This is a genomic window from Pseudoduganella sp. R-43, from assembly GCF_049913255.1.
Taxonomy (GTDB): Bacteria; Pseudomonadota; Gammaproteobacteria; order Burkholderiales; family Burkholderiaceae_D; genus Rugamonas.
Map to the genome: position 1 here is coordinate 1,924,184 of NZ_CP183988.1, position 57,549 is coordinate 1,981,732.

Consider the following 57,549-nt stretch of genomic DNA (forward strand, 5'->3'; position numbering starts at 1 on the left):
ACCAGCTTGGCCACGATATCCCAGTCGAACAGGCGGTTCAATGGCGCCATCTGGCCCCACGCGAGTGCACGCTTCTCGTCACAGGCTTCCCGCAAGTGATTCAGCTGGGCGTCGGAGTCGTTGATGATGCGGTTTAGCTTATAAATTGCAAGGGCAAAAAGGACTGCTGGAACCAGCAGCCACGGCCACTGGTAATTGGCGAAGACGTAGAGCGCCGCCAGCAGCATGGCCGCGATGGTGATGCCGCGCAGAATCCGCCACCATCTGTTGCTGGAACCCGTGCCCGCAGCCTGCGTTTCTAGCTTTCGTAGTTCCTGCACCGTCTTGATGTTTGCGTTCTCGTCTACCCCGGAACGGCGTACGAGGTCTTCGAAAAAGTCCGACGTGTTCTGGACGTGAGCAGTCTTGAACTGGGAAGAATACTGCTCCAATGGTTCATGGACGTCGTCGATCAAAAGAAGACGCTCCGTGCAGCTGCCTTGGTTTCGGCGGAGGCAGTGAAAGGAATGCGCGTGGTATAACCTGCGCGCGCCGCAACGATCTGCTTGGTCGGCCAGGCAAAGATGTCCTGGTTCCACATTGCGACGGTGTCGTTATAGAGCGTGCGAGCCGCGGTAACCTCCTTTTGAAGGTAACTGTTCTGGCGCATGGCATCCGCGATGACGGCTTGCGCTTTCAGGTCCGGGTAGGACTCGCAGGCCAAGCTGATGCGGGAAAAAATGCTGTCGATTTGCTGGGAAGCCTGGTTGCGTTCAGCATCGGCATTGTGTCCGCTCCGGTAAGCTGCTACCGACTTCATGACATCCTTGTCCAGGTCGATTGCTTTTGCAACCAGGCCAACCACATTGTTCAGGATGACGACGCGCTGCTCGAGGTAATTGTCGATCTCCGACGCATCGGCCTGGATCTTCTGCTGCAGCTTGCGCAGGTACGCCAGGGCGTTGATCTTCATGAACAGGAAAATCAAACCGGGCAGGGTACCCAAAACGAGGAGTCCGAGGCAGTATTCCCGCGGCAATGCGCCGGTCAGCAGTGCCAGGGCGCCGATTGCCGGAATGACAGTCCACAGGGCGATTTCGAAGATCAGCGACCCGATGCCAATTTGAACGGGGATTTGCTTGCTGATGACGTTGATATCGCGCCCATCCTCATTGACCGGGCCAGTTACTTCGTCCAAATCGTTTGCCATGCGTGTCGATCCTTTGTCGTGAGCGTCTTTCGCTCGGTTGCAAAATTTTTCGCTTCCGCCTTACGGCGCTCGGGCGAAATGCAGGTGCGTCGTGAAAGTTGCCAATAATTACTTTTCATTATCATCATATCTTGCTTAATAGGAAACAATCAAGTGCGGCGAAGCCTTTAAACAAAATCCGCGCGGGGATTCCAGCCGATCCCGGAGCGCGCGCGGGCTGCTTGATCTGCAAGCCCGTTCAAGCTGACTACCGGCAGCAGCAAAGCATTGGAACTGCACTCTGGTGTGATCAATGCCGTATGCCGTCGCGGACGTGTGACGCTGGAAGCAGGAATCCCCGTCCGTTAGGGCGGGGTGACGTCAATGCATAGATAGTGCGCATCTGGAGAAAGGCCGCCTTGATGGGCGGCCTTTTCATTCTTATCGATTTATACCAGGTTGATGGCCACATCGATATTCCCGCGCGACATTTTCGAGTACGGGCAAATCTGGTGCGCAGTCTCAACCAGCTCTTGCGCGACTTCGCGCGCCAGGCCAGGCAAGCTCACATTGAGGCGTGCCTGCAGCTGGAAGCCGCCCTCATTGGTACCCAGGTCGACATCAGCGTCGACAGCCGTATCGGCTGGCAGCAGCACGCGTTTGTCCTTGGCCGCGCGTCCCATGGCGCCGATGAAGCAGGCCGACCAGCCGGCCGCGAAGAGCTGTTCCGGATTGGTGCCCGGGCCGTTGGAGCCTGGTGGCGAAAGTTTGATGTCGAGGCGGCCATCGTTGCTGCGTGCGGCGCCATCGCGGCCGCCGGTGGTGCGGGTCTTGCCGGTGTAGAGAACGTTCTCAATCTTGTTCATGGTGTGTGTTCCTTTCGGTTGGTTGGGGGGAATCAGAAATGGTCGACTGCGATCACGGCATCGGCGAAGGCGCGCGGTGCTTCCTGCGGCAGGTTGTGGCCTACGCCGCCCGAGATCAGCAGGTGCTTGTATTTGCCGGTGAAGCGCTTCGCATAGCTCGCCGGATCGGGATGCGGTGCGCCGTTGGCGTCGCCTTCCATGGTGATGGTCGGCACGGTGATGGCAGGGAAGGTCGCCAGCCGCGCTTCCATTGCTTCGTATTGCGCTTCGCCCTGTGCCAAGCCGAGGCGCCAACGGTAGTTGTGGACCGTGATCGCGGCGTGGTCCGGATTTTCCAGAGCGGCGGCGCTGCGGTCGAACGTCTTGTCATCGAAGCGCCATTGCGGTGATGCGGTCTGCCAAATCAATTTGGCGAAGTCGCGATGGTTCTTTTCGTAGCCGATGCGGCCGCGCTCCGTGGCGAAATAAAACTGGTACCACCATTGCTGTTCTGCGCTCGGGGGCAGGGGATTCTTGCCGGCTTCCTGGCTGCCGATCAGGTAGCCGCTGACCGAAACCAGTCCTTTCACGCGCTGCGGCCACAGCGCGGCGACGATGTCGGCGGTACGCGCGCCCCAGTCGTAGCCGGCCAGGATGGCTTTGTCGATCTTCAGTGCATCCATCAGTGCCACCGTATCGGCGGCCAGCGCGGCAGGTTCGCCATTGCGTACGGCATTCGGATCGCGGAAACGCGTCGTGCCGTAACCGCGCAGGTGCGGAATGATCACGCGGTAGCCTGCCTTGGTCAGCCTCGGGACCACTTCGGCATAGCTGTGGATGTCATAAGGCCAGCCGTGCAGGAGGAACACGACCGGGCCATTGGCCGGGCCTTCATCCACATAGCCAACATTCAGCGGGCCGGCGTCGATCTGCTTGATGGCCTCGAAGGTAGCCAAAGCCGGTTTTTCGGCCTGAGCCTGGGCTGCGGCGGGGAAGGAGAGTTGCGTGCTGGCCAGGGCGAACAAGGCGGCGACGATGTGCTTTTTCATCTGCGTGCTCCAAAATTAGTTATCGAGATAATGATTTGCGAGATAACTATATCCCGGTCTGCGCAGCTTTTCAAGTACGATAATCATTATTTCGATAATTAATTTGAGCGGGGTGTCAAATGAGCAATAGGGCCAGGCTCGGCGACTTCATGTGCTTTGCCATTTATTCAACCAACCTGGCGTATTCGCGCGTGTACAAGCCCGTGCTGGAGGAGCTTGGGCTGACCTATCCGCAGTACGTCACCATCATCTGCCTGTGGGAAGAGGACAAGCAGACTGTCAAGGGCTTGAGCGAGAAGCTGTTCCTCGAGCCAAGCACGATGACGCCGATGCTGAAGCGGCTCGAGGCGATGGGCTACGTAACGCGGGAACGTGATAGCGAGGACGAACGCAGTGTGCGCGTATCGTTGACCGAGGCTGGGCGCCAGCTGCGGGAGAAAGCCTTTGACTATCGCGAGACGACGGCAAAGGCGGCCGGACTGTCGCCAGAGGAGTTCCGTGTGCTGCAAAAGGCGATCGTCAATCTGCGCACAAACCTCATGAACGCTGCCGGCCCTTAAGCCTGGATCATTGCAGGCCGGAGTGCTGGCGGGTTACCGCCAGGCGTTGGGGCTATCGGCTCAGGCCATCCAGAAGAAGACCGCCGTCAGGCGCTTGTCTGCGTGGTCGAAACCAAAGTATCCGGTGGCGGAGTGCACCAGGTTTGCCTTGTACAGCAGGATGCGATTGAAGCGATTCTCCACGCGCACGTCCTCCTGCCATGCTTCCGGAGGCAGGCCCTTTACCTTCAAGGCTTCGCGCAGGTTGGCATGCGGCGGCATGCACAGGTTGCCGCCCAGCGTGCCGTTAGGCTGGCGCTGGCGGTAGAACGAGGTTCCGCAATCGGGATCGGGGTCCGGCGTCAGGTAGATCACGCTGGCGTAGCGGCAAAGCTTGGTCGAGTCGGTGTGCGGGCGTGCGCCGGAATCGGGCATGCCAACCAGCTGCGCGTAGTTGTGGTTCAACGACGTGCCTTCGGGCGTCGCTTCCTGCCACAGGCGCTTGGCGCCGGTCATCTTCTTCACCCACGTTTCCACGTACTCCATCTCGGCTGGTGTAAGCGCGTTCGGTGTGCGCTTGCCGGGCCAGGGCTCGTTGGCGTAGGGCGCGCCCAGTTCCCAGTATTCCTGGGTGTAGCAGCGCTGAGCGATTTCTTCGGCGTTGGGCAGGAAGTCGTCCTGCACCCAGTAGTCACGGCCTAACTGGGGTTTGCGGTAGGGGAGGATTGGCAGCATGGCCAAGAGCGTAGCAAGAAAACAGCGTTTTAACGTCTTCTTAACGCGCGTACTGTGTTCGGATTGACACGCCGGTGCGTCGGATTGCAAGATTTGCATGCAATATCGTCCATAACCAGGCCTCACGAGGGCCTTTCCAAGGAGATGACGCACTATGATGAAGTGTTCATTTGCAGCGCTGGCCCTGCTGGCCGCCGCCCATGCCCAGGCAATCACCTACGGCCAGGCCGACGGCAGCAAGCACCCGCAGGTCGGGGCCCTGGTCGATTACGACAGCAAGGGTACGGCTTACGCGTTCTGTACCGGCACCATGATCAGCCCGACCGTCATGCTGACGGCTGCGCACTGCAATCCCGGCGTGGCAACGGTGAAGGTGACGTTCGACAGCAAGGTGCTGAATTCGGCGCTCATGTACATGGGGCAGTATCACGCTCATCCCGAATACCGCGCGCAGCAGAATGATCCGCACGATATTGCCGTCATCGTGTTCGACCGGCCGATTCCGGACGTGGCGCCTGCGCAGTTGCCCACCCTGGGCCTGTTCGATACCCTGAAAGCCAACGGCCTGCTGGCCAACACCAGCTATACGGCGGTCGGCTACGGTGGCCAGGAACGGACTTTCGACGGTAAGGGCGGCTGGACCATCGCCTACCAGGATACGCGTGAATGGTCGGTGTCGGGCTTCGGCACCTTAAACGATAGCTGGTTGCGGCTGTCGCAGAACAATGCGGTCGGCAATGGCGGCACCTGCTACGGCGATTCAGGCGGTCCGAACTTCTTTGGCAGCGGCACGGCCGAATCGAAGATGCTGGCTGGTACCACCATCACTGGCGATACGCCCTGCGTGCAAAGCAATGTGATTTATCGGCTCGACACCCCGTCGGCGCGTTCATTCCTGGGGAATTTTGTGGTGCTGCCATAAGCTAGGCGGCGAGGCGGTCAGGCCCGCGCCTTGCGTTGTCCTGCACCAGCACCTGTGCGCCGGTGCGGGCGGCTGCTTCACGCAGGGCGGGAGTGTCGTCCTTGACCAGCACTTGCACGTTCAGCGATGCGACCTGTGCGAGGACTTGCGTCAGTTCGGCGGCGCCCGCCCCGTGCAGGCTGGCGATGCGTATGGCGTCGACCCGTGCTGGGCCGAGGACGGCCGGTAACTGGGATGGGGTGGCGACTTTCACTGATATACGGAAGCCGTTGCGGCGGTAATTGTCGGCGACGTAGTTCAGCATCCAGTTCTGCCGCGCATTCACTGCGGGCAGTTGCAGGACGATCTGGTCCAGCGGCAGGCCCAGGGAGTCGAGGATGCGGCGGAACGCCATGCCGTGGTTGCTGCTCACGGCGCTGAGAAGGCGGTCATGCACATTCAGGTGCAATGCCTGGCCGTCGACGGTTTCCTTGCTGAAGAAATTGATCGCGTGGAGCGTGCGGCACATGCGATCCAAGGCAACGGACTCGTCGTCGCTTGCTGCGCCATCGAGGTAGGTCCACAAAGGCAGCCCCTGGTCTTCGTCCGTGACGGCTCGTACGCGGCCGGCATAGCCGCTTACATTTCCGCTTCCGAGCTCGCGGATTGGGTGGAAGACGCTACCCAGCCAGCAGTTGAAGATATGTCCCTGTACTTCGTCGTCGCCGCTTAGGCGCAGGCTGCTGGATGGCGTCTCGTCGGTCGCAAGACGATCCAGGTAGTCATTCAAGGCTGGGTAGCGCATTTGAGGCTCCTCGGAATAACGGGGGGGGAGCCCAGTCTACGCCGCAGCCATCACCCAAGTGAACGAAGGTTTCGGCATATCCAACTGCACAATACTCAGAACGAGCCTGTGCAGGACCGTGCTTGTGGGAGAATACCGCCTGCAATGAAACAGAATCCCCTCACAGAAATCTACCGCGACCAATGGCTGCTGGCGGTGCACAAGCCGGCCGGCCTGCTGGTGCATCGCAGCCCGATCGATCCGCATGAAACCGAATTCGCCTTGCAGTATGCGCGCGAGATGAATGGCGGGGAGTACGTCTACGCCGTGCATCGCCTGGACCGGCCGACCTCCGGCTTGCTGGTCTTTGCGCGCGACCAGCAAACGGCCAGTGTGCTCGGCAAGGCTCTCATGGCGGGCGACGTGCATAAGCGCTACCTCGCCATGGTGCGCGGCTGGGCGCCGGAAGAAGGCCTTATCGACCACCCGCTGCGGGAAGAGCCGGAGGACCGCCGCTGCAAGGATGAGGAGGCGCCGATACGCGAGGCAGTGACTCGCTTCCGCCGATTGGCGACGACGGAAATCCCGGTCGCGATTGAAGGCTACAGCAGCAGCCGTTACAGCCTGGTCGAGCTGTTCCCGGAAACCGGCCGTCGCCACCAGTTGCGGCGCCATATGAAGCACATCAGCCATCCGATCATCGGCGACGCCAATCATGGACGGGGGCGCCATAACCGCTATTTCGCCGAGCGCTTCGGCTTTGGCCGCCTGATGCTGGCGGCAGTCGGCATGTCGTTCAGGCACCCGGCGACGGGCGAACTGCTGGAGCTCAGCGCCGCACCGGAAGCCAGCTTCCTGCAGGTGCTGTCAATTTTCCCCGGCGACAGCGGCATTCGCGATGCCGTAGGGGACGTGCCCGGTTGGGACGAACTCCCGCGCTGAATCGCAGTGCATGGTCTGGTCGTCGAAGAAGATATCGGCGCCGAAGGCCTTGAGGAACGCACCCTTGGGCATCCCGCCGAGGAACAGCGCTTCATCGATGCGGATGTCCCAGGCACGCAAGGTGCGGATCACGCGTTCGTGCGCCGGCGCCGAGCGGGCAGTGACCAGCGCAGTGCGGATTGGCGCATCGTCGGCGCCATGCGCCGCCTGGATCGCGTGCAGTGCCCCGAGGAAGTTCTTGAACGGGCCGCCCGGCATCGGGTTGTGCGCTGCTTCCCGTTCATTACGGGCAAAGGCGTCAAGGCCAAGCTGCTTGTAAATGCGCTCGGAGTCGTCGGAGAACAGCACTGCATCGCCATCGAAGGCAATGCGCAACTGGCCGGTGTCGTCTTCACGGTGCGAAGGCAGGATGGTTGCCGCGGCGTGGCCCTGGGCCAGCGATTCGCGCACGTCGTCCGGGTTGGTGGACAGGAATAGCTGCGCGCCGAAGGCTTCCACATAACGGTGCGTGCTGGCGCCGGAGCAGAAGGCGGCGCGCTTGATGTCGAGCTGGTAGTGCTCGATGGAGTTGAAAATGCGGATGCCGGTGTCGGCGCTGTTGCGCGACAGGAGCACCACCTCCACCAGCGGCGATGCCGGCGCGCCCTTGTTCAGGGCCAGCAGCTTGCGCACCAAGTTGAAGGCAGGGCCCGGCTCCAGCACCACATGTTCGTTTTCGCGCTGGTGGGCGCAATACGCCGCCACGCCCTGGGATTCGAAGATGGCATGGCTCTCGTCCAGCTGGAACAGGGCGCGCGATGAAATGGCAACGACTAGCTTCATGTTTTCCTCCTTGCGCCTATTTTCGCAGACGCTGCGACAGATTGTGTCGCAGCGTCTGCGACATGGGCTGTCGGAAGCGCGCCCGATACTGTGGCATCTTCATTGAATAGAGGGAGCGCAGTTTGGGAGACGGGAAATTCACGATGAACGAGATCGCAGGGGCCATCGATTTTGTGCGTGCGCTGGAGGCGGCGCGCGGCGGCTTGCTGGCCTGTCCGGTATCGCGCTTGCAAGTCCGGTTCCGGCTTGGCTACCGGCGCGCCTGCGCACTGGCCGGGCGGCTGGAGGAGCTGGATGTGTGGGAGATCGTCGTGACGCCAAGCGGCATGCGGGGCGCGCGGCTTAAATAATTGCTACAATGAAATTCTTGATAACTGAGCATTCATCGGATGGCTTCCAAGGACTCCATGTTCCGGCAATGGAATATGCTGCGGCTGGTGCCGCGCGCACCATTGAGCATTACGGCCGCAGAGATTACCGAACGCTTGGCGCAGGCGGAGTACCCGATCGACAAGCGCACGGTCGAACGTGACCTGAAGGCGCTGGAATCGGTGTTTCCGCTGATGGTCGATGAATCGGCCAAGCCATTCAAATGGAGCTGGCGGCGCGATGGCGCAATTTTCAGCCTGCCCGGGATGTCGGTGCCGGAAGCGCTGACGCTGACGATGGTGGAGCAGTACCTGCACCGGCAGCTTCCGCCTTCGACACTGGATGCGCTGCAGCCGCACTTTTCCGCAGCGGCCCAGACGCTGGCGGCAATTGATGAAAGCACGCAAACCAAGGCATGGCTTGGCAAGGTGCGCAGCATTCCGTCGGCGCAGCCTTTGCTGCCGGCGGAAGTGGACGAGCAATGCCAGCGCACGGTCTACGATGCGCTGATGAAGGATCGACAGCTCAAGCTGCATTACCAGAAGCGCGATGGCAGCGCGCCGACTGTCTACGAATCGGTGCATCCCCTGGCCATCGTGCAGAAGGCCGGCACGGTCTACCTGGTCTGCATGTTTTCCGATTATGAGGATGCGCGCACGATTGCGCTGCATCGTGTGAAGCAGGCGGAAATGCTGTTCCTGCCGGCGCGCCGCAAAGCCGGCTTCGATATCGATGCCTTCATTGCCGAAGGACAGTTCGGCATTGCGAACGGCGGCGAGATCCGCCTGCAAGCGGTGTTCGCTCGCGCGGCCGGCGAACACCTGGCTGAAACACCTTTGAGCAAGGATCAGGTGCTGTACAGCGAATCGGCAGACCATTTGCGCCTGATCGCCACTGTACCGCGAACCCGCGCACTGACCTGGTGGCTGCTGGGTTTTGGCGATGGCGTGGTGGTGTTCGAACCGGCCGACCTGCGGGAAGAAATCAAGCAGACCGCCGAGCGCATGGCTGCCGCATATCAGGACCGGCGCTGAGCTGACTTGCCCCGTAGCCGCCGCCACAGGCCGATCAGCCACTCGATGAGGGCCGCCATCGGCTTGCGCAGGAAGGGAATGTCGTAGGACAGCAGCAGCAAGCCGATTGGCACGTCTTCCACACCAACCACCGGCATATACGGCGCAAGTATTCCGACTGCGATCAACGCCAGGGCGAGGGGAATCCGCACCCAGCGTGCACGGTCCGAGCGCGCCCATTCGATGAAGCGCTTCGCCTTGCTCGGCACCTCATGTTCAAGATCGTCGACCGCATGGTCGAGCTGCTGTTTGCCGTCCTTAGCCATTCCAGAATGCTACCCCTCCTGGACTTTTCAGCGCGCCCGGCTATAAGTACTGAAATGAGCTATATGCTTTTGATCTAGAAACTTCGAAAGAATATATAGGTTTCATATTTCTAATTGCATAGAATGATTTCGGCTTATTTAACGATTGCAACTCGACCATGAAATCATTCGCGAGGAAATGGAAGGCAATAGCTGCGGCGATGCTGGCCGCGCTGTGCATTCCGGCCGCGCAAGCAATCGACATCAAGCAATCCACCATTGGTCCCGGATGGGCCAATAATTCGGTCAACGTGACCGTATTCCGCAAGAATTCCCTCGTTACGCATGATGGCATGCAGTACGCCGCCTATTACGACGCCGAGCGCTACGTGGTGCTGGCCAGGCGGCGTGTGGACAGCAGCGACTGGACGGTCCAGCGCAGCCCATTCCGGGGCAAGGCCGAGGACGCGCACAACGGCATCAGCATCATGGTTGACGGGGCGGGCTACCTGCACGTGGCCTGGGACCACCACGACAATCCCTTGCGCTATGCCCGCAGCAAGGCGCCGGGTGGACTGGAACTGGGCGACCCGTTGGCAATGGTGGGGCGCGACGAACAGGCCGTGAGCTATCCAGAGTTCTATCGCCTGCCCGATGGCGACCTGCTGTTCCTGTACCGCGATGGCGCGTCGGGACGCGGCAACCTGGTGATGAACCGCTATCGCCACGCCAGCGCGAAGTGGGAACGCCTGCAGGACAAGCTGATCGACGGCGAGGGCCGGCGCAACGCGTACTGGCAGGCGCACGCCGACGGCCGCGGCGTGCTGCACCTGTCCTGGGTGTGGCGCGAGTCGCCGGACGTGGCGAGCAACCATGACCTGGCCTATGCCCGCTCGCGCGACGGCGGCAAGAGCTGGGAACATTCGGACGGGACGCCATACAGGCTTCCCATTACTGCGGCCAGCGCGGAATATGCCTTGCGCATCCCGCAGGGCAGTGAGCTGATCAACCAGACTTCGATGGCCGCCGATGCGGAAGGCCGTCCTTATATCGCGACATATTGGCGGGATGCCGGCAGCGCGATTCCCCAGTACCGCGTGGTATTCAATACGGGGCAGCGCTGGGAAGCGCGCACCCTACCGCTGCACAAGACGGCTTTCAGCCTGTCAGGCGGCGGCACCAAACGTATTCCGATGGCACGGCCGCAGTTGCTGCTGGCCGATAAAGGCGGCCTGGTGGTATTTCGCGACGAAGAGCGCGGCAGCAAGGTGTCGGTCGCAGTCATCGAGGATTTCCAGTCTTTCCAGTGGTCTGTGCACGACTTGTCCGAAACTTCGGTCGGCGAATGGGAGCCGACGTTCGACAGCGAGTTGTGGAAATCGCGCGGCATCCTGAGCCTGTTCGTTCAGAAGGCGTCGCAAGTGGACGGGGAGGGCGTTGCGCAGCGGCCGGCAGAACCGGTGCGTGTGCTGGACTGGGAGGTGTCAAAGCAGGTTCGTTAAAAAAGAAGTTAACAAGGGAGACATAAGAAATGAGGAAGAAAGTTCTTGCAACGCTGGTGCCCCTGGCATTGGCAACAGCATATGGCACTGGGGCCATGGCGCAGGAGGCGGCAGAAGCTCCGGCAGCACCGGCCGCACCCGCGGCAGCTGCTGCTTCGGGCGACGTTGCGGCAAACGTGGATGCGGCCAACACTGTGGTGGTGACGGGCTTCCGTTCCAGCCTGCAGAAGGCCCTGAACCTGAAAGCCCAGGCAATCGGCGTGCGCGATTCCATCGTGGCGGAAGACATCGGCAAGTTCCCGGAGTCGAACGTGGCGGAATCGCTGCAGCGCGTGCCGGGCATTATCCTGAACCGCGATGAAAGTTCGGCCGAAGGGCAGCGCATTTCGATTCGCGGCTTGCCGACGGAGTATTCGGTCACCACGCTGAATGGGGCTCCGGTGAACACCACCAGTACCGGTTCCATCGGCAACGCAGCGCGCGGCTTCAACTACGACGTGTTTGCTTCCGAACTGTTCGGCCGCGTGGACTTCTACAAGTCGCCGCTGTCCGAACTGCCGGAAGGGGGCATGGGCGGCGTGGTGGACCTGCAGTCCCCGCGCCCGTTCGATAATCCCAAAGGCGCGGTGCGCTATTCGGTAACGGGTGCGTACAACACCATGTCCGAGAAGACCGATCCGGCGGCATTCGGCCTGTTCTCCAAGACCTGGGGCAACTGGGGCTTCCTGGTCGGCGCTGCGCATTCGAAGGCGATGAACAATCGTTCCGGCTTCGAGGCGACCGGCGGCTATAACAGCTCGGCGCGCGGCAGCAAGACGCCGGTGCAGGGCAACTTCGCGATGCAGCTCGATTACGACGATCCGCGCGCCAACCTGTCGGGCTACACGCGCGACCAGGTGGACAATGCGCTGCTGCCGCGTATCTACCGCTTCTACGGCTCGTCCAATGACCGCAGCCGCGATGGCCTGGTCTCTTCGCTGCAGTACAAAGACAGCACGCTGAACGTCAGCCTGGATACCATGTACTCCAAGCTGAAAAACTCGCGCGACGAGCTGTATTACGGCATCCTGATCCGCAACAGCAAGACCACCAACCCTAGCGCGCCTCCGGGCACGGCCGGCCACAATGGCCTGGTGCCGATCAACGTCCACATCGATCCGGGTTCGAACCTGTTGACCGGCACCTTCGGCAATACCTCGTACAGCAGCGGCGTCACCTACACCGAAGACGAGACGAAGTTCAGCTACGCGTCGCTGAACGCGAACTGGAAAGCCAACGACAGGCTGTCGCTGACCGGTCAGCTGAGCGTCAACAGCAGCAAGGCGCAAAGCTACCAGGACACGCTGTCCGGCCAGATTTTCGGCATCACCTCCACCATCGACTATGGCAGCGACCACGTTTATCCGTCGCTTTCGTCGACCAGCGATTACCTGAACCCGGCCAATTATGCCGGCTTCGGCATCGGCACCGGCCTGACGCGCGAGACCGACCGTGGCCGCCAGGGCCGCGTGATCGCGGACTGGGACTACAACCTGTGGGGCGATTGGACCGGCCACCTGAAAACGGGCCTGGTGTACGTGGAAACCGAGAAGGGCGTCCACAAGCGCAATGCCACGTCAGATATGACGGCCAAGCTGAATAGCCTGGGCAACACCGGCATGCGGCAGGGCATGGTGTTCGACCTGCCGATCAGCAACCTGGACATGAGCGCCGGCTGGCCGCACCAGTTCGGAACCTTCACCCGCGATTACACCTACTCGACTTTCGATCCGCTGGCGTACAACACCGAGGCGACCTTTACCCCGGCACAGAGCTTTACCGCGACCGAGAAAGTGACCTCCGGTTTCGTGCAGTCGGACTTCAAGGGCGAAGTGCTGGGCCACGGCCTGCGGATCAACGCGGGTGTGCGCTATTCGCGCACCGAGCTGGATATCGACAACTTCAAGAAGACCGGCGCCGGCGGCACCTACCAGCCTAACCAGGAAAGCGGCTCTTACCATAACCTGCTGCCGGCCATCAGCGGGGCCTTCGACGTTACCGAAGACCTGATGTGGCGCGCCTCCTTCGGCAAGACCATTTCCCGTGCTTCGCTGTCGATCATCGCAGCGCAGACCGTGGTGCCGAACCCGTTCGACAACTCGGCCACAGCGGGCAATCCGAACCTGCGTCCGCAGCAGTCGAAGAACATGGACACCAGCCTGGAATGGTACTTCCGCAAGGGCAGCCTGCTGTCGGCGGCATACTTCCGCAAGGTGCTGACCGATGCCACCGTGTCCAGCACGACCCAGACCACCTTCGGCGCTTTGGGCCTGCCGGATACCGCGATGGGCGCGATCTTCTACGGACCGGATGGCCGCGTGGACCCGAACCTGCCGATGACGCTGCGTACGTACAGCAACGCCGGACGCCAGGTGCTGAAGGGCTACGAGCTGTCGTACCAGCAGGACTTCGATTTCCTGCCTGCGCCTTACAAGGGCTTCGGCATGCTGGCCAGCTACACCCACATCGATCCGTTCAACAGCGCAAAGTGGATCACCAATGCGGGCAGGGAGATCGAGGTCAACTCGGTGCCGAAATATGCCTACAGCACCACCGCCTATTACGAAAACGGTCCGCTGGCGATTCGCTTCTCTTACAACTACAAGGGACGCAGCCTGCACGGCGACAATCCGAAGAATAACGGCGATGACCTGATCCGCTGGCGCGCGGCACGCGGCTACCTCGATGGCAATATCAGCTACAAGATCAACGACAACCTGGAACTGCGCCTCGACGCGCTGAACCTGTCGAACACCTTGTCGTACGATTATTTCGAGGATGCCACCGGCCAGTACGGCAGCGGCAAGAAGACCCGGATGGACTACGCGAAGTACGACGGCCGGACGATCAAGATCGGCCTGCGCGGCAAGCTGTAACAAACCTGGGGCGGTCTACTCTCTCTCCCGCTCCCGGTCTCCTTCGCCGAAGGCACGCAAGTGTCTTCGGCTTTTTTCGAATATGGACTATCGAAAACATGAAGCTAATCCACACAGTTTTTCTGTTTTTTGCGGCCGCTCTGGGCGGCTGCGCTTCCACACCGACGGCGCCGCAGCGGCAGGAAGTTGTCGGCATCATCGACAAGGTCAACACCTATTGGCAGTCCAACACGCCGGCCAGGGAATGGTCGTTCTGGAATGTGGCGGCCTACCACACCGGCAATATGGAGGCTTACCGCATCACCGGCAACCAGGCCTACCTGAAGTACTCGCTGGACTGGGCGCAGCATAACCAGTGGCAGGGCGCCAAATCGACCGACAAGGGACAGTGGAAGCTGACCTACGGCGAGACCGACGATCACGTGCTGTTCGGCGACTGGCAGATTTGCTTCCAGACTTACGCGGACCTGTACCAGCTCGACAAGGACCCGGCACGCATCGCCCGCGCCCGCGAGGTGATGGAGTACCAGATGTCTACCGTCCGCAACGATTACTGGTGGTGGGCGGATGGCCTGTATATGGTGATGCCGGTGATGACCAAGATGTACAACATCACGGGCAATCCGCAGTACCTGGAGAAGCTGCACGAGTATTTCCAGTATTCGAACAGCATCATGTACGACCAGGATGAAAAGCTGTACTACCGCGACGCACGCTACGTGTACCCGGCCCACAAGAGCGTCAACGGACGCAAGGACTTCTGGGCGCGCGGCGATGGCTGGGTGTTTGCCGGGATGGCGAAAGTGCTGCACGACCTGCCGAAGGACGCGCCGCATCGCGAGGAATACGTGCGCAAGTTCCAGGGCATGGCGGCGGCACTGAAGAAGGCGCAGCAGGCGGAGGGCTACTGGACGCGCAGCCTGCTCGATCCGCAGCATGCTCCTGGTCCCGAGACCAGCGGCACGGCCTTCTTCACTTACGGCTATTTGTGGGGCATCAATAATGGCCTGCTGGACCGCGCCGAATACGCGCCGGTCGCACTGAAGGGCTGGGGCTACCTGGCAAGCGTGGCACTGCAACCGGACGGCAAAATCGGCTATGTGCAGCCGATCGGCGATCGCGCCATTCCGGGGCAGGTGGTGGACAGGAATTCGACCGCACACTTCGGCGTCGGCGCATATTTGCTCGCGGCCGCCGAAATGGTGCGCTACATCGATAAAAGCAAATAGAAGGAGACACAGGATGGAACGACGTAATTTCATGCGCGGCCTGCTGGCTGGGGGAGCAGCGGCCGCAGCTCCGGCGATGGCTCTTGCGGCTGGCGCTGGCGCGGCTGCTGCTGGGGCGCCGGGCGGCGATCGCGCGTACATGGCCGGGCTGCTGCAAAAGATGGCCGATCCGGTGCTGGCCAGTATGTCAAAGGGGGAGCTGAAGAAGAAATTCGCCCTGGAACTTAGCCCTACCTGGGACGGCCGCGATTCCGGTGTGGCCTACCTGGAGTGCTTCGGCCGCCTGATCGCCGGCATGGCGCCCTGGCTGGCGCTTCCCGACGACGACAGCGCAGAAGGCCGCGCCCGCAAGCGCCTGCGCGAACAAGCCCTGCAAAGCTACACGCACTCCGTCGACCCGAAATCCCCGGATTACCTTTCGTGGAAAGTGCACGGGCAGACCCTGGTCGATTCCGCCTACTTCACCAATGCCCTGATGCGCGCGCCAAAAGCGCTGTGGGAGCCGCTGGACGCCGCCACCAAACAACGCATCATCGATGAAATCAAGGGCCTGCGCCGCATCGAGCCGCCGTACATCAACTGGATGCTGTTCGCGGCCATGAATGAGGCCTTCCTGCTCTCCATCGGCGAGCAGTACGACCCGATGCGCATGAACGTGGCGATCCGCAAGGTCAATGAATGGTATGTGGGCGATGGCTGGATCAAGGATGGCGAAACCTTCCACTTCGACTACTACAATTCCTTCGTGATGTATCCGATGCTCGTGGAGATCCTCGAAGTGCTCGCCCGGGCCAATGGGCCGTTCTGGAACGGCAAGCCGGCGGACCTGCTGGCGCAGGCGCAAAAGCGCATGCAGCGCTATGGCGAACACCTGGAACGTTTCATTTCGCCGCAGGGCACCTTCCCGCCGATCGGCCGCTCGCTGACTTACCGTACCGCCGCCTTCCAGCCGCTGGCGCTGCTCGCCTGGCGCAAGCAGTTGCCGGCCAGCCTGCCGGAAGGCCAGGTGCGCGCTGCGATGACGGGCGTGCACAAGGCGATCTGGACGGAGCCAAGCAATTTTACGAAAGAAGGCTACCTGACCATTGGCTTTGCGGGACACCAGCCGGAACTGGGCGACTGGTACTCGAACAACGGCAGCATGTATATCGCCGCATCGAGCTTCCTTGCGCTTGGCTTGCCAGCCGACGATTCGTATTGGACCTCGGCGGCGCAGGACTGGACGCAGAAGAAGGCCTTCGGGGGCAAGAAATTCCCGAAGGACTACCACGTCAGTTATTGAAGGAGACTTAACGCCGGTAGCGCGCCTGCGCGGCATCGCGCAGGGCTACCAGCATGGCTTCCGCGCCCGGCGACAAGCGGTGGCGCTTGCGGGTGACGATGCCGTACATGTCCATGCGCAGGCCAAGGTCCCAGGGCAGCACGGCCAGCAGGCCGGCATCCAGGTAGGGGCGCACGGTTTCCTCCGGCATGGCCGCGATCATGCGACTGCCGGGCAGCAGGTTGACCACCACCGGCATGGCCAGTGTTTCCACCACTTCGGTTGGCGGTTCCAGGCCTTGAGACAGGAACATCGATGTCAGGCGGTCGCGCAGGATACTGCCGGCCGGCGGCAGCACCCAGGGTTCGCGCGCCAGGTCGGCCAGTTGCAGGTCCTTGCGTCCCACGAAGGGATGGTCGGCTGCGGCGATCAGGCTATGCGGCTCGTCGGTGAGCGGCTCGAAATTGAACTCGGAAGCGACGTTGGAATCGAGCAGGCGCCCGATCACCAGGTCGAATTCGCCGGCACGCATGCGTTCGACAAGAATCTTGGAAGTGTCGACGGTAATCGATACCTGCACCTTGGCGGTGCGGTTCTTCAGCAGCTTGACGGCGTCGGTGACCAGGCCGGCGGAAGGCGTCAGCACCGTGCCAATGGAAACGCGGCCGGAAAGGCCCGAGACCAGTTCCATCACTTCCTGGTGCGCCGCATCCATTTCTGCCAGCGCGGTGCCGGCGCGCCGTATCATTACTTCGCCGTACCACGTCGGCACTACGCCTCGCGGCAGGCGCTCAAACAACTGGACGTTCAGTGCGTGTTCGATCTCGCCCAGCAGCTTGGATGCCGCGGGCTGGGTGAGGTTTGCCGCCTGTGCTGCATGCAGGATCGAGCGGTGCCGGCCCAATTCGACCAATAGCACCAGGTGGCGCGTTTTCAGGTGGGACCTTACAAATCGGTCCGAGCGTGGATCTGACATGCGGACAATAATAGGGCCGCTCCCCGGCAGCGTCAATCAGCGGCGTCGTCAAACAGGGACGGGGCCAATCCCTGCACGCCGGGTATCTCGATGGCGTGCAAGCCGCCGTCAAGGGCGCCTGCTGCCAGTTGTTCCAGCCCCAGTCCACCGAAGACCGGGCGCGAGGGTTGTGTTGCCGACAACGGCAGTTCGCGCAACGGCGTGCCGTCGGCGGTGAATTGCGCCAGGCGGCCGCGCCGTCCTTCTTCGCGCAGCGCAATCCATACGTTGCCGCCGGCATCCAGCGCCAGGCCGCCGGCACGGGCATCTCCCAGGCTGGCGAACCGTTTGATTCTACCGACTTCGGCACCTGCCGGGTCATACGTAGTTTCCAGTACTTCGCGGCCGTCGCCGCTGGCGAAGTACAGCGTGCCGCCATCGGGGCTGAAGCCGATTCCATGCGCGGCAACGACTGTCGGCAAGGCCAGCCGGCGCAGGCCGAAACGCCGCGAGAACTGGTAAAAGCTGCCGATGGGAGGAGAGTCGGGATTCAGGTTGGCAGTGCCGAGGACGAAGTTGCCGTGGCGGTCGGCACAGCCGTCGTTGATGCGAGTGCGTGCTTCGGCGGGATCGACGGCGGCGATGGCGAGGGGCAGGCGGCGCGCCAGTTTCAGGGCGCCCGGCGGGGTGCGTTCTGCCAGGTACAGCCATTTGTCGAGGCCAAGCAGCAGTTTGCCGCTGCGGCAGAAGGCGAATGCGGCAAGATGTTCCGGCAAGCGGCTGTTTTCCGGGGCGCCCTTGCCGCCCCAGGCCTTCAGGGCCGGCGTGGCGGCATCGCTCCACCACCAGCAGCTGTCGTGCCAGAGCAGTGCGCCAATGAGGGCGTTGGGCAGGAGCGTTTCAGGCTGGGCGTGCTGTTCCATCCTGCCTCCAGGCGGTGACGAAGGCGTTGGCTCGTTCGGCTACGGCTGCGGCATCCAGGCCTGGCTGGTACAGCGCCGAACCCAGGCCGAAGCCGCTGGCGCCGGCGGCACGCCAGGTGGCCATGCTGCCCGGCGTGACGCCGCCCACCGGCAGCAGCGGCAAGGCAGGCGGAAGCACGGCGCGCATGGCGCGCATGACAGTCGGCGTCACCAGTTCGGCTGGGAACAGCTTGAGCGCATCGGCGCCGGCGTGGGCGGCCGCGAAAGCTTCGGTCGGCGTGGCGGCGCCTGGTACGCAGAACATGCCGGCTGCCTTGGCGGCGCGGATCACGGACGTATCGGAATGCGGCATCACGATCAGCGCGCCACCGGCGTCGCGCACTTCCTGCACGGCGGTGGTAGTCAGGACGGTGCCTGCGCCCAGCACGGCGTCGGCCGGCAGGCTGCGCGCCAGGCGGGCAATGGAATCCAGCGGCTGCGGGGAGTTGAGCGGAACTTCGATCAGGCGGAAACCAGCTTCATACAGGGCGGCGCCGATGGCTTCCACCTCGTGCGGCTGGACGCCACGCAGGATGGCTACAAGGGGCAGCGTCTTGAAGGCGGTTTCGAAAGGTGTGGCGGAAGGTGCGGTCATTTCAATCCTTGAGCATGCCGGCGGCGCGTGCCAGGTGGTACAGGCCGGCGGGAGCGGTGTTATCGAGCAGCAGCGGCGCCGCGGCGTGGAAGCATTGCAGGGCAAGCGCGTAGCGCCGGCACAGGACCTGGCTGCCGACCAGTGCCAGCGGCGCACTCGCCAGGCCGGCCGCATCGCGCCAAGCCAGGCCGGCGCGCAGTTCGTGGCCGACCAGCAGGCCGGAAAGGTAATCAGCCAGGTCGCTGGCCGGCGCGCGGCCGGTGACGCCGAGGGTGCGTGCTGCAAAAATCTGGTGGCTCATGCCGAGATGGCCGTAATCGCGCGCGGCTTCGACGCCGGCGACGAAGGCATGTTCGGCGAAGGTTTCGCTGTTGCCCATCAGGCGGCCCAGCACGGAATGGGTGCGCAGCACGGCAAACAGTTCGCCCGTCATATGGGTCGCGAAGCGCATCAGGCGGCCGTCGTTCACTTGCGCCCATTTGGAATGAGTGCCGGGCATGACGATGCAGGATGAGTCGCGCAGCGCGGGTTGCAGTTGCAGGGCGCCAACCACCTGAGTTTCCTCGCCGCGCATCACGTCGGGCGGCAGGGCGCCGTCGTCGTACAGCATGCCGGGAACGATGGAGATTTCGGCGCCAGGGCTGGCCAGCATGCCGGCTGCCAGCGCGCTGGCGTTGGCGGGGCAGGCAGCGTATGGCACGTCGCGCCAGCCGTGCTGGCTGCCGATCATGCCGCAGGCCAGAACCGGCAAGCGCCGATGCGCGGCCAGCCAGTCGCCGGCAATGCCGTCCAGCGCGGCCGTGAAGGCCGTCGCGCCGGACAGCGTGGACGCACCTTTGCCGTTGCTGCGTTCCGCCAGCACTTTGCCGCCGGGGCCCAGCAGGAAGGCGCGCAGGCTGGTGCTGCCCCAGTCAAGGGCGAGCAGGCTGGCGGTGTTGGCGTTGCTTACCATTCCGCTACGCTGCCGTCAGGATGGCGCCACAGCGGATTACTCCAGTCGGGCGCATTGCGGCTGGCTTCAATCACGCGCTGTTCGTCGACCACCACACCCAGGCCTGGCTTGGGCAGCGGCTTGATGTAGCCGTTCTCGATCTTGAAGTCTTCCTTGTTCACCACGTAGTCGAGCAGCTCGCCGCCCTTGTTGTAGTGAATGCCCATGCTCTGCTCCTGCAGCACGGCGTTGTACGACACAAAGTCGACGTGCAGGCAGGCGGCCAGCGCAACCGGGCCAAGCGGGCAATGTGGGGCCAGGGCAACGTCGTAAGCTTCCGCCATGCCGGCGATCTTCAGGCATTCGGAAATGCCGCCGGCGTGCGACAGGTCGGGCTGCACGATCGAAATGCCGCCGGCCTGGAAGACGTTCTTGAATTCGAAGCGGGAGAACATGCGTTCGCCGGCCGCCAGCGGAATCGAAGTCGATTCGGCCAGGCGCGGATAGTACTCGGCCTGTTCCGCCAGCACCGGTTCTTCGACGAACAGCGGGCGGTAAGGTTCCAGTTCGCGCAGCAGCACCTTGGCCATCGGCGCAGCGACGCGACCGTGGAAGTCGATGCCGAATTCGATCTGGTTGCCGAAGGCTTCGCGGATCTCGGCGATACGGGTGACGGCGGCATCCACGGCGGCGGAACTTTCGATGATGCCGAATTCCTCGGTGCCGTTCATCTTGAAGGTATCGAAGCCTGCTTCGCGCAGCGTCTTGATGCCGGCGATGACGTCGGCCGGGCGGTCGCCGCCTACCCAGCTATAGGTCTTCATGCGGTCGCGCACCAGGCCGCCCAGCAGCTCGTACACCGGCACCCCGAGGGCCTTGCCCTTGATGTCCCACAGCGCCTGGTCGATGCCGGCGATGGCGCTCATCAGGATGGCGCCGCCGCGGTAAAAGCCGCCGCGGTACATGACCTGCCACAGGTCGTTGATGCGGCGCGGGTCCTGGCCCACCAGGTATTGCGAGAACTCGTGGACGGCGGTTTCCACGGTACGTGCCTTGCCTTCGATGACCGGTTCGCCCCAACCGACTACGCCTTCGTCTGTTTCAATCTTGAGCAGCATCCAGCGCGGTGGAATGCGGTAGGTGGTCAGTTTTGTGATCTTCATTTTTGTTCGTTTGTGAAGTGGTAAGGCAAGTCTATCTTGGCGAGCTAGTTCAGAAATATGAGAAATTTATCGTCTTGTATATCGATTGGGCATAACGTCGACTTATTCCCCCGGGTCCACCAGCTGCGCGCCAACGTAGGCGTTGAAGCGCTTGATGCGGCCCGTCACCTTGTCGTCGCCCTGGCGGGGCGTATAGCGGATGCCGGCCACTTCGACGGTCTTCTCGAGGTCGATCACCAGGCGGTGCGGGTGGGTTGGCGCCGGGGTCTTGCCTGCGAACGCGGTGTGCCAGAAATCGCTGGCCTGGCCATTGATGGCGTTCAGCGCCTGCCCGTCTTCGCGCTTGCCTTCCTCGCTGCTCACGTAGGCGATGGTCCAGGCGGACTGGTTGATCGGCTGCCCCTTGGCGTCCAGCAGCGAGATTTCGGCCACGGCTGCGTATTGCTTGCCGTCGAAGGCATCCAGCGATTCGAGGCAGAACTGGCGCCCGCTGACCGGGGCGGCGAAGCGCACGTCCTGCGTGGCGCTGCCGGGCTGGAACTGGCCACTGTAGGCAGGCGTGACGCCTTCCAGCTTGGGCTTGGCCTTGTTCGGAGGGCGGGGCAGGTCGCGTTCCGGTTGCAGGCGGTCGAGAATCGGGGTTTCCAGGCCGCGCAATTCGGCGCGCTGCGGGCCGGTCAGGTCAAGCACCACGACTTCATTGCGGCCCCGTTTCAGCCATGGGCCGGGCAGGTACATGGTTTGCGTCGGGCCGATGCTCCAGTAGCGGCCCAGGCAGCGGCCGTTGATCCAGACAACGCCCTGGCCCCAGGCCGACATGTCGAGGAAGGTATCGGCGGTTTTGGCCGCGTCGAAACTGCCGCGCCAGAAGGCGGGCCCGCGCGCGCGCTGCTGTTTCCATTGCAGCGGCGGCAGCACGCCGTCGGCGTCGAAGTCGATGGCGCGGATTTCCCAGTTTTCCAAGGCGACCGGCGCGGCGCCTTTCGGCTGGTATTGCACCGGGCCGTGCAAACCTTTGCGGTCGTGCACTTCGGGACCGAAATTGACGCGGGCAATGGTGTACAGCAGGATTTCCAGCGTGGCGGGCTTGTCGCGCGCGGGCAGGTCGATGCTGAAGCGGCGGTGCCGGGTGTCGAAGGTCCCGGCCAGCTTGCCGTCGACATGTACCCAGGCCAGGTCGCGCACCTTTGCGGCGGTCAGCTTGCCGGCCGGGCCGGCAGGCAGGGTAACGCGGTAGGACACCATGCCGCGGCTGATGTCGTATTGTTCGATCGGCTGCGGTGATTTGTCGCGTATCGCTTCCTGCGGCAGGCTGGCGAAGACCGCAGCCGATTCCTTGAGCGTAAAGGCGGGAACTGCCATCACCGGCTGGCGCGCCGGCGGCGATGGCAGCGTTTCGCCGGGCTGCAGGAACGGCTCGATGCCTTTGCGGTAGGCCTGGAATTTTTCGCCGGTCCATCCCGCTTCGCCGATCGGGGCGTCGTAGTCGTAGCTGCTGGTGTCGGGGCGGAAGGGACGGTCGCAGCCGCCCCACAGGCCGAAGGTGGTGCCGCCATGCGCCATGTACAGGCTGAAGGAGCCGCCCACTTTCAGCATCTGCTGGATATCGGCCACGGCCTTGGTGGCGGCGCCGCGGCGGTGCGGGTTACCCCAGGTATCGAACCAGCCGGAATAGTATTCGCCGCACATCAGCGGGCCTTGCTGCACGGCTTTCAGTGCCTTGAAGCCTGCATCGGGATCGGTGCCGAAGTTCGCTACCGAGAACAATTCCGGGATGTGGGTGCGTGAGACGGCATTGGTCGGATTGCACTGGAATAGCGGCACGTCGAACTGGGCGTCGAGCAGGGCCTGGCGCATGCCGCGCATGTATTCCAGGTCGTCGCTGAAGAAGCCATATTCGTTTTCGACCTGCACCATCAGGATAGGGCCGCCGCGCGTGACCTGCTGCCCACCCAGCACGCGGCCGACTTCCGCCAGCCAGCGCTTGGCCGGCTTCATGAAGGCTTCGTCGCGAGTGCGCAGGAAGGCGTCGCTGCTGCTCTTTTTCAGCAGCCACCAGGGCAGGCCGCCCATCTCCCATTCGGCGCAGGCGTAAGGGCCGGGGCGCAGAATGACCCACAAGCCCTCCTGTTGCGCCAGGCGGCAGAATTCGGCGGCGTCGCGCTGGCCGCCCCAGTCGTAGCGGCCTTCGCGCCATTCGTGGTAGTTCCAGAACAGGTAGGCGCAGACGGTGTTCAGGCCCATGGCCTTGATGGCTTTCAGGCGGTGCTGCCAGTATTCGCGCGGCACGCGGGCGAAGTGCATTTCGCCGCAACGGATCTGCAGCGGTTTCCCGTCGAGCAGGAAATCGTCCTTGCCGATGCTGAAGCGTGCGCTGGCGGCGGCGTGTACGGTGGCTGCCATCGGCAGCAGGGCCGCGCCGGCGCTTGCTGCGGCGCCGGCCAGGACGCGGCGGCGGGTTTGGTTGGTCATTGCGCGGCTCCTTGCGGCGTGATGGTGAACTGGTAGGTGGTTGGCTCCAGCTTGACGCGGTACTGCGTGTGCGGGCGTCCGACCTGGCTCCAGCCGGTGTCGCCGCCCACGCCGGTCTGCACCGCGTCGACCAGCAGCGAGCCGTCGCCGTGCGGACGGATGTCGGAACTGTGCCAAGTGCCGCGCGGGCGCGGATACAGGTCCTCGTATGGGAATGGCAGGGCGTTGACCGAGAGGGGCCGCGTACCGCGCAGTTGCAGGCCGTTGCCGGCGCCTTTCAGCATCAGCCAGCGCACGCCCGTCTTGTTGCCGCTTTCCTGTGGACGGATGTAGTTATGGTACTGGTCGGCCAGCTTGCCGCTGTAGCGGCCAAGCGGCGCGCCAGTGATGCGGTCGCTATACGATTCCTGCGGGCCGCGGCCGTACCATTCGACCGTGTCCAGCGATGGATTGCTGTCGAAACGCATGCCGATGCGCAGCGGATCCGGCAGGTCGCCGCGCAGCGGGGCGAAGGTGGCGGTAACCTGCACAGCACCCTTGCTGTCCATCCGGTAGGTGGCGTCCCAGCGCGCGGAGCCGGCGCCGAAGATGTATTCGATGCGCACGCCGTCTTTCAGGACGTCGAAGGAGCGCACGTTACGTTCTTCGCTGAACTGCTTCCAGATGGTATGGGTTTTGTTGAGGCCAGTGCCAAGGTCGTTCTCCGTCAGCGCGCGCCAGAAGTAGGGCATGCCGCCGGCCAGCAATTGCTTGCCGCCTGCAGAGTAGGCCAGCTTGCCGCTAGCCGCATCGACCTCCAGCACTGAGCCTCCCGCGCGCAGCTCGACGCTGTTCCCGGCGCGTACGGGCACAACCCAGGCGCCGTTGCCCGCCGTAACGGCGGCAGCGGTTGGCGACTGCAGCACGAACTGGCTGAAGCCGAGCACCATGCCGGCCGGAACGCCGCGAATGGCGCCGTCGCGGGCCTTGGCGCGCAGCGTCAGCACGTACTCGAAGCGCGGATCGCGTTCCAGCCTCGGCAAGTTCAACGATACATCGGCAGACGTCTGTGCGGCTGCCTTGACGCCAGCAAGCGATCCGCCCGCGACTTGCGTGCCGTCGCGCGCAATCGACCAGTCAAAGTCGAACCCGGACAGGTCTGCGAAATCATAGCGGTTGACGACTTTCAGGCGCCCGGACGCCGGATCGCCTTCAAAGACCACCGGCGAGTAAACCTTTTGCACCTCGTAATACTCAGGATCGGGCGTGCGGTCCGCCTGCACCAGGCCATCGCCGACTTCCGACATGTCCTTGCGCGGATTCGGGCCGTAGTCTTCGCCCTGCGCCCAGTAGCTGCGGCCCTGCTTATCCTTGAGCAGCATGGCCTGGTCCACCCAGTCCCAGATAAAGCCGCCCTGCAGCTTGCGGTGCGAGCGGATCACCTGCCAGTAGTCTTCAAAGTTGCCGAGGCTATTGCCCATCGCATGCGCATACTCGCACTGGATCATCGGCTGCTTGTAGCGTGGGTCCTGCGCGTAGTCGATCATTTTTTCGATCGGGTCATACATCGGCGCGTAGATGTCGACGTAATCGTTCGGCAAATGCTCCTCGCCGATGGTGCCATGACCAAGGTAGCTGATCAGGCGTTCCGGATCCTGTTCCCGGATCCATTTGGCCGCGTTCTCGAAGTTCGGCCCGGTGCCCGCCTCGTTCCCCAGCGACCACAGGATCACGCTCGGGTGGTTGCGGTCGCGCTGTACCATGCGGCTCACGCGGTCCAGGTGGGCGGCCGCCCAGTGCGGCTGGTAGCCCAGCTGGATCTTTTCGCGCTGGCCGGGGATGTTGCGCGCGTGGTCGCCCATGCCCATGTACTCGTGCGACTCGATGTTTGCTTCGTCCATCACGTACAGGCCGTACTCGTCCGCCAGGTCGTACCAGCGCGGATCGTTCGGGTAATGCGAAGTGCGGACTGCATTGATATTGGCCTGCTTCATCAGCTCTATGTCCTTGCGCATCGACTCTTCCGACATGACGTGGAAGGTGTGGGGATCGTGCTCATGGCGGTTGACGCCCTTGATCATGATGCGCTTGCCGTTGATGCGCACTTCGCCGTCCTTCACCTCCACGGTGCGGAAGCCGACCATGCGCGAGGTGGAGGACACCAGCGCGCCCTTCGCATCATGGAATTCGAGCAGCAGGCGGTACAGGTTGGGCGCCTCGGCCGACCATTGGCGCACGCCGGGCACGGTGCCGCGCAGCGGCGCAGCCTTGCCGCCGTGGACGCCGCTTTCGAGCGACAGCACGGCCTTGTCGCCGTCCAGCAAGGTGGCGGTCAGCTTGCCCTGTGCGGCGCCCGTGAATTCAGGCTGCAGGGTCAATTCGCCGTCGCGGTAGGCGGCCTTGTCCAGGGTGGCGCGCACCACGTAGTCGCGCAGGTGGGCCTTCTGCTCGGCATACAGGTAGACGCTGCGTTCGATGCCGGAAACGCGCCAGAAGTCCTGGTCCTCAAGGTAGGAGCCGTCCGCGAAACGATACAGCTCGATGGCGATCGTATTGCTGCCGGGGCGCAGGAAGCGCGTCAGCTTGAACTCCGACGGCAGCTTGGAGTCTTCCGAGTAGCCGACCCGCTGGCCGTTGACCCAGATGTAGTAGGCGGCGCCGGCCGCGCCGATGTGCAGGAAGACATCGCGCCCATCCCAGTTGGCCGGCAGGTCGAAGTTGCGGCGATAGGATCCAACCTCGTTCATGCTGTGCAGGATGTACGGCTGGTTGGGCGGGAAAGGGTAGTCGCTGTTGTTGAACAGGGGCTGGCCGTAGCCCTGCGCCTGCATCATGCCAGGCACCTGGATGGTTTTCCAGCGGCTCACGTCGAAGCCGGGCTTGTAGAAATCGACCGGCCGCGATTCCGGATTGCGGGAGTAGGCGAACGACCAGGTGCCGTCCAGCGAGAGGTAATACTGCGAAGCCGCCTTGTCGCCCTTCAGCGCAAGGTCGCGCCGTTCGAAGTTGAAGAAGGTGGTTTTCATCGGCTCGCGGTTCACTTGAACCACTTCCGGTTGCTCCCATTCGGCATACTTGCTTGCGGGAGCGGCGCTGGCGGCCAGGGGGAAGGCTGTCGCCAGCGCACTGGCCAGGGCCAGCAGGGCGGGGAGTCGCGGTGTCGTCATTGGTGCTTGTCTCGTAGTTTTGTGTGTTGGACGGTATCCGGCAGCACAATCCTACGGTTGGCAGCAATAGCTTACCAATGGCTTATTTCGCGGCTCCTATATCGGTTTGATATACCGATCCCTACAACTTGAAGGTCAGGCCGGCATACACCGAACGCCCCATGCCGCGCACCTCGATTCCATAGGGAACGCCGTTCAGCGCCATGGTCATGCCCTGGCCGACATAGGCCCCGCCCAAAGGCAGCTCGTAACGGCGGTCGAACAGGTTTTCCACGCCAAAGTCGAGCTCCACCTTGTTCCACGCATAACTGGTGCGCAGGGCGGCCAGGGCGTAGCCGCCGGTGCGCAGTTCGTTGTGCAGCGACGAGACGCGGTCCTTGGCCTTGACGGCCCGCAGTTCCAGCGCGTTGCTCCACGCACCGAGGCGATGGTTCAGCGCCAGGCGGGTGTTCAGCGGCATCATGTTGTACAGGTTGTCGCCCGTGCTGCGGTTTTCGCCGCGCACGTAGTTGACCAGCATGTCTCCCGACAGCGTGCCGTAGCTGCCCGAGGCCAGCGCCGCGTGCGCCGACACCTCGGTGCCGTACAGCTTCCCATCGACGTTGGCAAAGCGCAGGTTGACGAAGGCGCCGGCCTTGCAGGTGGTGAGGCAGCGCGCGTCGATGTAGTCATCGACCCTGGTGTAGTACGGGGAGATGGCGAACGACCATTTTTCCTGCGCCGGATCGTGCCATTCGATGCTGCCTGTGGCCATGTGCGCCGTTTCCGGACGCAGCGACGGGTCGCCGACATAGCCGTTGCCGTCGCCGGCGATATTCACCATGGCCATCGCCATGCCGCCGGTGGACCAGGTATAGCGCTCGTACAGGTTCGGTGAGCGGGTCTTGCGGGCGTAGCCGAATTTGACCGTCATGTCCTGGGAGGGCACGTAGCGCGCCTGGGCGGTCAGGTCCAGGTTATGGTCGTTGCGTTTGCGGTCAAGGGCGTTGAAGACCGATGCATCCTTGCTGTAGCCGGCGTTATAGCCCTGCACCGTGCCGGTGTCGCTGGTCACCAGTTCGCCGCGCACGCCGAATTGCGTGAACCAGGCCGGATTCCAGCGGCGGTCCCATTCGGCGAAGGCGCCCAGGCGGTCGCGCTGGCCGTCGCGGATGTTCCAGAACGTGTCCGGCGCCATTCCGCCGCCTGAGGGATCCCACCAGTCGTCGAGCCGGTAGCGGCGATAGTCGGCGCCGACGCGCAAGGTGTCGGGCTGCGACAGCGGGATGGTGGCTTTTACCGAAACGCCGGTGTTCTTGCCTTCGGTATCCATCGGCATGCCGGGGATGTTCTTCTTCGCGCCGTACCAGAATTGCTTGTCCGGGCCGAAGTTCATGGCGTGGCGGGTGTGTTCGTGGTAGGCGCGGCCTTCCAGCGTGCCCCAGCCGAAGCGCTCAAGGTAGCGCAGGTTGACCTGTTCGCTGTCGTTGCGGGTGAGGTCCATACGCTGGTTGGGGAAGCCCTGGTAGGGCATGCGCTGCAGGCCGAGCTTGAGCTCCAGCAGGCGCGCTTCGGAACGCATGGCCAGGGTTAATGAATGGTTGCGGGATTCGTAGGCGGAGGAGCCGATTTTTTTGCCGTCGCCATCTTCGTAGTTATGGGCCTTGATCGCGGCGCCGCGATAACTGGCGGAGAACGTGTCGCTGGCCATGGTGGCTGCCAGGCTGGCGTCGCGCACATTGCCGTTGCTGCGGTAGACGAAAGTGGCCTGGCCTTCAAGCAGTTGCGCGCCGGCTTCGGCGAACTTGGGGTCGGCGGAGCGCACGCGGATAGTGCCGCCGATGCTGTCGCCGCCAACGCTGACGGGCGTAATGCCAGGCAGGACCTGGATCGATTCGACTTGCGATGGCGCGATGTAGGACAGCGCGGGATTCATGTGGTTGGCGCAAGCCGAGACCAGATCCATGCCGTCGACCTGGATGCGCAGGCGGTCGTCAGCCAGGCCGCGGATCGACGGCAGGCCGGACACGCCGCCGCCGCTGACCATGCTGACGCCGGCCACGGATTGCAGCAGGTTTGCGGTATCGCTGGGGAAGCCTTTCTTGCTGACGTCTACTTGCATGACGTCGGGATTGGTGCCGGTGATGATGACGCTGGGGAGGGTGGTTTGCGCGTAGCAGGGAAGGGCGGTGGCAACAGACATTGCAAGCAGGTGCTTGCGTAACTGCGGATTCATTTTTATTCTCCGGTGTGACGAGTCGTGCGCCGCCGGGGGCGGCGGCGCATTGGAATAAGAGCAGGTGTCACACTGCGGATGGAGGCCCTCGCGCCTGGTGCGGCAGATGGGATTCGCCATCGTACTGCGCCGCGATGATGGCGGTCCGAGGACCTGTGAGGTCATGCGGTGCGGGAGCGGAGGGCTTGCTGTAGCCGGGCGCCATGGCCAGTGCGCCGCACAGCGTGCACTGGGTGAAGCAGTCCGCCATCCCATGTTGGTTGTGGCCTTCGTGATGTTCAGCGCATGCTGCGTGATCCATCATCGGCATCGCTACCTGCGCTGCGGCTGCGTAGCCTTGCAGTGCTGCATACAGCAGCAACAGCAGTGTTACGAAGCGGCGAGTGGTGCGGTGCGAGAACATGTGCCCATCGTAGCGATTGGGCTGTTGTCAAACCATGAACTCGATCAAGTTTTCGCGATCAGCGCATTTTCTCGATCAAGGCCGGCGTGATGACGCCGGAGTAGGCCACGCGCTGGCCCTGCGCGTCGTACCAGTAGCTGCGCGGTTTCTCGCCGCGCCAGCGCGGATCGATGGCGTAGCGCAGGCGTTCCGGGGCAAGGCCTCCGAAGCTCCAGGCATCGGCCAGCAAGTCGATGCCGGACAGGCGCTTTGCCACCAGTTGCGACAGCGCTGCATCGGACAGCGGGTCGGTGGTGATGGTGACGATGTCGAAGCCAGGATTGGCGGCGCGTGCTTTGGACAGGACGTCCAGGCTGTGCTGGCAGAATTCGCAATCCATGGACCAGACCAGGACCACGAAAGGCTTGCCTTTGTGGCTGGCCGCGATCTGCTCCACGCTTTGCGGTGCGAAGGCTTTCAGGCCCGCATTGCCGGCGGCGTAGGCGCTGGGGGATGCCGCCAGGGCGGAAAGGGCGGCGATGGCAGTCGCCACGACTGCGGCGGCCAGGGGATGGAGCATTTTCATGATCATTCCTCGAGTTTGCGAACAACGATGCCTTCATCGGCGGTGCGCCACAGCAGCCAGAGTTCGGCGCCGCGGCGCATGATGTGGGGATGGTCGGAACTGCCCTCGGTGGTGGCGACGGTGTGCTTGCTCCAGCTTGCGCCGCCATCGGGCGATACCTGCGCGTGGACGCCGGTTGCCGTGCCGTCGAACTCTTTCCAGACGACGGCGACACGCTGGCCGGCTGCCGCAACCTCCGCGTGTTCCGCCTGCGGGCCGCCAAGGCGCATCAACTGTCCGTTCCCGGAATAGAACGCGCCGCCTTCATAACCGGCCGCGCTGAACCAGGCCTGGTGGCGCTGGCCCTTGGAATCGAAAGCCAGCGACGGGCCGTGATGCGGGCAGGCGTCGATCTTCCAGCCGTCCTCCGTAGCGCGCGCCGGCGCGGCTGGTTTGCCGTTGGCCGGCAGCCAGGCTACGGCATGGTCGCGGATATTCGGCTCGAAAATATGGCGCCACATGGCGGCGACCCGTCCATCCGGCGCCACGGCGGTGGCGATGCGGCAGCATTCGCAGGTGTGGTCGGCCAGCTTGGCGTCTTCGCCGAAACTGGCCCCGCCGTCGGTGGAGACGGCGTAATAGATGGCGATACCCCGGTAGGGGCGCTGGGCGGCCTGGGCGGCGTCCTTGTCGCGCTGGTCCAGCCAGGCCAGGAAAATGCGGCCCTGAGGGTCGACCTGGATGTCGTCGAAGCGGTGGCCGATCGGGGCGCGGTCGCGCTGCACGGTGTACGGGGGCGAAAAAGTCCGCCCGCCGTCCAGTGAACGGGTGAAGCGGATGTTGCCGGTGTGGCGTTTGCCCAACGTTTGGGTGTAGCTCAGATAGAGCTGGCCTTGGGGGCCGAAGGCGATCTTGGGGCGCGCTTCGCCGTTCGCCTCCACCGTTTCCGGCTTGGGCAAAACCAGGCGCGGCGGGGTCCAGCTGCGGCCCTCGTCGGCGCTCGATTGCAGCACGATGCCGTTGTCGCCAGTGTGCGCCACCCACAAGCGGCCCTGCTGGTCAAAGGCCCCCGAGGTTCCGAGGGTGGAAGCGGCAAGGGCCGCCAGGAGTGTCAGGTTCATGGTCTGGAGGGCGAGAAGGGTCACTGCCAGTCATAATCCTGCATTTTCCTTACCTCTTTCCATGACCCAGATCAACCAGGGTGACATATCGGTTTTGATATCGAACTTTGATAAAAATTGATTAGTTCGATCTCAATGATTTACCTAAGATGAGTTCAAAGAACAGGTAACTTACAAAAACTATAGTCAGGAGACCCTATGAAGCGCCAAGCATTCGCGCCTGGGCTGGTTGCACCGCGCCGTCCGATCGCACTTAAAGTATCCGTAGCTGCATTGGCCGGCATTGGCTTGTTCAGTACCGTTCCCGCCCTTGCGCAGCAGGCTGCCGAAACCGAGATCGCAGTGGTGCAGGTGAGCGGCGTGCGCGCCGCGGCCCAAAGTTCGCTCGATATCAAGCAAAAGGCCGACAATGTGGTCGATTCCATCGTCGCGGACGATATCGGTAAATTCCCTGACACGAACGTTGCCCAGACCCTGGCCCGCATTCCGGGCATCCAGGTGCGCCGCGACGCGGGCGAGGCGAACTCGGTCCTGATCCGCGGCCTGCCCGGCATCGCCACCATGCTGAATGGTCGCGAAATGTTTACCACCACCGGCCGCTATATCCAGCTGGCCGATATTCCGTCCACCATGCTGCAGCGGGTGGACGTTTACAAATCCCAGAGCCCTGAATTGGTTGAAGGCGGCATTGCCGGCGTGATCGACGTGCGCACCAACCGCCCATTCGACTTCAAGGGCTTCACGCTGAGCGCCAACGGCGGCGTGAAAAACCAGGACAAGGCGCACAAGACCGATCCGGAAGCCAATGGCCTGATCTCCAACCGCTGGAAGACCGAATACGGTGAAATCGGCGCGCTGTTCGGCGTTTCGTATGTGCGCAACAATTTCCACGAAGAGCGCAGCTTCAATACCTTCCCGGTCGAGAAAAGCTGGCTGCTGCCGAACCTGACCGGCCCGGACCTGGTCGGCCTGCAAGGCATCTACGGTGAGCGCAAGCGCACGGCCGAGAACTTCGCCCTGCAATGGCGTCCGAACAAGGATACCGAGATCTACGCCGAAGGCCTTTATTCCCGCTACAAGAACCAGGACGAAACCGACTTCTTCGTCGGCCTGCCATGGTGGGCGCCGGGGGGCGGCATCAGCGGCACCAAGATCCCGGGCACCGACCAGCTGGACGAGCTGACTTCGCATGATGCCAACACCATCCTGTCGACCCAGGCGCGCGCATCGCAGAACACCACCTGGCAGACCGCTGTCGGCGCCAAGTGGCGTGCCGCACCGGGCCTGCGCCTGAGCACCGAGCTGGCCCGCACCAAGTCGAAATACGACTGGCGCAACCCGATCATGGACACGATCGTTACCGTGCCTGACGTCTTCCTGAAGACCAATGTCAACGGCGGCGCCTTCATGCGCTACGGCGGCATCGACATGACCGATCCGAAAAACGTGTACCTGTTCCAGTTGTTCGACCGTTACGGCGACGACAAGGGTGCATCCACCGATTGGCGCGCCGACGCGACCTATACGCCTGACGGCAACGGCATCTTCCAGGAGTTCAGTGCCGGCGTACGCTTCAACAAGCGTAGCGCCGAATCGATCAAGTCGATCGAAGGCAGCATGGGTGCGCCGGATGCTTTCAATGCCGCGACGCGCGTTTCGGCTGCGACCCTGCCTGGCATGAGCTGCACCAACCGCGAGCTGTCTGAAGATTACGGCACGCCATACTGGTACACACCATGCGCCAGCTTCCTGCTGAATAACACCAGCGAGGTTCGCAAGGCAGTTACCGGCTCCACCGCCGCCAAGGCGCTGGACCAGGGTTCCTTCTTCTCCGTCAACGAGAAGAACTACGCCTTCTACGGCAAGGCGCGCCTGGGTTGGGAGTGGGGCAGCGTGCCGGTCGACGGCGTGGTTGGCGTGCGTGTCTCCAAGACCGATTCGGACCTGCTGGGCTACAGCATGGTGAATGGCGTTCCAGTCGCTACGCCGAAGGAAAGTTCGGGCACCGATACCCTGCCTAGCGCCAGTTTCAAGGCGACGCTGCGCAAGGACCTGATCGCGCGCCTGGCATACGCCAAGACGCTCAGCCGTCCTGACTTCGCCCAGTTGAACCCGGGGACAGCCTATGTGAACTCGAACGGCAACACCGTGCAGGCTTCTGCGTCGGGCGGCAATCCGGACCTGAAGCCGGTCACCGGCCAGAACGTCGATGCGGCGCTGGAGTGGTATTTCGCGCCGGCGGCAATGGTCAGCGGCACCGTGTTCCGCCATAACTTTGACGGCTATATCGTCAGCCGCGCCCAGCCCGAGGTGTACCAGGGTGTGACCTACCAGACGAGCCGTCCTTTCAATACCGACAAGGGACACCTGCAGGGCGTGGAGCTGTCCTACCAGCAGTTCTACGACAAACTGCCTGGCTGGCTGAGTGGTTTCGGCACCCAGTTGAACTACACTTATATGGAAGGCGGCGTGACGTCGTCGTCCATCGGGCCGGGCGACCTGCCTTTCCCCGGCATGTCCAAGAACTCGTATAACATTGTTCTGCTGTATGAGAAGAATGGCATCTCCGGCCGCCTGGCCTATAACTGGCGCTCGAAGTTCACGCAGATTTATGGCGACGGGTCGGCAATCCAGGGGGCTGCGCCGAGCCGCAACCTGGTCGCAGGTGCCACCAGCAGCCTGGATGGTTCCCTCAGCTACAAGTTCACCCCGAACCTGTCTGTGACGCTGACCGGCACCAACCTGCTGAACTTCAAATACAAGGACTACTGGACCGACGCGAACGTGTATCCACGCGATATCCGCCGCTACGACCGTACCGTTGGCCTGATGTTGAACTGGAAGAACTGATTTACCATGCAAAACCAAAAGATGTCGGTGCTCGAAAAGGCGGGCTTCGGGGCAGGGGATGCGGCACTCAATGTCGTGATCTCGTCCATGATGCTGATTATTACTTTCTTCTACACCGACATCTACGGCTTGCGAACGCAAGACCTGGCGCTGTTGTTCGTGCTGGTGAAGATTGTCGGCGCGGTGGCCGACCTGACGATGGGGCAGATCACCGACCGTTTCACCAGCCGCTTCGGCCGCTATCGCCCCTACCTGCTGTGGCTTGCGGTTCCTTACGGCGTAAGTATTCTCTTCGTGTTCTCCACGCCGGACTGGAGCTACGACGCCAAGCTGGTGTGGGCTTACTCCACCTACATCATCATGACCGTGATGACGGCGGGTGTTGGCATTCCGTATATTTCCCTGCCAAGTGCGCTGACCAGCGATCCGAAGGAAAGCCTGTCGGCCAACGGCTACCGCCTGTTCTTTGCCAAGATTGGCGCTTTCCTGGTGACCATCGTGGTGCCGCTGCTGTCGGAGCGCTGGGGCGAGGGTAATGCCGCCCACGGCTACCAGATGGCGATGGCGGTGATGGCGGTGCTGGGCGTGGCGCTGTTCCTGTTCTGCTTCTTCACCACCACCGAGCGCGTGCACCATGTGGTGGTGCGACAGTCGCTGGGCGAGCAGTTGAAGGTGCTGATGAAGAACGACCAGTGGCTGATCCTGTGCGGCGTGTGCGTGACCGGCACCATCGGCTATGTGGTGCGAGGTTCGGTGGCGATCTATTACGCCAAGTACTATCTGGGCCTCAATACGGCGCAGGTATCGGCCTTCCTGTCCACCGGCGTGGTGGCCGCCATCCTGTCGATGATCGCATCGACTTGGATCACGAAGGTCTACTGCAAGGTCAAGCTGTTCCGCTGGACGCAGTTGATCGTGGCGGGCATCAGCCTGGCGATTTACCTCCTCGTCAAGCCGGGCGATGTGATGCTGGCCTTCATACTGTTCTTCGCACTGTCGTTCATCGTCGACCTGCATGCGCCGGTATTCTGGTCCGCTATCGGCGAGACGATCGACTACGGCCAGGTCAAGACCGGCAAGCGCGTTTCCGGGTTTGCTTTCGGCGGCATTTCGGTCTGCCAGAAGGCGGGCATGGCGATCGCCGGCGGCCTGGTTGGCATCCTGCTCACCTATTTCCATTACGTGCCTAATCAGGCGCAATCCGAATTCGCACTGAACGGCATCGCCCTGATGCTTTCGGTGATTCCTGGCTTCTTCCACCTGCTCATGGGGCTGTTGATGTTCGCCTATCGCATCAGCGATGAGTATTACGGCACCGTGAAAGAGAGCATGAAGTCCAACGGCTATGTAAGCGCTTGAACATGCAAAAACTGTCTCCCTTGATCGAGCAACGCGCCGATCCCTATATCGTTCGCCACAGCGACGGCTATTACTACTTCACCGCCTCGGTGCCGCAATACGACCGCATCGAACTGCGTCGCGCCGCCACCATAGAAGGCTTGCGCGATGCGCAGACCGTGGACGTATGGCACAAGCCGGACACCGGCGCCTACAGTGAATTGATCTGGGCGCCGGAACTGCACTACAACCAGGGCGCCTGGTACGTCTATTTTGCCGCCGCACCGAGCCGCGAGATCAAGTACAAGCTGTTCCAGCACCGCATGTACGCGATCCGCAACCAGAACGCCAATCCGCTGGAAGGGGAGTGGGAGTTCATGGGGCAGGTCGATTCCGGCATCGACACCTTCTGCCTGGATGCGACCACCTTCACCCACAAGGGCAAGCTGTATTACCTGTGGGCGCAGAAGGACAATGAAATTGAAGGCAATTCCAATCTCTACATCGCAGAGATGGAAACGCCGTGGCAGATCAAGGGCAAGCCGGTGATGCTGACCAAGCCGGAGTTCGACTGGGAGATCCGCGGCTTCTGGGTCAACGAAGGCCCGTCCGTCCTGCAGCGCAACGGCAAGGTGTTCATCAGCTATTCCGCCAGCGCCACCGACGAGAATTACGCCATGGGCCTGCTGTGGGCCGATGCCGATGCGGACCTGCTGGACCCTGCCGCCTGGACCAAGTCGAAGGAGCCGGTACTGCAGACCTGCTTCGAGCACGGCATCTACGGCCCTGGGCATAACAGCTTCACCGTGGACGCGGACGGAAACGTGCTGCTGGTGTACCATGCCCGCACGTACACGGAAATCGTCGGCGACCCGTTGTGGAACCCGGACCGCCATACTTTCGTCAAACCGCTGCGCTGGGATGCGCAGGGCATGCCCGTCTTCGGACGGCCCTCAGTTATCGAGTAAGCACACATGATCCAGAGCGCGCCATTCGGCCACGCACCGGACGGCACGCCGCTGTCCCTGTTCACCCTGACCAATGCCCAAGGCATGGAGGTCAGGATCACCAATTACGGCGGGATCGTCACCCATATCCTGGCCCCGGATCGTGACGGCCGCTTGGCCAATGTCACGCTGGGCTTCGACACGGCGGCTGAGTATTTCGGCCGTTCGCCTTATTTCGGCGCGCTGATCGGACGCTGCGGCAATCGTATCGCGCAAGGCCGCTTCACGTTGGACGGCGCCGAGCACCAGTTGGCCGTCAACGATGGCGCCAACCACCTGCATGGCGGCGCGCAAGGTTTCGACAAGGTGGTGTGGAATGCCGACGTGGAAGGCGAGGCCCTGGTGCTGCGCTACCGCAGCCCGGACGGGGAGCAGGGCTATCCCGGCAATCTTGACGTGCAGGCAAGCTACACGCTCAGCGACGATGGCGCGCTGACTGTGGACTTCCGCGCCACCACAGACCGCGCAACGCCGGTCAACCTGACCCACCACGCCTACTTCAACCTGGCCGGCAGCGGCACCATCAACGATCACGAAATGTGGATCGATGCGCCGCATTACACGCCGGTCGACGACGGTTTGATACCAACCGGCGAACTGGCCGCCGTGGCGGGAACGCCGTTCGATTTCCGCGAGCCGCGCGCCATCGGCGATGCGGTCTACGACCATAACTTTGCGCTGGCGCCGGCCGAGGGCATGCGCTGCGCGGTACGGGTGCGCGAACCGCGCTCCGGGCGGCAGTTGGAAGTGCTCACTCACGAGCCGGGCATCCAGTTCTACAGCGGGAATTTCCTTGACGGCTCGCTGGGTTTCCCGCATCGCGGCGGCTTTTGCCTGGAGCCGCAACACTTCCCTGACGCGCCCAATAAACCGCATTTCCCCAGCGTGATCCTGCGCCCGGGAGAGGTCTATCGGAACACCCTGGCCTTCCGTTTTTCTCGATATTGATTTTGATATTGATAGGAACAAATAAGTCATTAGAAATATATTGCTCTGAGCCGTAACATTTCCTCCATCAATAAGCGGAGGAATCCATGTCAGAGACAAAGAAAACGATAAAACTTCGCTCGGCCGAATGGTTCGGGACGCAGGACAAAAACGGCTTCATGTACCGGAGCTGGATGAAGAACCAGGGCATTCCTGATCACGAATTCCGCGGCAAGCCAATCATCGGCATCTGCAATACCTGGTCCGAACTGACCCCGTGCAACGCACACTTCCGCCAGCTCGCGGAACACGTCAAGAAGGGCATCCTGGAAGCGGGCGGCTACCCGGTCGAATTCCCTGTGTTCTCCAACGGCGAATCCAACCTGCGCCCAACCGCCATGCTGACCCGTAACCTGGCCAGCATGGACGTGGAAGAATCCATCCGCGGCAATCCGATGGATGCCGTGGTACTGCTGGTGGGCTGCGACAAGACCACCCCGGCGCTGCTGATGGGCGCCGCCTCGGTCGACCTGCCGACCATCGTCGTGACCGGCGGCCCGATGCTGAACGGCAAACTGAACGGCAAGGACATCGGTTCTGGCACCGCCGTCTGGCAACTGCACGAGCAGGTCAAGGCCGGCGAAATCACCATGCACCAGTTCATGTCGGCCGAAGCGGGCATGTCCCGTTCCGCCGGCACCTGCAACACCATGGGTACCGCATCCACCATGGCCTGCATGGCCGAATCGCTCGGCACCTCGCTGCCGCACAACGCTGCGATTCCTGCCGTCGACGCGCGCCGCTACGTGCTGGCGCATATGTCCGGCATCCGCATCGTCGAAATGGTGTGGGAAGACCTGCGCCTGTCCAAGATCCTCAAGCGCGAAAACTTCGAGAACGCGATCCGCGTCAACGCCGCCATCGGCGGTTCGACCAACGCCGTGATCCACCTGAGAGCCATCGCCGGCCGCATCGGCGTGCCGCTGGAGCTGGAAGACTGGACCAAGGTTGGCAAAGGCATGCCGACCATCGTCGACCTGATGCCTTCCGGCCGCTACCTGATGGAAGAGTTCTACTACGCCGGCGGCTTGCCGGGCGTGATCCGCCGCATGGGCGAAGCAAACCTGCTGCCGCATCCGGATGCGCTGACCGTCAACGGCAAGACCATTGGCGAGAACTGCTCCGAAGCGCCGATCTACAACGATGAAGTGATTCGCAAGATCGACAACCCGCTAATCGCCGATGGCGGCATCTGCATCCTGCGCGGCAACCTGGCGCCGCGCGGAGCAGTGCTGAAGCCTTCCGCCGCCTCGCCGCACCTGATGCAGCATCGCGGCAAGGCCGTGGTGTTCGAGAACTTCGACCACTACAAGGAGCGCATCATCGATCCGGACCTGGACGTCGACGAGAACTCGATCCTGGTGATGAAGAACTGCGGCCCGAAAGGCTATCCGGGCATGGCGGAAGTCGGCAATATGGGCCTGCCGCCAAAGCTGCTGGCCAAGGGCATCAAGGACATGGTCCGCATTTCCGACGCACGCATGAGTGGTACCGCCTACGGCACTGTGGTGCTGCACGTGGCGCCGGAAGCGATGGCCGGCGGCCCGCTCGGCGCCGTGAAGGATGGCGACTGGATCGAGCTCGATTGCGCCAACAACAAGCTGCAGCTCGAGATTAGCGACGAGGAAATGAAGGCGCGCCTCGCCGAGCGCGCCGCGCAGCAGGAGCCGCCGAAGTCCGGCTACCAGCAACTGTATATCGACCACGTGTTGCAAGCCGACGAAGGCTGCGACTTCGACTTCCTGGTTGGCTGCCGCGGTTCGGCCGTGCCGCGCCATTCGCACTAAGGAGAACCCATGCTGCTCGTACAATTCACCAATGAAGCCGGCTCGCGCCGCGTAGCCTCGCTGGACGGCGACGTGCTGCGCGTGCTGGACGGCGTGTCCACCACCTATGAACTGGCGCAGCGCGCCATCGGCAGCGGAAAAGGCCTGGCCGCCGTTGCGCAAGCTGCCATCGGCACCAGTACCGAAAGCTACGAAGCCGTGGCGACCGCCGGCCGCATCCTGCCGCCGCTGGACCACGCCGACCCGGCGCACTGCTACGTCACCGGCACCGGCCTGACCCACCTGGGCAGCGCCGATGCGCGCGACGCCATGCACCGCAAGATCGGCGGCGACGTCGAGTCGCTGAGCGATTCCATGAAGATGTTCCGCCTCGGCGTGGAAGGCGGCAAGCCTGCGGAAGGCCAACGCGGCGTGCAGCCGGAATGGTTCTACAAGGGCGACGGTTCGATCGTTGCCGCCACCGGCCAGGCGCTGACCATGCCCGAGTTCTCGCTGGACGGCGGCGAAGAGCCTGAGATCGCCGGCCTGTACGTGATCGGCGAAGACGGCCAGCCTTACCGCCTCGGTTTCGCCATCGGCAACGAGTTTTCCGACCACGTGACGGAACGCCAGAACTACCTCTACCTGGCGCACTCCAAGCTGCGCAACTGTGGCCTCGGCCCGGCCCTGCGCGTGGGCGAACTGCCGCAGCATATCGACGGCGCCTCGCGTATCGTCGGCAAGGATGGCGCGGTGCGCTGGCAAAAGGCCTTCGTCAGCGGCGAACAGAACATGTCGCACACCATCGCCAACCTGGAATACCACCACTTCAAGTATGGCCTGTTCTGCCGCCCTGGCGACGTGCACATCCATTTCTTCGGCACCGCCACCCTGAGCTTCGCCGACGGCATCTCCGTGCAGGCAGGCGAGACCTTTGAAGTCGAGGCACCGGCATTTGGCCCGGCCCTGCGCAATCCGCTGCGCATCCAGGAATCCCGCTACAAGAAAGTGAACCAACTATGACCATTACCGGCGAAGCACTCATTGGCGGCGTGGCCGTGCGCGGGGAGGGCGCCGCACAGCGCGCCTTCAATCCCGGCCTGGAGCAGCAGTTCGGCGAAGAATTCAACGCTGTCAGCGTCGAGCAGGTAAATGACGCTTGCCGCCTGGCCGGCGCCGCATTCGACACCTTCCGTGCCACCAGCGACACCGCGCGTGCGGAACTGCTGGACGCGATTGCCCGCAACATCCTCGACATCGGCGCGGAACTGATCGAGCGGGCCATGGCCGAAACCGGCCTGCCGCAAGCCCGCCTGGAAGGCGAGCGGGCGCGTACTTGCAACCAGCTCAAGATGTTCGCCGCGTTGTTGCGCGAAGGCTCGTGGTGCGATCCGCGCATCGACGTGGCCCTGCCGACCCGCACGCCGCCGCGCGCCGACCTGCGTTTCCGCCTGATCGGCGTTGGCCCGGTTGCCGTCTTCGGCGCTTCCAACTTCCCGCTGGCGTTCTCTGTAGCCGGCGGCGATACGGCTTCCGCGCTGGCGGCCGGCTGCCCGGTGGTGGTGAAGGCGCACTCCGCCCACCCTGGCACTTCCGAGCTGGTGGCGCGCGCCGTGGTGGCCGCCGTGGCCCAGTGCGGCCTGCCGGCGGGCGTATTCGCGCTGCTGACCGGCAGCGGCAGCCACATCGGCCAGACGCTGGTGGCGCATCCTGCGATCCAGGCGGTCGGCTTTACCGGTTCCCGCAGCGGCGGTACCGCGCTGATGGTTACCGCCGCAGCGCGCAAGCAGCCGATTCCCGTGTACGCTGAAATGAGCAGCATCAACCCGGTCTTCCTGTTGCCGGAAGCCCTGGCTGGCCGTCCTGACAGCATCGCTGCCGGCTTTGCGGCATCGCTGACGCTGGGCGTCGGCCAGTTCTGCACCAACCCCGGCCTGGTGCTGGGCATTGAAGGCCCGGGCCTGGAGCGCTTCTGCGCCAGCGCCGCGCAGGCATTGGGCGGCGTCGCACCTGCGACCATGCTGAGCGCAGGCATCGCCGGCGCCTACCAGCGCGGCGTGCAGGCGCTGGCCTCGCGCAACGACGTTGAAACTGTCACTGCCACCCCGCACGGCGGCTGCAAGGGCGGCGCTGCGCTGTTCCGCACCACAGCGAAGGCCTTCCTGTCGCAGCATGCGCTGTCGGATGAAGTATTCGGCCCGGCTTCGCTGGTGATCGCCTGCCGCGACATCGACGAGATGATCGCCGTGGCGGAACACCTGGAAGGCCAGCTGACCGCTACCCTGCAGATGGCCGACGGCGATGCCGCGACTGCGCGCAAGTTGCTGCCGGTGCTGGAGCGCAAAGCCGGCCGTATCCTGGCCAATGGCTATCCGACCGGCGTCGAAGTCACCAGCGCGATGGTGCACGGCGGCCCATTCCCATCCACCTCGGATGGCCGCAGCACCTCGGTCGGCACGGCGGCAATCTACCGCTTCCTGCGCGCCGTGTGCTACCAGGACTTGCCGGCCTCGCTGCTGCCGCCGGTGCTGCAGGATGAAAATCCGGGCAATACCTGGCGGCGCCGCGACGGCGTCCTCGGCCAGCACTAGAAAAACAGCAATAAAAATATGGAGACACCATGACACAAGCAGCAAACTACCCGAGCCTCCAGGGCAAGCGGGTATTTGTCACCGGCGGCGGCACCGGCATCGGCGCCAGCATCGTCGCGGCCTTTGCAAAACAGGGCGCCCGCGTGGCGTTCGTCGATATTGCGAAAGAGGCCAGCGAAGCATTGTGCGACGCTGTTGCCGCCAGCGGCGCCGAGCGCCCTCAGTTCCGCGCCTGCGACATCACCGACATCGCGGCGCTGCAGCGCACGATGAAAGAGTTTGCGGCGGAACTGGGCGATTTCGACGTGCTGGTGAACAATGCGGCGAACGACCAGCGTCATAGTGTCGAAGATGTGACCCCGGAATACTGGGACCAGCGCATCGCCATCAACCAGCGCCCGCTGTTCTTCACCTGCCAGGCAGTCCTGCCGGGCATGAAGGCCAAGGGCGGCGGCTCCATCATCAACATCGGTTCGATCTCCTGGATCGCCAAGGGCGCCGGTTATCCCGTGTACGCGACCGCCAAGGCCGCAACCCACGGGCTGACCCGCGGCATGGCGCGCGACCTGGGCAAGCACAATGTGCGCGTCAACACGGTCACGCCAGGCTGGGTCATGACCCAGCGCCAGGTGGACCTGTGGGTCGACGCTGCGGCGGAAGAAGAGATCGCCCGCAGCCAGTGCCTGCCGGGCAAGCTGCTGCCGGAACACATCGCTGCCATGTGCCTGTTCCTGGGCGCCGATGACAGCGCCATGTGCACGGCGCAGGATTTTATCGTTGACGCAGGCTGGGTTTAAAAGGAGATTGCCATGATCAAGCTCGCCCTTCCGGCATTGCTGGTGGCAGTCCAGTCGTGGTCCTTCGCGCACGACATCGCCAGCCCTGACAAGCAGGTCAAGGTGCAGTTCGAACTATCGCCGCGCGGCGAGCCGACCTATGCGGTCGCCCGCGCCGGCCAGCCGGTGCTGCTGACTTCCCGCCTTGGCCTCCAGTTGCAATCGGCCGACCTGACACGCAGCCTGCGCCTGGCTTCCGCCGGCGCAGTGCAGCGCATTTCCGAAGATTACACGCTCGCCACCGGCAAGCGCCGCAGCAACCATTACGAAGCCAACGAGCGCCGCTTCTCCCTGCGCGACAAGCAGGGACGCAAGCTCGACATCGTGTTCCGCGTTTCCAACGACGGCGTGGCCTTCCGCTACGAGACCGCCGGCGGCACTGTGCGCCGCGAGGCCACCAGCTTTGCCTTCGCGCCCGCAGCCCGCGCCTGGCTGCAACCGATGTCGGTCGCGCAGACCGGCTGGGCCAACACCAATCCTTCCTACGAAGAGTACTACCAGGCCGACATCCCGGTCGGCACCGCGTCGCCGCTGCCGTCGGGCTGGGTCTTCCCGGCGCTGTTCCGCAGCGGCGACAACTGGGTCGCGCTGACCGAGGCCGGCATGGACGGCAGCTGGCACGCCTCGCGCCTGCAGGACAAGGCGCCCGGCGGCGAATACCGCATTGGCGGCCCGAGCGCTCCGGAAGTGTTTCCCGGTGGCGCCCTGATGGGCAGCGGCGCGGCCTCGCCATGGCGCGTGCTGGCCCTGGGACCCTTGGCTACGGTCATGCAGTCGACGCTGGGCACCGACTTGGCTGCGCCTGCGATCCCGTTCGATGCCGCGCTGGTGCAGCCGGGCCACGCTTCGTGGAGCTGGGCCATCCTGAAAGACGATGCCACCGTGTTCGATGTGCAGAAAAAGTTCATCGACTATGCGGTGCAGATGAAGTGGGATTACACCCTGGTCGACGCCGACTGGGACCGCAAGATCGGCTACGACAGGATGCGCGAGCTGGCCCAGTACGCGGCAGGGAAGGGCGTCGGCCTGCTGGCCTGGTACAACTCTTCGGGCAGCTGGAACAAGACAGAGTATTCGCCCAAGGGCAAGCTGCTGACCCGCGAAGCGCGCCGCGCCGAATTCGCACGTTTGCGCGAAATGGGCATCAAGGGCGTGAAGATTGACTTCTTCGGCGGCGATGGCCAATCCTTCATCGCCTACTATGTCGACATCCTGAAGGACGCGGCGGAAGCCGGCCTCCTGGTGAACTTCCACGGCGCCACGCTGCCGCGCGGCTGGAGCCGTACCTACCCCAACCTGATGACGGCGGAGGCGGTACGCGGTTTCGAGTTCTCCACTTTCGAGCAGGACGGCCAGGACAAGGTGGTCAAGCATGCAGCCATGCTGCCTTTCGCACGCAACCTGTTCGACCCGATGGACTTCACTCCCATGGCTTTCGGCGACATCCCCAAAATCAAGCGCGCCACGCGCAACGGTTTCGAGCTGGCGGAAGCGGTGTTGTTCACGTCCGGCATCCAGCATTTCGCCGAAACCCCGGACGGCATGGCAACTGTGCCGGCCTATGTGCAGGACCTGCTGCGGCAACTGCCACGCAGCTGGGACGACGTACGCTTCGTCGACGGCGTGCCGGCACGCTACGTGGTGCTGGCGCGGCGCGCCGGCGACACCTGGTACGTGGCAGGTATCAATGCGCAGGACAGCGCGCAGGAAGTATCGGTGGAACTCGGCGCGCCCGGCACGCTGATCACCGATGGCGCCGGCGAGCGCGAATTCAGCCAGCGGGCGGTTGCCGCCGGCAAGCAGAAGATCACGATGCAGCCACACGGCGGCTTCGTTGCGGTATTCAAACAATAAACTAGGAGATGCTATGAAGAAGACGATGATCGCGTTGGCCTTGCTCACCGCAGGCCTGGCGCAAGCTGCCACCACCGTAAAGATCGACACCGCCAAACCCGGTCCGGTCATCAACAAGGACGTCTACGGCCAGTTCGCCGAACACCTTGGCACCGGCATCTACGGCGGAATGTGGGTCGGCCCGCAATCGAAGATCCCGAATACGCGCGGCTGGCGCAACGACGTGATCGGTGCGCTGAAGAAGCTGCACGTGCCGCTGGTGCGCTGGCCAGGCGGCTGCTTCGCCGATGAATACCACTGGCGCGAAGGCATCGGCCCGCGCAACAAGCGTCCGGTCAAGATCAACACCACCTGGGGCGGCGTGGACGAGAACAACGCGGTCGGCACTCATGAATTCTTCGACCTGGTCGAGCAGCTGGGCGCGGACGCGTACGTGAACGGCAACCTGGGCACCGGCTCGCCGCAGGAAATGGCGGAATGGCTGGAGTACATGACCTCCGATAACAAGTCGACCCTGCCGGAACTGCGCCGCAAGAATGGCCGCGACAAGCCGTTCAAGGTGGCTTACTTCGCCGTCGGTAACGAAGCCTGGGGCTGCGGCGGCAATATGAAGCCGGAGTACTACACCAACCTGTATCGCCAGAGCGTCACCTTCCTCAAGACTCCGGCCGGTGCGCGTCCGAAGATGGTCGCCAGCGGCGGCAACGACAACGACACCAGCTGGACCGAAGAGCTGAGCAAGTCCGCCAAGAATATGACGGACGGCATCAGCTTCCACTATTACACCATCCCCACCGGCAAGTGGGAAGTGAAGGGCGCGGCCACCGGTTTCCCGGACAATGAATGGTTCTCGACCCTGCATGCCACCATGCGCATGGAAGACCACATCCGCAACAACGTGAAGGTGCTGGACAAGAACGATCCGGAGAAGAAGCTGGGCTTCTATGTCGACGAATGGGGTACCTGGTATGACGTGGAGAAGGGCACCAACGCCGGCTTCCTGTACCAGCAGAACACCCTGCGTGATGCAGTGGTGGCCGCGCTGAACTTCAACATCTTCCACGACCATGCCGACCGCGTGCGCATGACCAATATTGCGCAGATGGTCAATGTGCTGCAGGCCATGATCCTGACCGACAATGAGAAGATGCTGCTGACGCCGACTTACCACGCATACGAAATGTACGTGCCGTTCCAGGGCGCGACCACCCTGCCGCTGTCGCTGGAAGGCAACCGCAAGTACAGCTCCGGCGACAAGAGCATCCCGCAGGTCAGCGCTTCCGCCGCACGCGGCAAGGATGGCAAGATCTACGTGGCGCTGGTGAACACCAATCCCGGCGAGGCTGAAGAAGTGAACATCGATGGCGTGGGTGCAGGCAAGGCCAGCGCACGCGTGCTGACCGCCAACGCCATGGATGCGCACAACACCTTCGCCAAGCCGGACGCCGTGAAGCCGGCGCCGATCGCCGTGCAGTCCAGCGGCGGCAAGCTGACCGTGAAGATGCCGGCCAAGTCGGTCGTCGTTGTGGCCGTCGGAGACTAAGATGGAAAACATCTCCGTGCAACGCCGGGCGTTTCTGCGCTCGGCGGCGGCCGGTGTCGCCCTGGCGGGCCTGGGCGGCTGCGGTGGCGGCGGCGGTGGCTCGTCCACCGCCGTGGCCCCGGCGTCGGCGCCACCCGCGGCGTCGCCAGTGCCGCCAACTACGCCATCGGTGACGACGGTCGCCTTCGCCAACGTATCGGTGCATGACCCTTCGGTGATCAAGTCGGGCGACGCCTATTACGTATTCGGTTCCCACCTGGCGGCGGCAAAAACCACCGACTGGATGAACTGGACGAAGATTGCCGATGGCGTCAACGCCGGCAATCCGCTGTTCAACAACGTTACCGTGGCGCTGACGGAAGCGCTGACCTGGGCTCAGTCCGACACGCTGTGGGCGCCGGACGTGGCCAAACTGGATGACGGCAAGTTCTACATGTACTACTGCGCCTGCAAGGGCGACTCTCCGCGCTCCGCACTCGGCGTGGCGGTGGCGGACAAGGTGGACGGCCCTTACGTCAACAAGCAACTGCTGCTGAAGTCCGGTATGTGGGGCGAGGTCAGTCCCGACGGCACCATCTACGACGCCACGAAGCATCCCAACGTGGTGGACCCCAACGTCTTCCGCGACAGCAGCGGCAAGCTGTGGATGGTGTACGGCTCCTACTCCGGCGGCATCTTCATCATGGAGATGGACCCGGCGACCGGGCTGCAGAAGCCCGGCCAGGGCTACGGCAAGCACCTGATGGGCGGCAATCACGCGCGCATCGAGGGCGCGTACATCCTGTACAGCTCTGACAGCAAGTACTACTACCTGTTCGTATCGTTTGGCGGGCTGGATGCAAATGGCGGCTACAACATCCGCGTTGCCCGTTCGCTGAACCCGGACGGCCCGTATGTGGATGCAGCGGGCACCGACATGGCGACCGTCAAGGCCAACCCGGCGTTGCCGCTGTTTGACGACGCCAGCATCGCACCGCACGGGCAGAAGCTGATGGGCAGCCACCAGTTTGCGCTGGCGGCGGGCGAGAGCGGCACGGCGCTCGGCTACGTATCGCCGGGCCACAACTCGGCGTACTACGATGCGGCTGCCGGCAAGTACTTCCTGGTGTTCCATACCCGCTTCCCGGGTCAGGGCGAGGTGCATGAGGTACGCGTGCACGAAATGTTCATCAACGCCGACGGCTGGCCGGTGGTGGCGCCATTCCGCTATGTTCCGCTGTCGAAGAATGCCACCACGCTGTCGGCAGACGTTACTGCGGCTGACGCAGCGGGCACGTACAAGGTGATCAACCATGGCAAGGACATTTCGGCAACCATCAAGCCATCGCAGGTCGTGACCCTGGCCGCCGGCGGCGCCGTCAGCGGTGCGCTGGCAGGCACCTGGACGCACCAGGGCGCAAACAAGGTCGGCATCGTGCTGGCCGACGGTACAGTCTACAATGGGATCTTGTCGCGGCAGTGGAATACCAACGCCGGCGCCTTTGAGGTGACCTTTACGGTGCAGTCGAAGGCAGGCGTATCGCTGTGGGGCGCGAGAACGGGAACTTGAGATGACGATGAAATGGATGTTTGGCGCGGCCCTCGTGCTGGCGCAGGCGGCGATGGCTGCGCAGGTGAGCGTGCATGATCCGGTGATGGCGAAGCAGGGCGATACCTATTACCTGTACTCGACCGGGCCTGGAATTACCTTCTACAGCTCGAAGGACATGCTGAACTGGCAGCCGGAAGGCCGCATCTTCGCGGGCCATCCACCGGCCGCCGCCAAGGCTGCGCCGGGCTTCGACGACCATGTCTGGGCGCCGGACATCCAGTATCACAATGGCAAATACCTGTTGTACTACTCCGTTTCGGCTTTCGGCAAGAACACCTCGGCCATCGGCGTGACGGTGAACAAGACCCTCGACCCGCGCTCCCCAGACTACAAGTGGGAGGACCAGGGCATCGTCGTGCAATCGGTGCCGGGGCGCGACATCTGGAACGCGATCGATTCCAATGTCATCGAAGACGACAAGGGGACAGGCTGGATGGCCTTCGGCTCGTTCTGGGGCGGCATCAAGCTGGTCAAGCTGAATGAAGCCTGGACGCGCCCGGCCGAACCGCAGGTCTGGAGCACCATCGCCGCCCGCGAGCGTCCGGCTTTCGTGAAGGATGACAGCGGCGGCCCGGCGGAGATCGAGGCGCCCTTCATCTTCCGCAAGAACGGCTGGTACTACCTGTTTGTTTCGTGGGGCCTGTGCTGCCAGAAAGAGAAGAGCACTTACCACGTTGTCGTCGGCCGTTCGCGCACGGTCACCGGCCCTTATCTCGACAAGGATGGCAAGGACATGCTGTTTGGCGGCGGGTCGCTGGTCGTGCAGGGTAACGCGGACTGGAAGGCCCTCGGCCACAACAGCGCCTACACCTTCGACGGCATGGATGTGATGGTGCTTCACGCCTACGAAACGAAAGACAAATACCTGCAAAAGCTGAAGGTGATGGAAATGCGCTGGGATCGCGCAGGCTGGCCTGTGGTCGACACCGCAGACCTGGACCATTACCAGAGCGTCCAGAAATGAACGCGCCAAAGTTGGCCCGGGCATTGCAGCGCGGTCTTGCTGTGCTGCTTGCGGCCGGCGCAAGTGCAGCGGCATTGGTGCCGGGTGCTGCGAGCGCCGCCGAACTATTCCCCCTGCAGGACGTCCGCCTCCTGCCTAGCCCCTTCCTGCAGGCCCAGGAAACCAACCGGCGCTACCTGCTGGCGCTCGACGCAGACCGGCTGCTGGCGCCGTTCCGCCGCGAGGCCGGCCTGCCGCTGCCAAAACCATCCTACGGCAACTGGGAATCCAGCGGCCTCGATGGCCACATGGGCGGGCATTACCTCTCTGCGCTGTCCCTGACGTGGGCTGCCACCGGCGACGGCACCGTGCGCGAACGCCTCGACTACTTCGTGCAGGAGCTGAAGAAAGCACAAGCGCCGGACGGCTATCTTGGCGGCATTCCCGGAGGCCGCGCGGCCTGGAACGATATCGCCAACGGCAAGCTCCATGCCGACAACTTCTCGGTCAACGGCAAATGGGTGCCCTGGTATAACCTGCACAAGATCGCCGCCGGCCTGCGCGACGCCTGGCGTTATGCCGGCAACGAAGATGCGCGGCGGATGCTGGTCAGGTTTGCCGACTGGACGGTCGCGATGACCAGCTCCCTGAGCGACGAGCAGATGCAGTCGATGCTGCGCGCGGAGCATGGCGGCATGAACGAGGTGCTGGCGGACGTCTACCAGTTGAGCGGCGACCAGCGCTATCTCGCTGCCGCCAGGCGCTTCTCGCACCAGGCCATCCTGCAGCCGCTGGCGGAGGGCCGCGACGAGCTGACCGGCCTGCATGCCAATACGCAGATCCCGAAAGTGATCGGCTTCGAACGCATTGCCGAACTGACCGGCGAGCAGCAATGGCACAACGCCGCCAGCTTCTTCTGGCGGACCGTGCACGACCACCGTACCGTCGCCATCGGCGGCAACAGCGTCAAGGAGCACTTCCACGACGATAAGGACTTTTCCTCGATGAGCAGCGAGGTGGAAGGGCCGGAAACCTGCAACACCTACAATATGCTCAAGCTCACCGAGCTGCTGTACCAGCGCGACCCGAGCGCGGCGTATGGCGACTATTACGAGCGTGCGCTGTACAACCATATCCTGTCCTCCCAGCGCCCGGAGAGCGGCGGCTTTGTGTACTTCACGCCGATGCGCCCCAACCACTACCGCGTCTATTCGGAAGTGGACAAAGGCATGTGGTGCTGCGTCGGCTCCGGCATCGAGAGCCACGCCAAGTACGGTGAATTCATCTACGCCCGCGACGGCGATGCCTTGCTGGTCAACCTGTTCATCCCCTCACGGCTCGAATGGCGCGAGAAAGGCGTCGTGCTGACCCAGTCCAACAGTTTCCCGGACCAGGCCAGCACCCGGCTGTCCATCGACAGCGGCGGCAAGTTCACCATGAAGATCCGCTATCCAGGCTGGGTGGCGAAAGGAGCGCTGGCCGTGCGCGTCAACGGCAAGGCGGTGACGGTGCAGGGCGCACCTGGCGGCTACGTGGAACTGGCCCGAGTGTGGCGAAAAGGCGACACTGTCGACGTGCGGCTACCGATGCGCACCACGCTTGAGCAGATGCCCGACAAGTCGAACTATTACGCCGTGCTGCACGGCCCGATCGTGCTGGCGGCGAAAACCTCGCCTTTCCCCGGCGAGCAATTGAATTTCATGGCCGACGACTCGCGCATGGGCCATATTGCGCAAGGCCAGGTCTGCCCGCAGGAGGCGGCGCCGGTATTCGTCAGCGATCGCAAGGATTTCCTCGACAAGTTCAAGCCTGTGCCGGGGCGGCCCCTGACATTTACTGCGCCGGGCCTGGTGCAAGGGCAGGGCGCAAGCGTGCTGCGTTTCATTCCGTTCTTCCGCCTGCACGATTCGCGCTACATGATCTATTGGCAGGAGACCACGCCGGCCGGCCTGGCGGCGATGCGCACGAAAGCAGCGGCCGCCGAGGCTGAGCGGCTAGCGCTCGACGCACGGACTGTCGACCAGGTGGCGCCCGGCGAACAGCAACCGGAATCGGATCACTCCTTCAAAGGCGAAGGGGCGGACGCGGGCCTGAATGGCACCCGGCATTGGCGCCATGCCAGCGGATGGTTCAGCTACGAGCTGAAAGACCTTGAAGGCGCGGGCCGCGTGCTGCGCCTGACCTTTGCATCCGGCGACGCTGGCCGCAAGTTCGACGTGCTGCTGAACGGCCGGCTGCTACAGCAGGTCATCATCGAGCGTAAAGGCGATGCATTCTATTCCCTGGACCTGCCGGTTCCGGCCGGCGCCGCGCGCGATGGAAAGCTGGAAGTGAAGTTTGTCGCCCATTCCGGCTCGATGGCTGGCGGCCTGTATGGCCTGCGCCTGCTGAGATAATAAAAATGATATGGGTCCTGCGAAAAAATGAATTAGATCGGCATGACGGATTCTCCTAATATTGATCTACTATAATTTTGGAGACCGGCATGAAAGTCACCCGCAGGACTATCCTCGGCGGCGCGTTCGCCCTCGCCTTTGCTGCTTCGGGCAGCGTGTTCGCAGCCAAGCCTCTGGTAATGGGCTTTTCCCAGGTTGGCGCCGAAAGTGAATGGCGCACGGCCAATACAACCTCCATCAAGGATGCCGCCAAACAGGCCGGCATCACCCTCAAGTTCGCCGACGCCCAGCAGAAGCAGGAAAACCAGGTCAAGGCGATCCGTTCCTTCATCGCCCAGCGCGTGGACGTGATCGCGTTCTCTCCGGTCGTGGAAACCGGCTGGGAAACCGTGCTGCGCGAAGCCAAGGCAGCCAAGATCCCGGTCATCCTGACCGACCGCGCTGTGAAAGTGGCCGACAAGTCGCTGTACGTCACCCTGATCGGCTCCGACTTCGTGGAAGAAGGCCGCCGTGCCGGAAAATGGCTGGTGGACTATGCGGCCAAGCAGAGCAAGCCGGTACTGAATGTGGTGGAGCTGCAGGGCACCGTGGGTTCGGCGCCGGCGCTCGACCGCAAGGCCGGCTTTGAAGAAGCCATCAAGGGCAACGCCAAGCTGAAGGTGATCCGCACCCAGACCGGCGAATTCACCCGCGCCAAGGGCAAGGAGGTGATGGAAGCCTTCCTGAAAGCCCACGGCAAGGACATCAACGTGCTGTACGCGCACAACGACGATATGGCGATCGGCGCCATCCAGGCCATTGAAGAAGCGGGCCTGAAACCGGGCAAGGACATCATCATCGTTTCCATCGACGGTGTGAAGGGCGCTTTCCAGGCCATGATCGCCGGTAAGCTGAACGTGTCGGTCGAATGCAGCCCGCTGCTTGGCCCGCAACTGATGAAGGCGGCGCAGGATGTGGTCGCCGGCAAGCCTGTGGCGCCGCGCATCGTGACCGAGGAACGCGTGTTCCCGGCGGAAGTGGCAGCTAAAGAACTCCCTAACCGGAAATACTGATGATGGCCACCGCAGCGGCGGCCCCGGTGCTGGAGCTGTCCGGCATCCATAAGGCCTTCCCGGGCGTGAAGGCGCTGAGCGAGGCGGGGCTGCGGCTCTACCCTGGCGAAGTGCATACGCTGATGGGGCAGAACGGGGCGGGCAAGTCGACCCTGATCAAGGTGCTCACCGGCGTGCATGCGCCGGACCAGGGCAGCATCACGCTTGAAGGCCGTGCGATCCATCCGCGCTCGACGCTGGAGGCGCAGGAGCTGGGCATTTCCACGGTGTACCAAGAGGTGAACCTGTGTCCGAACCTGTCGGTGGCCGAGAACATCTTCATCGGCCGTTATCCGCGCAAGTGGGGCACGGTGGACTGGAAGGGAATGCGGACGCGCGCGGCTACCTTGCTGCGTGAGCTGGAGATCGATATCGATGTGACGGCGCCTTTGTCGCGCTATCCCTTGGCGATCCAGCAGATGGTGGCGATCTCGCGTGCCTTGAACATTTCCTCGCGCGTGCTGGTGCTGGACGAGCCTACTTCCAGCCTCGACGAGGCGGAGGTGCAGTTGCTGTTCCGCGTGCTGCGCCGGCTGCGCGAGCAGGGCATGGCGATCCTGTTCGTGACCCACTTCCTGGACCAGACTTACGCGATTTCCGACCGCATCACCGTGATGCGCAATGGCGAACGCGAAGGAGAGTATGCCGCGGCCGACCTGTCGCGGCTGGCCCTGGTGAACAAGATGATCGGCAAACCGGCCGACGCCGCCGATCCGGCTGCCAGCGCCGGCCCGGTGGCGGAACGTGGTGACGTAGTGCAGCAACCTGCTGCGGCGCGCGTTGTCCTCGAGACGCGCGGCCTGGGCCGCAAAGGCGTGCTGCAGCCGATGGACATGCAGGTGCGCGAAGGCGAAGTGCTTGGCTTGGCAGGCTTGCTGGGCGCCGGGCGTACCGAGCTGGCGCGCCTGCTGTTCGGCGCCGACCGCGCCGACAAAGGCGATATCGCCATCGGCGACAAGGTCTACGGCACCTTCGCCAACCCGCGCCAGGCGATTGCCGCCGGCATTGGCTTCTGCTCGGAAGACCGCAAGCTGGAAGGCGCGATCCTGTCGCTCTCCGTGCGCGAAAACCTGGTGCTTGCGATGCAGGCCCGCCAGGGCATGCTGCGCGCCATCCCGATGCAACGCCAGCGCGAACTGGCGGAAGAATATGTCAAGGCGCTCGGCATCAAGACTGCCAGCATCGAAACGCCGATCGGCGCACTATCCGGCGGAAACCAGCAGAAGGTGCTGCTGGCGCGCTGGCTGGCCACCGATCCGCGCTTGATGATCCTGGACGAACCAACGCGCGGCATCGATGTGCGCGCCAAGCAGGAAATCATGGATTACGTAACAACGCTGTGCAAGCGCGGCATGTCGCTGCTGTTTATCTCGTCCGAGCTGCCGGAAGTACTGCGCTGCAGCGACCGCATGATTGTCATGCGCGACCGCGCAGCATGCGGCGAATACCAGCGCGGCGAGCTCGATGAAACCACCGTGCTGCATGCCATTGCAGGGGAGGCAGCATGACGCAGAATACCGCCCACCTGGCTGCTGCGCCGGCCTCGCGCGCAGCGAACGCCGGCCCGGGCATGGCTGCGCGCCTGTTGGCCCACCCGCTGGCACGTCCGCTCGGCGCATTGGCCGTGCTGCTGCTGATTAACCTGTTCGCCGTGCCCGGCTTCTTCCACCTGGAAGTGAAGGATGGCCACCTGTACGGCGCCATGGTTGACATCCTGAACCGCGCCGCGCCATTGATGCTGGCGGCTACCGGCATGACCATTGTGATCGCCATGCGCGGCATCGACATTTCGGTCGGCGCCGTGGTAGCGCTGGCCGCTGCCGTCGCCTGCACCGTGGCCGCCGCCGAGCAGCCGCTGTGGCTGGCCTTTGCCGCAGCACTGGGCGCCGCGCTGTTATGCGGCGTCTGGAACGGCCTGCTGGTAGCCAGCCTTGGCCTGCAGCCGATCGTCGCCACCCTGGTGCTGATGGTCGCCGGACGCGGCCTCGCGCAGCTGGTTACCGACGGCCAGATCATCACCGTCTACCGCGAAGATTTCTTCGTGCTGGGCAGCGGCTACCTGCTTGGCCTGCCGGTGGCGCTTTACCTTGCGCTGGCAGTGGTCGCAGCCGTCGCGCTGGCGATGCGCAAGACCGCGCTCGGCCTGTTCACGCAAGCAGTCGGCATCAACCCGGTTGCGGCGCGGCTGGCCGGCATCCGCGCCGGGGCGCTGATTTTCGCCAGCTACGCCTTCTGCGCGGTATGCGCCGGCCTGGCGGGGCTGATCATCAGCTCCAACATCAAGAGCGCCGACGCCAATAATGCCGGCTTGCTGCTGGAACTGGACGCCATCCTGGCCGTCACCCTGGGCGGCACCTCGCTGGCCGGCGGCAAGTTCAACCTGGTCGGCAGCGTGATCGGCGCCCTGATCATCCAGACCCTTACCTACACCGTGTATTCGCTCGGCGTGCCGCCGGAAGTCAACCTCGTCGTCAAGTCGCTGGTGGTGTTCGCGGTATGCCTGTCGCAAAGGAGCAAGGCATGACCCGCGCCCCGTACTTTACTTCCCTCGTTACTGTCGGCCTGTTGCTTGCATTGCTGGTGGCAGGGGGCATCGCCTATCCCGGCTTCCTGTCGCTGCAGGTGATGCTCAACCTCCTGATCGACAATGCCTTCCTGCTGGTGATCGCCGTCGGCATGAGCTTTGTCATTCTGTCCGGCGGCATCGACCTGTCGGTAGGCTCGGTGCTGGCGCTCAGTACCATGGTCGCCGCATGGCTGCTGCATGCGGCGCACTGGCCGCCCGCGGCCGTGATGGTTGCCGTGCTGCTGATGGGCGTCGTGTTCGGCGCCGGCATGGGCGCCCTGATCCACTTTTTCCGCCTGCAGCCTTTCATTGTCACCTTGGGCGGCATGTTCCTGGCACGCGGCCTGTGCTACCTGATCAGCGTGAATTCGATCCCGATCGAGGACCCGGCCTTCGTCGCCATCTCGCAGGCGCAGGTCGGGGTCTTTGACGGCTTTATCTCGCCGGGCGTGGTGATTGCGCTGGTCCTGTTGGCGGTGGCCATGGTGGTGGCGCATATGACGCCGTTCGGCCGCGCCGTGTATGCAGTCGGCGGCAACGAGCAATCGGCCCACATGATGGGACTCCCGGTGGGCGCCACCAAGGTCGCCGTGTACGCCATCAGTGGCGGCTGCGCGGCGCTGGCCGGCCTGCTATTCGCCTTCTACATGCTGTCGGGCTACGGCCTGCACGCGCAGGGCACCGAACTCGATGCGATCGCCGCCGTGGTGATCGGCGGCACGCTGCTGACTGGCGGCTACGGTTACGTGGCCGGCGCCCTGACCGGCGTGCTGGTGCTGGGCGCCATCCAGACCCTGATCGTGTTCGACGGCACGCTCAGCTCGTGGTGGACCAAGATCGTCATCGGCGTGCTGTTGTTCGCGTTCTGCGCGCTGCAACGCCTGCTGGCCTGGAAACAGAAAAACTAAAAGGAGACTTCATGTTCAAGAAATCGGCCGTCGCATCGGCATTGGCGACGATGTGTACCCTGGCGCAGGCAGCCAATCCGCTTGTATCGAATATCTTCACTGCCGACCCGGCGGCACTGGTCGACGGCAACCGCGTCTACCTCTACGTTGGCCGCGACGAAGCGGCGCCGGAAGGCAAGGACTACCTGATGCGCGAATGGCGCGTGCTGTCCTCCTGCGACATGAAGAACTGGACCGACATGGGGTCGCCGCTGAACGTGAAGACCTTCAAATGGGCCAAGGCCGACGCCTGGGCTGCCGACGTCACCAAGCGCAATGGCAAGTACTACTTTTACGCCCCGGTCGAACACGATGCGAGCAAGCCGGGCAAAGCGATCGGCGTGGCGGTGTCGGACAAGCCGACCGGCCCCTTCGTCGATGCGCGCGGCAGTGCCCTGATCACCAACGACATGACCAGGGAAACCGATATTCCCTGGGACGATATCGACCCGGCGGTCTTCATCGACAAGGACGGCCAGGCCTACCTGTACTGGGGCAATCGCGTGCTGAAATACGCCAAGCTGAAGCCGAATATGATCGAACTCGATGGCCCGATCCATACCGTCGGCATCGACAATTTCACCGAAGCGGCGTACCTGCACCGCCACGACAAGACCTACTACCTGACCTATTCGCGCAACTTCCCGGAGGAGACTGCCTACGCCACGGGGCCTAGCGCCACCGGCCCATGGACTTTCCGCGGCAAGATCATGGACATGAACAAGGTGGTGAAGACCATTCACCAGGCGGTGATCGATTTCAACGGCAAGTCCTACATCTTCTACCACAACGACAAGCTGCCGACAGGCGGCGAATACCGCCGTTCCGTGGCGGTGGAAGAACTGCACTACAACCCTGACGGCACCATTGCCATCATCCCGCAAACGGCTGAAGGTCCGGCCGCCAACCCTGCGCCGGGCTGCAAATGAGGCGCGACTTATTGGTCGATAACGGCGGTGGTATCATGCCTCGCATGACTACCCCGAATCCGAACTGGTTCCTGAAGGCGAGGTTGAAAACTCGTCAACTGCTGCTGATGATCGCGCTGGATGAACACCGCAACATCCACCGCGCTGCGGAAGAACTGCACATGACGCAGCCCGCCGCTTCCAAGCAACTCAAGGACCTTGAGGACATGCTGGACGTGAAGCTGTTCGAGCGCCTGCCGCGCGGCATGGAGCCGACGCTGTACGGCGAAACCATGATCCGCCACGCCCGCATGGCCCTCACCAGCCTGGCCCTGGCGCATGACGATATCGTGACGCTGAAAGCCGGCTTGTCCGGCCAGGTGGAAGTCGGCGTCATCATGACGCCGGCGATGAACCTGCTGCCCAACGCCATCACCCGCGTGAAAAAGGAAGCGCCGCTGCTGCGTATCGGCGTGCAGGTGGAAGCCAGTAACGTGCTGATGGAACTGCTCCAGCGCGGCACGCTGGATTTCATGATCGGACGCATCCTGGAAAAGGAAAGCACGGCGGGCCTGGTGTACGAAGAGCTGACCGAGGAGCCGGCATGCGCCGTTGTGCGCACCGGCCATCCACTGCTGGAGCGCGAGAAGCTGCAATTGAAGGATATCGCCAACCGCCCGTGGATCCTGCCGCCGCAAGGCAGCATCCTGCGCCACCGCTGCGACATGATGTTCCGCCGCGCCGGCCTGGAACCGCCGGTCGACGTGGTCGACACCACTTCCCAGCTCCTGATTACCGCACTGCTGCAGAAGACCGATGCCATCCACGTGATGCCGGTGGAGGTGGCGCGTTATTACGCAGAGCTGAACGTGCTGTCGATCCTGCCGCTGGAACTGCCGTTCCGGATGGATGCATTCGGCATCATCACCAAGGCCGACCACCTGATGTCGCCGGGCGCCAACCTGTTGTTGCAGGCTGTGCGCAGCGCGGCGAAAGAGTTGTACTGACTTAGCCGAAGGCGTTGGCCGGCAATCCCGGCACGTCGATGCGGGCGCTGAACAGGGCGCCCGCCAGCGGTTCCTGCGCCAACTGTTCCGCCGACAGGCCTTCCCGCGCCGTGGTGATGTACAGCGTGCGCAGGTCTTCGCCGCCGAATGCCAGCGACGCAGGATGCGATGTCGGCAGCTGCACTTCCGCCAGCAGTTCGCCTTCCGGGCTGAAACTGCAAACGCGTTTGCCGCCCCAGGTGGAAATCCAGATGCAGCCTTCGCTATCCGCCTGCATGCCGTCCGGCGAACCGCCGTCGGTATAGCGGCGCCAGGTTTCGCGTGGTCCAAGGCTGCCATTGGCTGCCAGCGGGTAGCGGTAGGTCACGTCGAGGAAGCTGTCCGAGTGATACAGCGCGCTGCCATCAGGCGCGAAGGTCGGGCCGTTGCAGATGTGGTAGCC

Annotated in this window: 48 protein-coding genes (2 of these 48 only partly in view); 28 read left to right on the forward strand and 20 right to left on the reverse strand. The window is 63.2% G+C overall.

What is annotated here, in order from left to right; translation table 11 throughout:
• The 4 genes from ACN9M3_RS08835 to ACN9M3_RS08850 all read right to left on the reverse strand — a co-directional run.
• Positions 1–455, reverse strand: partial view of an MAG1210 family protein gene (locus ACN9M3_RS08835; protein WP_426321857.1) — the beginning only. The gene continues 1,297 nt to the left of window position 1, outside the view; only the first 455 of its 1,752 coding nucleotides appear in the window; its start codon is at positions 453–455; its stop codon lies off the left edge, out of view.
• Entirely contained in the window at positions 452–1,189 is a 738-nt protein-coding gene (locus ACN9M3_RS08840) for a LemA family protein (RefSeq protein ID WP_426321859.1), read from the reverse strand. The genes ACN9M3_RS08835 and ACN9M3_RS08840 overlap by 4 nt, the downstream gene beginning before the upstream one ends.
• Before the next feature lie 428 nt (positions 1,190–1,617).
• Positions 1,618–2,034, reverse strand: a complete 417-nt coding sequence (locus tag ACN9M3_RS08845) for an organic hydroperoxide resistance protein (RefSeq protein WP_426321861.1) — start codon at positions 2,032–2,034, stop codon at positions 1,618–1,620.
• Positions 2,035–2,066: 32 nt separating this feature from the next.
• Positions 2,067–3,062 (reverse strand): alpha/beta fold hydrolase, encoded by a 996-nt coding sequence (locus tag ACN9M3_RS08850; RefSeq protein WP_426321863.1) that lies wholly within the window; start codon positions 3,060–3,062, stop codon positions 2,067–2,069.
• A gap of 119 nt (positions 3,063–3,181) precedes the next feature.
• On the opposite strand from ACN9M3_RS08850, the gene ACN9M3_RS08855 reads away from it, so the two are divergent.
• The gene (locus tag ACN9M3_RS08855; protein WP_426169962.1) at positions 3,182–3,622 is read left to right on the forward strand and encodes a MarR family winged helix-turn-helix transcriptional regulator; all 441 of its coding nucleotides are present in this window, start codon (positions 3,182–3,184) and stop codon (positions 3,620–3,622) included.
• Positions 3,623–3,682: 60 nt separating this feature from the next.
• Here ACN9M3_RS08855 and ACN9M3_RS08860 read toward each other — a convergent pair whose 3' ends face one another.
• Entirely contained in the window at positions 3,683–4,336 is a 654-nt protein-coding gene (locus ACN9M3_RS08860) for a DUF6445 family protein (RefSeq protein WP_426169964.1), read from the reverse strand.
• Positions 4,337–4,490: 154 nt separating this feature from the next.
• On the opposite strand from ACN9M3_RS08860, the gene ACN9M3_RS08865 reads away from it, so the two are divergent.
• A complete protein-coding gene (locus tag ACN9M3_RS08865) occupies positions 4,491–5,258 on the forward strand; it encodes a S1 family peptidase (RefSeq protein ID WP_426321866.1) in 768 nt (255 codons plus the stop codon).
• A 1-nt stretch (position 5,259) separates the two neighbouring features.
• On the opposite strand, the gene ACN9M3_RS08870 is transcribed toward ACN9M3_RS08865, so the two are convergent.
• On the reverse strand, positions 5,260–6,042 hold the full coding sequence (locus ACN9M3_RS08870; protein ID WP_426321868.1) for an EAL domain-containing protein: 783 nt from the start codon (positions 6,040–6,042) through the stop codon (positions 5,260–5,262).
• Between the two features lie 144 nt (positions 6,043–6,186).
• On the opposite strand from ACN9M3_RS08870, the gene ACN9M3_RS08875 reads away from it, so the two are divergent.
• Entirely contained in the window at positions 6,187–6,963 is a 777-nt protein-coding gene (locus ACN9M3_RS08875) for a pseudouridine synthase (protein ID WP_426321870.1), read from the forward strand.
• On the opposite strand, the gene ACN9M3_RS08880 is transcribed toward ACN9M3_RS08875, so the two are convergent.
• Entirely contained in the window at positions 6,889–7,785 is an 897-nt protein-coding gene (locus tag ACN9M3_RS08880) for a 5'-nucleotidase (protein ID WP_426169974.1), read from the reverse strand. The two genes, ACN9M3_RS08875 and ACN9M3_RS08880, sit on opposite strands and share 75 nt — an antisense overlap.
• A 143-nt stretch (positions 7,786–7,928) precedes the next feature.
• Between ACN9M3_RS08880 and ACN9M3_RS08885 the strand changes: the two genes are divergently transcribed.
• Together ACN9M3_RS08885 and ACN9M3_RS08890 are read left to right on the forward strand one after the other, a co-directional pair.
• Positions 7,929–8,135, forward strand: a complete 207-nt coding sequence (locus ACN9M3_RS08885) for a hypothetical protein (protein WP_426169977.1) — start codon at positions 7,929–7,931, stop codon at positions 8,133–8,135.
• Between the two features lie 39 nt (positions 8,136–8,174).
• Positions 8,175–9,188, forward strand: coding sequence for a helix-turn-helix transcriptional regulator (locus tag ACN9M3_RS08890; protein WP_426321873.1), 1,014 nt, complete (start codon positions 8,175–8,177; stop codon positions 9,186–9,188).
• On the opposite strand, the gene ACN9M3_RS08895 is transcribed toward ACN9M3_RS08890, so the two are convergent.
• Positions 9,173–9,493, reverse strand: a complete 321-nt coding sequence (locus ACN9M3_RS08895; protein WP_426321875.1) for a hypothetical protein — start codon at positions 9,491–9,493, stop codon at positions 9,173–9,175. The two genes, ACN9M3_RS08890 and ACN9M3_RS08895, sit on opposite strands and share 16 nt — an antisense overlap.
• Before the next feature lie 158 nt (positions 9,494–9,651).
• Between ACN9M3_RS08895 and ACN9M3_RS08900 the strand changes: the two genes are divergently transcribed.
• The 4 genes from ACN9M3_RS08900 to ACN9M3_RS08915 all read left to right on the forward strand — a co-directional run bounded on the left by ACN9M3_RS08900 (position 9,652) and on the right by ACN9M3_RS08915 (position 16,400).
• Complete coding sequence (locus ACN9M3_RS08900; RefSeq protein WP_426321877.1) at positions 9,652–10,974, forward strand: BNR repeat-containing protein; 1,323 nt, start codon at positions 9,652–9,654, stop codon at positions 10,972–10,974.
• 29 nt (positions 10,975–11,003) lie between these two features.
• A complete protein-coding gene (locus ACN9M3_RS08905; RefSeq protein ID WP_426169988.1) occupies positions 11,004–13,889 on the forward strand; it encodes a TonB-dependent receptor in 2,886 nt (961 codons plus the stop codon).
• Positions 13,890–13,987: 98 nt separating this feature from the next.
• Entirely contained in the window at positions 13,988–15,118 is a 1,131-nt protein-coding gene (locus ACN9M3_RS08910) for a glycoside hydrolase family 88 protein (protein ID WP_426321880.1), read from the forward strand.
• 13 nt (positions 15,119–15,131) lie between these two features.
• Positions 15,132–16,400, forward strand: coding sequence for a DUF2264 domain-containing protein (locus ACN9M3_RS08915; protein WP_426321882.1), 1,269 nt, complete (start codon positions 15,132–15,134; stop codon positions 16,398–16,400).
• 7 nt (positions 16,401–16,407) lie between these two features.
• Here ACN9M3_RS08915 and ACN9M3_RS08920 read toward each other — a convergent pair whose 3' ends face one another.
• The 11 genes from ACN9M3_RS08920 to ACN9M3_RS08970 all read right to left on the reverse strand — a co-directional run bounded on the left by ACN9M3_RS08920 (position 16,408) and on the right by ACN9M3_RS08970 (position 30,886).
• A complete protein-coding gene (locus tag ACN9M3_RS08920; RefSeq protein WP_426169996.1) occupies positions 16,408–17,355 on the reverse strand; it encodes a LysR substrate-binding domain-containing protein in 948 nt (315 codons plus the stop codon).
• Between the two features lie 32 nt (positions 17,356–17,387).
• Positions 17,388–18,257, reverse strand: coding sequence for an SMP-30/gluconolactonase/LRE family protein (locus tag ACN9M3_RS08925; protein ID WP_426321884.1), 870 nt, complete (start codon positions 18,255–18,257; stop codon positions 17,388–17,390).
• Entirely contained in the window at positions 18,235–18,891 is a 657-nt protein-coding gene (locus ACN9M3_RS08930; RefSeq protein ID WP_426321886.1) for a 2-dehydro-3-deoxy-6-phosphogalactonate aldolase, read from the reverse strand. The genes ACN9M3_RS08925 and ACN9M3_RS08930 overlap by 23 nt, the downstream gene beginning before the upstream one ends.
• 1 nt (position 18,892) lies before the next feature.
• Entirely contained in the window at positions 18,893–19,843 is a 951-nt protein-coding gene (locus tag ACN9M3_RS08935) for a 2-dehydro-3-deoxygalactonokinase (RefSeq protein ID WP_426321888.1), read from the reverse strand.
• Positions 19,837–20,985, reverse strand: coding sequence for a galactonate dehydratase (gene dgoD, locus ACN9M3_RS08940; protein WP_426170006.1), 1,149 nt, complete (start codon positions 20,983–20,985; stop codon positions 19,837–19,839). Before dgoD ends, ACN9M3_RS08935 begins: the two co-directional genes overlap by 7 nt.
• A gap of 102 nt (positions 20,986–21,087) precedes the next feature.
• Positions 21,088–23,457 (reverse strand): beta-galactosidase, encoded by a 2,370-nt coding sequence (locus ACN9M3_RS08945; protein WP_426321890.1) that lies wholly within the window; start codon positions 23,455–23,457, stop codon positions 21,088–21,090.
• Positions 23,454–26,603, reverse strand: coding sequence for a glycoside hydrolase family 2 TIM barrel-domain containing protein (locus ACN9M3_RS08950; protein WP_426321892.1), 3,150 nt, complete (start codon positions 26,601–26,603; stop codon positions 23,454–23,456). Before ACN9M3_RS08950 ends, ACN9M3_RS08945 begins: the two co-directional genes overlap by 4 nt.
• Positions 26,604–26,724: 121 nt before the next feature.
• Positions 26,725–28,818 carry a TonB-dependent receptor plug domain-containing protein gene (locus tag ACN9M3_RS08955; RefSeq protein WP_426321894.1) on the reverse strand — a complete coding sequence of 698 codons (2,094 nt, stop codon included), beginning with the start codon at positions 28,816–28,818 and terminating at the stop codon, positions 26,725–26,727.
• Positions 28,819–28,885: 67 nt separating this feature from the next.
• Entirely contained in the window at positions 28,886–29,221 is a 336-nt protein-coding gene (locus tag ACN9M3_RS08960; RefSeq protein ID WP_426321896.1) for a hypothetical protein, read from the reverse strand.
• A 58-nt stretch (positions 29,222–29,279) separates the two neighbouring features.
• Positions 29,280–29,786 (reverse strand): TlpA family protein disulfide reductase, encoded by a 507-nt coding sequence (locus tag ACN9M3_RS08965; protein WP_426321898.1) that lies wholly within the window; start codon positions 29,784–29,786, stop codon positions 29,280–29,282.
• A gap of 2 nt (positions 29,787–29,788) precedes the next feature.
• The gene (locus ACN9M3_RS08970) at positions 29,789–30,886 is read right to left on the reverse strand and encodes a sialidase family protein (protein WP_426321900.1); all 1,098 of its coding nucleotides are present in this window, start codon (positions 30,884–30,886) and stop codon (positions 29,789–29,791) included.
• A gap of 198 nt (positions 30,887–31,084) precedes the next feature.
• Between ACN9M3_RS08970 and ACN9M3_RS08975 the strand changes: the two genes are divergently transcribed.
• The 19 genes from ACN9M3_RS08975 (at position 31,085) to ACN9M3_RS09065 (ending at position 57,107) form a co-directional block, all read left to right on the forward strand.
• Positions 31,085–33,736, forward strand: a complete 2,652-nt coding sequence (locus ACN9M3_RS08975; RefSeq protein ID WP_426170022.1) for a TonB-dependent receptor — start codon at positions 31,085–31,087, stop codon at positions 33,734–33,736.
• A 6-nt stretch (positions 33,737–33,742) separates the two neighbouring features.
• Complete coding sequence (locus ACN9M3_RS08980; protein WP_426170024.1) at positions 33,743–35,095, forward strand: MFS transporter; 1,353 nt, start codon at positions 33,743–33,745, stop codon at positions 35,093–35,095.
• Positions 35,096–35,097: 2 nt separating this feature from the next.
• The gene (locus tag ACN9M3_RS08985; protein WP_426170027.1) at positions 35,098–36,042 is read left to right on the forward strand and encodes a glycoside hydrolase family 43 protein; all 945 of its coding nucleotides are present in this window, start codon (positions 35,098–35,100) and stop codon (positions 36,040–36,042) included.
• A 6-nt stretch (positions 36,043–36,048) separates the two neighbouring features.
• Complete coding sequence (locus tag ACN9M3_RS08990; RefSeq protein WP_426321903.1) at positions 36,049–37,029, forward strand: aldose epimerase family protein; 981 nt, start codon at positions 36,049–36,051, stop codon at positions 37,027–37,029.
• Between the two features lie 86 nt (positions 37,030–37,115).
• On the forward strand, positions 37,116–38,855 hold the full coding sequence (locus ACN9M3_RS08995; protein ID WP_426321905.1) for an IlvD/Edd family dehydratase: 1,740 nt from the start codon (positions 37,116–37,118) through the stop codon (positions 38,853–38,855).
• A 9-nt stretch (positions 38,856–38,864) separates the two neighbouring features.
• Positions 38,865–39,857 carry an AraD1 family protein gene (araD1, locus tag ACN9M3_RS09000; protein WP_426321907.1) on the forward strand — a complete coding sequence of 331 codons (993 nt, stop codon included), beginning with the start codon at positions 38,865–38,867 and terminating at the stop codon, positions 39,855–39,857.
• Entirely contained in the window at positions 39,854–41,425 is a 1,572-nt protein-coding gene (locus ACN9M3_RS09005; protein ID WP_426321909.1) for an aldehyde dehydrogenase (NADP(+)), read from the forward strand. The genes araD1 and ACN9M3_RS09005 overlap by 4 nt, the downstream gene beginning before the upstream one ends.
• Before the next feature lie 29 nt (positions 41,426–41,454).
• Entirely contained in the window at positions 41,455–42,222 is a 768-nt protein-coding gene (locus ACN9M3_RS09010; RefSeq protein WP_426321911.1) for an SDR family NAD(P)-dependent oxidoreductase, read from the forward strand.
• Between the two features lie 12 nt (positions 42,223–42,234).
• Complete coding sequence (locus tag ACN9M3_RS09015) at positions 42,235–44,115, forward strand: glycoside hydrolase family 97 catalytic domain-containing protein (protein ID WP_426321913.1); 1,881 nt, start codon at positions 42,235–42,237, stop codon at positions 44,113–44,115.
• 13 nt (positions 44,116–44,128) lie between these two features.
• Positions 44,129–45,658 (forward strand): alpha-N-arabinofuranosidase, encoded by a 1,530-nt coding sequence (locus ACN9M3_RS09020; RefSeq protein ID WP_426321915.1) that lies wholly within the window; start codon positions 44,129–44,131, stop codon positions 45,656–45,658.
• 1 nt (position 45,659) lies between these two features.
• On the forward strand, positions 45,660–47,207 hold the full coding sequence (locus ACN9M3_RS09025) for a glycoside hydrolase family 43 protein (RefSeq protein ID WP_426321917.1): 1,548 nt from the start codon (positions 45,660–45,662) through the stop codon (positions 47,205–47,207).
• A 7-nt stretch (positions 47,208–47,214) separates the two neighbouring features.
• Positions 47,215–48,213: an arabinan endo-1,5-alpha-L-arabinosidase gene (locus tag ACN9M3_RS09030; protein ID WP_426321919.1), complete on the forward strand. Its 999-nt coding sequence runs from the start codon at positions 47,215–47,217 to the stop codon at positions 48,211–48,213.
• Entirely contained in the window at positions 48,210–50,588 is a 2,379-nt protein-coding gene (locus ACN9M3_RS09035) for a beta-L-arabinofuranosidase domain-containing protein (protein ID WP_426321921.1), read from the forward strand. The genes ACN9M3_RS09030 and ACN9M3_RS09035 overlap by 4 nt, the downstream gene beginning before the upstream one ends.
• A gap of 89 nt (positions 50,589–50,677) precedes the next feature.
• Positions 50,678–51,640: an ABC transporter substrate-binding protein gene (locus ACN9M3_RS09040; RefSeq protein WP_426321923.1), complete on the forward strand. Its 963-nt coding sequence runs from the start codon at positions 50,678–50,680 to the stop codon at positions 51,638–51,640.
• The gene (locus ACN9M3_RS09045; RefSeq protein ID WP_426321925.1) at positions 51,640–53,187 is read left to right on the forward strand and encodes a sugar ABC transporter ATP-binding protein; all 1,548 of its coding nucleotides are present in this window, start codon (positions 51,640–51,642) and stop codon (positions 53,185–53,187) included. The genes ACN9M3_RS09040 and ACN9M3_RS09045 overlap by 1 nt, the downstream gene beginning before the upstream one ends.
• A 62-nt stretch (positions 53,188–53,249) precedes the next feature.
• Positions 53,250–54,203 carry an ABC transporter permease gene (locus tag ACN9M3_RS09050; RefSeq protein ID WP_426323718.1) on the forward strand — a complete coding sequence of 318 codons (954 nt, stop codon included), beginning with the start codon at positions 53,250–53,252 and terminating at the stop codon, positions 54,201–54,203.
• Positions 54,200–55,153, forward strand: coding sequence for a galactofuranose ABC transporter, permease protein YjfF (yjfF, locus tag ACN9M3_RS09055; RefSeq protein ID WP_426170059.1), 954 nt, complete (start codon positions 54,200–54,202; stop codon positions 55,151–55,153). Before ACN9M3_RS09050 ends, yjfF begins: the two co-directional genes overlap by 4 nt.
• A gap of 11 nt (positions 55,154–55,164) precedes the next feature.
• A complete protein-coding gene (locus ACN9M3_RS09060) occupies positions 55,165–56,121 on the forward strand; it encodes a glycoside hydrolase family 43 protein (RefSeq protein WP_426321927.1) in 957 nt (318 codons plus the stop codon).
• 44 nt (positions 56,122–56,165) lie between these two features.
• Positions 56,166–57,107, forward strand: coding sequence for a LysR family transcriptional regulator (locus tag ACN9M3_RS09065; protein ID WP_426172160.1), 942 nt, complete (start codon positions 56,166–56,168; stop codon positions 57,105–57,107).
• Between the two features lies 1 nt (position 57,108).
• Here the strand turns inward: ACN9M3_RS09065 and ACN9M3_RS09070 are convergent, their stop codons facing one another.
• Positions 57,109–57,549 carry the 3' portion of an SMP-30/gluconolactonase/LRE family protein gene (locus tag ACN9M3_RS09070; protein WP_426321929.1) on the reverse strand. 438 nt of this gene lie beyond the right edge of the window, so the window shows 441 of its 879 coding nt (coding positions 439–879); its start codon lies off the right edge, out of view; it ends in the stop codon at positions 57,109–57,111.

Bases quoted from the DNA above. Each gene is read 5' to 3' on its own strand.
- ACN9M3_RS09035 (WP_426321921.1), top strand. From the start codon at position 48,210: ATGAACGCGCCAAAGTTGGCCCGGGCATTGCAGCGCGGTCTTGCTGTG.
- ACN9M3_RS08965 (WP_426321898.1), bottom strand. From the start codon at position 29,786: ATGAAAATGCTCCATCCCCTGGCCGCCGCAGTCGTGGCGACTGCCATC.
- ACN9M3_RS08945 (WP_426321890.1), bottom strand. From the start codon at position 23,457: ATGACCAACCAAACCCGCCGCCGCGTCCTGGCCGGCGCCGCAGCAAGC.
- ACN9M3_RS08890 (WP_426321873.1), top strand. From the start codon at position 8,175: ATGGCTTCCAAGGACTCCATGTTCCGGCAATGGAATATGCTGCGGCTG.
- ACN9M3_RS08960 (WP_426321896.1), bottom strand. From the start codon at position 29,221: ATGTTCTCGCACCGCACCACTCGCCGCTTCGTAACACTGCTGTTGCTG.
- araD1 (WP_426321907.1), top strand. From the start codon at position 38,865: ATGCTGCTCGTACAATTCACCAATGAAGCCGGCTCGCGCCGCGTAGCC.
- ACN9M3_RS09050 (WP_426323718.1), top strand. From the start codon at position 53,250: ATGGCTGCGCGCCTGTTGGCCCACCCGCTGGCACGTCCGCTCGGCGCA.
- ACN9M3_RS08990 (WP_426321903.1), top strand. From the start codon at position 36,049: ATGATCCAGAGCGCGCCATTCGGCCACGCACCGGACGGCACGCCGCTG.
- ACN9M3_RS08875 (WP_426321870.1), top strand. From the start codon at position 6,187: ATGAAACAGAATCCCCTCACAGAAATCTACCGCGACCAATGGCTGCTG.
- ACN9M3_RS08880 (WP_426169974.1), bottom strand. From the start codon at position 7,785: ATGAAGCTAGTCGTTGCCATTTCATCGCGCGCCCTGTTCCAGCTGGAC.
- ACN9M3_RS08995 (WP_426321905.1), top strand. From the start codon at position 37,116: ATGTCAGAGACAAAGAAAACGATAAAACTTCGCTCGGCCGAATGGTTC.
- yjfF (WP_426170059.1), top strand. From the start codon at position 54,200: ATGACCCGCGCCCCGTACTTTACTTCCCTCGTTACTGTCGGCCTGTTG.
- ACN9M3_RS09025 (WP_426321917.1), top strand. From the start codon at position 45,660: ATGGAAAACATCTCCGTGCAACGCCGGGCGTTTCTGCGCTCGGCGGCG.
- ACN9M3_RS08970 (WP_426321900.1), bottom strand. From the start codon at position 30,886: ATGAACCTGACACTCCTGGCGGCCCTTGCCGCTTCCACCCTCGGAACC.
- ACN9M3_RS09040 (WP_426321923.1), top strand. From the start codon at position 50,678: ATGAAAGTCACCCGCAGGACTATCCTCGGCGGCGCGTTCGCCCTCGCC.
- ACN9M3_RS09030 (WP_426321919.1), top strand. From the start codon at position 47,215: ATGAAATGGATGTTTGGCGCGGCCCTCGTGCTGGCGCAGGCGGCGATG.
- ACN9M3_RS08840 (WP_426321859.1), bottom strand. From the start codon at position 1,189: ATGGCAAACGATTTGGACGAAGTAACTGGCCCGGTCAATGAGGATGGG.
- ACN9M3_RS09060 (WP_426321927.1), top strand. From the start codon at position 55,165: ATGTTCAAGAAATCGGCCGTCGCATCGGCATTGGCGACGATGTGTACC.
- ACN9M3_RS08870 (WP_426321868.1), bottom strand. From the start codon at position 6,042: ATGCGCTACCCAGCCTTGAATGACTACCTGGATCGTCTTGCGACCGAC.
- ACN9M3_RS08935 (WP_426321888.1), bottom strand. From the start codon at position 19,843: ATGGTAAGCAACGCCAACACCGCCAGCCTGCTCGCCCTTGACTGGGGC.
- ACN9M3_RS09005 (WP_426321909.1), top strand. From the start codon at position 39,854: ATGACCATTACCGGCGAAGCACTCATTGGCGGCGTGGCCGTGCGCGGG.
- ACN9M3_RS08860 (WP_426169964.1), bottom strand. From the start codon at position 4,336: ATGCTGCCAATCCTCCCCTACCGCAAACCCCAGTTAGGCCGTGACTAC.
- ACN9M3_RS09015 (WP_426321913.1), top strand. From the start codon at position 42,235: ATGATCAAGCTCGCCCTTCCGGCATTGCTGGTGGCAGTCCAGTCGTGG.
- ACN9M3_RS08975 (WP_426170022.1), top strand. From the start codon at position 31,085: ATGAAGCGCCAAGCATTCGCGCCTGGGCTGGTTGCACCGCGCCGTCCG.
- ACN9M3_RS08865 (WP_426321866.1), top strand. From the start codon at position 4,491: ATGATGAAGTGTTCATTTGCAGCGCTGGCCCTGCTGGCCGCCGCCCAT.
- ACN9M3_RS08930 (WP_426321886.1), bottom strand. From the start codon at position 18,891: ATGACCGCACCTTCCGCCACACCTTTCGAAACCGCCTTCAAGACGCTG.
- ACN9M3_RS08955 (WP_426321894.1), bottom strand. From the start codon at position 28,818: ATGAATCCGCAGTTACGCAAGCACCTGCTTGCAATGTCTGTTGCCACC.
- ACN9M3_RS08885 (WP_426169977.1), top strand. From the start codon at position 7,929: ATGAACGAGATCGCAGGGGCCATCGATTTTGTGCGTGCGCTGGAGGCG.
- ACN9M3_RS08910 (WP_426321880.1), top strand. From the start codon at position 13,988: ATGAAGCTAATCCACACAGTTTTTCTGTTTTTTGCGGCCGCTCTGGGC.
- ACN9M3_RS09045 (WP_426321925.1), top strand. From the start codon at position 51,640: ATGATGGCCACCGCAGCGGCGGCCCCGGTGCTGGAGCTGTCCGGCATC.
- ACN9M3_RS08915 (WP_426321882.1), top strand. From the start codon at position 15,132: ATGGAACGACGTAATTTCATGCGCGGCCTGCTGGCTGGGGGAGCAGCG.
- ACN9M3_RS09020 (WP_426321915.1), top strand. From the start codon at position 44,129: ATGAAGAAGACGATGATCGCGTTGGCCTTGCTCACCGCAGGCCTGGCG.
- ACN9M3_RS08920 (WP_426169996.1), bottom strand. From the start codon at position 17,355: ATGTCAGATCCACGCTCGGACCGATTTGTAAGGTCCCACCTGAAAACG.
- ACN9M3_RS08895 (WP_426321875.1), bottom strand. From the start codon at position 9,493: ATGGCTAAGGACGGCAAACAGCAGCTCGACCATGCGGTCGACGATCTT.
- ACN9M3_RS08900 (WP_426321877.1), top strand. From the start codon at position 9,652: ATGAAATCATTCGCGAGGAAATGGAAGGCAATAGCTGCGGCGATGCTG.
- ACN9M3_RS09010 (WP_426321911.1), top strand. From the start codon at position 41,455: ATGACACAAGCAGCAAACTACCCGAGCCTCCAGGGCAAGCGGGTATTT.
- ACN9M3_RS08855 (WP_426169962.1), top strand. From the start codon at position 3,182: ATGAGCAATAGGGCCAGGCTCGGCGACTTCATGTGCTTTGCCATTTAT.
- ACN9M3_RS08980 (WP_426170024.1), top strand. From the start codon at position 33,743: ATGCAAAACCAAAAGATGTCGGTGCTCGAAAAGGCGGGCTTCGGGGCA.
- ACN9M3_RS08925 (WP_426321884.1), bottom strand. From the start codon at position 18,257: ATGGAACAGCACGCCCAGCCTGAAACGCTCCTGCCCAACGCCCTCATT.
- dgoD (WP_426170006.1), bottom strand. From the start codon at position 20,985: ATGAAGATCACAAAACTGACCACCTACCGCATTCCACCGCGCTGGATG.
- ACN9M3_RS09065 (WP_426172160.1), top strand. From the start codon at position 56,166: ATGACTACCCCGAATCCGAACTGGTTCCTGAAGGCGAGGTTGAAAACT.
- ACN9M3_RS08850 (WP_426321863.1), bottom strand. From the start codon at position 3,062: ATGAAAAAGCACATCGTCGCCGCCTTGTTCGCCCTGGCCAGCACGCAA.
- ACN9M3_RS08950 (WP_426321892.1), bottom strand. From the start codon at position 26,603: ATGACGACACCGCGACTCCCCGCCCTGCTGGCCCTGGCCAGTGCGCTG.
- ACN9M3_RS08845 (WP_426321861.1), bottom strand. From the start codon at position 2,034: ATGAACAAGATTGAGAACGTTCTCTACACCGGCAAGACCCGCACCACC.
- ACN9M3_RS08985 (WP_426170027.1), top strand. From the start codon at position 35,098: ATGCAAAAACTGTCTCCCTTGATCGAGCAACGCGCCGATCCCTATATC.
- ACN9M3_RS08905 (WP_426169988.1), top strand. From the start codon at position 11,004: ATGAGGAAGAAAGTTCTTGCAACGCTGGTGCCCCTGGCATTGGCAACA.